This window comes from Bacillus yunxiaonensis, assembly GCF_037104695.1.
GTDB classification, from domain to species: domain Bacteria; phylum Bacillota; class Bacilli; order Bacillales; family Bacillaceae_G; genus Bacillus_A; species Bacillus_A yunxiaonensis.
The window spans coordinates 692,058-749,728 of record NZ_JBAWSV010000001.1 but is presented as its reverse complement, the minus strand read 5'-3'; the positions used below and the strand labels follow the sequence as shown (position 1 = coordinate 749,728).

Below are 57,671 nucleotides of genomic sequence, written 5' to 3'. Positions count from 1 at the left end.
CTCCTTTTGCAACAAAATGACCTATTTTTCTTTATTCTATTTCTTATGTATATAAGTCTACCAATTCTAGTAGAAGGAAGGGAGTGGTTATGGTGGCGCATGCAGAAATAAAAGATTTGTCGTTTACATATACAGACGAGGGGTCTGCGGCTTTATGTAATGTGTCTTTATCTGTTTCTCACGGAGAATTTGTTGTGTTGGCAGGACGTTCTGGTTGCGGCAAGACGACGTTATTAAAACATTTCAAAAAAGAGCTTCTCCCGATTGGAATGAGAGAAGGCGGCATGTATTATGATGGGGAATGTTTGCATTCAATACCAGGTTTATTATCGGCTCAAGAAATCGGCATGGTATTTCAAAACCCGGAGAATCAGCTTGTGATGGACACAGTGATTCAAGAACTTGCATTTTCTCTTGAGAACGTCGGCTATGAAACAACTGTAATTCAAAAAAGAATTGCTGAATTAATTAGTTTTTTAGGGTTTCAAGATATGTTGCATCAATCTGTACATACGTTATCTGGTGGACAAAAGCAGCTTGTTAATCTAGCTGCTGTACTTGTTTTGCAGCCTAAATTATTGCTATTAGATGAACCGACAGCACAGCTAGATCCAATTGCAGCAAAAGATTTTTTAGGACTATTGAAACGAATTCATGAAGAACTAGGAATTACAATTATTTTGAGTGAGCATCGTTTAGATGAAGTGGTTCCTCTCGCCGACCGAATTGTTTTTATGGATGAAGGTACCATTGTCTATGATGGAAAACCAAATAAAGTGATTCCAGAAATGTGGAAAGTAAAAGCATTTCGCCCATATATTCCGCAAATTCCACGTTTGTTTTTAGAATGGAAGGCTGAAAATGTTCCGTTTACAGTTCGTGATGCACAAAAACAAATTCGTTCGATTTTAAATGAATTTCAGTATGATACCCCTCCGCAACATGCAGAAAAGAGGGATGTACTGTTACAAGCAAAACATGTTTCATTTCAATATGAAAAACATGGACCGTTCATTTTGCAGGATTTGATGCTGACGGTTAAACAGGGACAATGGACAGCGCTTGTTGGAAAAAATGGTACCGGAAAATCAACGTTATTAACGCTTTTAGCAGGGCTGCAAAAATGTCGCAGAGGAAAAGTGATTTGGGAAGGTAAGTTAATTCATAAAACAGAAGTAACAGAGCGCTTTAAAAAAATTGGTTATGTATCGCAGCACCCTTACTATCATTTTACACATGATACTGTTTGGGACGAGCTTTTTAGCCGTGCGCAACAATTATATAAAAAAGAAGCGAATGAAAAAGTAGAAGAAATGCTTCGGAAGTTTTCAATCTTGCATATTCTTAATCGCCATCCGCATGATTGTAGCGGCGGAGAACAGCAATTAATCGCTCTTTGTACAGTGTTATTGTCAAAGCCAAATCTATTATTATTAGATGAACCGACAAAGGGATTAGATCCAGGCAAGAAAGAACAGCTTGGCGAGTTGTTTCAGCAATTACAAAAAGAAGGAACGACGATTGTTATGGCGACGCATGATATTGAGTTTGCAGCAAAATATGTGGATAACTGTATCATGTTATTTGATGGGAAAATTATTATGGAAGACACACCGGCCCGCTTTTTTAGTGAGAACTTTTTTTATACAACATCTGTTAATCGTTTTATTCGTAAACAACTGCCGTATGCTTTAACATGGGAGGATGTGTTTGAGGCGTGTCCAAAAGATATGCTGGTATAGTTGTAGTCGTTTTTTTAGTGTTGATTATTACACTTTTATTTACGTCTTTTGTGACGGATCAATATTATATATGGTGCAGTCTTTTCTTTTTAATTGTGATTATGTTGCCATTTTACGTGCGTTTTGAGAAAAAAGCTTTTGTTTCGCGTGAAATTGTACTTGTAGCTGTCCTAGCGGCAATTGCTGCGATTAGTCGTGTACCATTTTCTTTCATTCCAAGTGTACAACCAACTTCGTTTGTTATTATTGTATCAGCGATTGTTTTTGGTAGTGAGACGGGTTTTCTTATCGGTGCAACAGCTGCGTTAGTTTCTAATATATTCCTAGGGCAAGGGCCTTGGACTCCGTGGCAAATGTTTTGCTGGGGTATGATGGGTTTTTCAGCAGGACTGCTGCGTCATACGTGGATGATGAAAACATTATGGGGAAGAGTTCTCTTTGGATTTATTGCAGGATTTGCTTTTAACTGGGTTATGAATTTATGGTTTCTTATTGGTTTTTTGAAAGAACTAACATGGGATACTTTTATAAAGGCGTATATTACAAGTTTTTATTTTGATCTTGCACATGCACTTTCCAATGTATTTTTTCTTTGGGTGTTTAGCACATCTTGGATTAAAATATTGGCACGTTTTAAGAAGAAGTACGGTATATTAGAATGAGGAAATGCAACGCACGTTTTCCCAAGTAAATAGGGAATAAGTTTTTCTTATAAGACATAAATATATACAGTAGGATCGCGACTTACATATTCGTTCGCTTTTTGAGACACTTCTTACATGATGTAAGGGGTGTCTTTTTTATGTATAAGTAAGTGCATTTTTAATTAACTATTTAGGAATTAGAATCCAATTCATACTTTGTTTCTCATACTATGGTACTGCACTCATAAATAGAAAGATGATACAACAGATGGATGTTGTAATAATGATATATCTATATACTGGTAGTGATAAAGAGAGTGATATTTCAGATTTCCCCCTTTTGTATATAAATTCCCTATCGTAAAATTGAGTGAAAACAAGGGGAGAGATGAGTGATAACTGTTGGCCTGGCATAATCGCTGTAACTAATTAATGTATGGGGAACACGCCCATTGCCAGTAGTTGAAATTTATTGCATTAGTACGAAGAAGGGATGTAAAACATGATAAAGAGTATATACGAAACACATTTACATGTAAGGGATTTAGAGAGAGCAATTGATTTTTACCAAAATAAACTTGGATTAAAGCTAGCGAGAAAATCACCTGAAAGGAAAGTAGCCTTTTTTTGGATAGGAGAAGATAGACGACAAATGCTGGGATTATGGGAAGTGCCAACAGATGCTTATATTCAGCTCAATCATTTCGCTTTCGAGGTAGAATTGAATTTCTTAAAACAGTCCAAAATATGGCTGGAAGAGAGAGGGATAGAAGTGATTGGAAGCCAAGGAAAAGGGAATCAAGAACCCATTGTCCAAAGCTGGATGCCGGCAGCGAGTGTTTACTTTCTCGATTATGATGGAAATAAGCTGGAGTTTATTTCTTTATTATCTGATGAACCCAATGAACTTGGATATGTACCATTTTTAAGTGAATGGGAAAAAGAAGTTCCTAATAGAAACGTTTAAAAACAAAATAAGAGTTGATATTAAGTTAATAAATAAAAAGTAAGCACGATTCATACGTGCTTACTTTTTATTTTTGGGAATTTTTCATTCTTGAGATAAAATATCTGCCGTACTATCACACTGTTGCAACGCATGTTGGACAGCTTGTAAAGATTGTTCAATGCGTTGACGATTATCTGATTTCTCGACTGTTTGCAAGGCGTTTTGTAAACAGTTTTTTGCTTCATGTAAAGCCTGGCAAGAATCTTGAACATGACCACGTGCATTTTTTTGCATGATTGCACCTCCTTTGGTCTATACATTTGTAGTATGAGCAAAACGAAACAAAATATAATAGTTTTCTAAAAAATAAATCCTGATTATTCTTATAGGAATTGACTTTTTTGGTTATATGCATTATAGTAAGAGATAAAGTGAATATTTTCTTATCCAGAGAGGTGGAGGGACTGGCCCGATGAAACCCAGCAACCGCAATGCAGGTGCTAATTCCAGCAGAACAGTTTTGTTCTGGAAGATAAGAAGGAAGAGACATGTTCCGCTTCTTCTTATCGAAGAGGTTTTTTTATTGCAAAAAAACCGATAATGAAAGATGGACAACGAGAAGAAAGGAGTGGACATAACTGTGACACTTGAGAAATATATTACGTTGCGCAGTGCAATTTACGAATATATGGAAGAACAAGAAGAGCCGATTACGTTATTGGATATTCAAGAGTATATTGCTTCTGAACATAAAGGGAAATTTGCAAAAAAGATGCTTCAACAATTTTATTTATTGCGGTTACTCGATGAACTAAAACTGGATGGAAAAATTACTTTAGCAGGGCCGCACAAATATATAATGATAAGGGGATTTGCTACATAGCAAAAGAGAAAAGAGGGAGTTGATCTCTCTTTTTTATGTTATAATTTATTTGAAAATTCACTTATTTTCGAGGTATGTAGATAAAAAGACTGTACTATGCAGTCTTTTTACAAGGAAATGGTGCTGAGTGTGTAGTGTTCAAAAATTAAATGTGCCCCGAAAGATGGGCGTTCTCGGCTAACAAATAAAAAAGACACCATCGCCGAATAGGTGTCGTTGCTTTTGTCGAAGGGGCTTGCCCTTTGACATGTATTAGAATAGCATGTGGGCCCACGAAAAGTCAAAAGGGAATTAAAGGAAAGGTGTTATTTACAATGAATATATTGATTGTATACACGCATCCAAACCCATCAAGCTTCAATGCTGCTATTTTGAAACATGTAGAACAAGGATTACAAAAAACAAGTCACTCTGTAACCGTTCTTGATTTGTATAAGGAACAATTTAATCCGGTTCTAACCTTTAACGAGACAAAAAAGAGAAGAGATTTAGTGCATGAGGAAGAAACAAGAAAATATAGGGAATTAGTTGCAGAGGCAGATTACTTCATTTTTATTTATCCAGTTTGGTGGTGGAGTATGCCTGCGATATTAAAGGGGTTTATTGACCGAGTATTTGTTTCAGGTTTTGCTTACAAATATGAAGAGAGAATGCCTAAAGGATTACTTACAGGAAAACAAGCATGGGTGATTCATACATTAGATTCTCCTTTATGGTACGCTGCTCTTTTGTACCGATCAGCTGAATGGATTGTGATGAAGAAAGGAATATTGTCCTTTTGTAGGATACATAACATAAAGCGTTCTGTATTTCAATCTGTGAAAAGTAGTAAACAAGAAAAAAGAGAAAAATGGCTGCAAAAGATATATGAGAAGGCGGCAAAATTATGAAAAATAAGGAACAGATTTATAAAATTATGAGTGTATGTGAAAGAGAAGATGACTTGTTTTATTCTTATCTTTCTTGTTTATTAGGGATAAAAGAGAATAGCAAGCAATTTTCTAAAGTTAAACAAGAAGTGCGGGAAGAATATCTTATAATGGGTATTTGTGAGAGAGAAGTAGACATTTTAGTAGAACAAAATAAACAGGTTGCAGATTTGTATATACCTAAGTTGCTTAGGTGGGAATTTTTACAAGAAAACGTTCGTTATATAGAAGATTTGTGCTCAATGGTATTTCAGTTAAAACCTTTATGCTTTTCAGAAGAACAATGGAAAAATGTAATGATGATCATAGAGAAAGAGCTGCCGTAAGACAACTCTTTTTGTAACAAAAACTTTGAGAATTTCGGTCTAATTTTAGTGTTTTTGTAAATACTTAGCGATTTGTAAATACATATCTCCATATGTGGATTGTATTTCTCCATTATGATTAGCATTTGATGAAAAGTGAACGATAACCATATGCGCAGTTGGATCAATATATAAACGTTGCCCATAACTCCCATGTACCTCGAATGCACCATGTTCGTTATGGGGAATCCACCATTGATTATGGTATGAATATGCTTCACCATCACCAACTGGAAGTTCGTCTTTTTTAATATTCTTAATTTCATCAATGATAGAAGAAGAAATAATTTGCTTTCCGTCATATACACCATTGTCCGCAATCATTTTTCCGAACCTTGCCATATCTCGGGCGGTTGCATTTAATCCTGCGCTGGCTTGTTCCACTCCTGTTTCATCAACAACATAATAAGCATCCTCTTCTGCTCCAATTTGTGACCAAAAATGTTCACTTACCATGTCTGCAAGGGATTTTCCTGTTACAGTACGAATCACCCATCCAAGTGTTTCGGCGGAACCATTATCATATGAAAAATTTTCTCCAGGAGCAGCAGTTTCGTTTGCTTCTAGCAACATGTCATAAATTTTTAAAGGCCCATCATAGTTTTTACCGCGAGGAAGAAGATTACTCGCTAAATATAATTGTGCATCTTGATTAGATAATCCAGCTTGTTTAAAGCCGTGGGTTGGATAATTTACAGAAACTTGCATATCTAGTAGTTGTTGAATTGTCGCCTTTCCAAATGGTGTTCCTTGTAATTTTTTTACGTAAGTTTCTGCAGTTATATTGGGTTGCAACTTTCCTTCTTCAATGAGTGTGCTAATGAGAAGCCCTGTAAATACTTTTGATAATGAAGCCATACCATGTGGTTCATTTTCTTTATATCCATGAAAATATCGTTCATATACAACCTTATCATCGTGCAGGACAATGAAAGCATCTGTTTTGTATTTTTCTAATAATTGAAGAACAGTCGTATTATCATTATTTTCACCTGTGATATGTAAATCATCTAAATTTTCCAGGTTATCTGGAAGGGAAGATACATAATTTGGATTTTTAGCGACAACTTTTGTGGAAGCAAATTCTCGCATATGTGAATAAGACCAACGAAGATATGGGTCTTGTAACCAGTTTTTTTTCGTTACTGTTTGTTCTGAGGGAACCCCTTTATTTTGTTTAAATAACGTAAAGCTCATACCAGTTAATATAAATAAAAAAATCAAAACGATTAAAATTAGAGGGTATTTTTTAAATCTCATAACAAGCCTCCTTATGCATTCATTATAAGGTATAAGTATCTTGATGAGCAAAAAAAGGAGAGTAAACATAGAAGTTTACTCTCTCTTATATCATTAAGCAGATAATTTTGTTTGTGTTGTTTGCTTTTTGAACTTTTGTTTTCGTCCGTGAAGGAAATAATAAATAAGTAATGTAAACGCAACGATAATAGAAGAAATAAAATACATATTATGATAGCTTGAATGTGCTGCGATAATACCTAGTACGAAAGATCCAATACCAATACCTGTATCAAAAAATGAGAAATAAGTAGCTGTTGCAGATCCGCGTCGATGGTGTGGTGCGACACTAACCGCAATCGTTTGGAAGCTTGGAATCAAGGTTCCGTATCCAAATCCGATAAGTACACCAGCAGCAAGTAACCAAAATGGCGTTTGCGCCTGACTTAAAGTGAACATTCCAATCATAAATATCATAATAGAGGGATAAATGAGAACATTTTCTCCGAATCGATCAAATATTTTACCTGAAAATGGACGAGAAATAACAACTACAATTGCATATACGACAAAGAAATAACTTGCGATATCGGCCATGCCAAGTTCCTTTGCATAAATCGGAATAAATGAAAGGATACCGCTATAGGCAAAGGAGAGTACGCAGCCTGTGACAGCAATTGGAATTGTTGAAGGCTCGATTAAATCTTTCCACTGCATACGTTTCGTTTCTTTTTTCACAGTTGTTTTTTCTTCAGGAATGTTTACTAATAGTCCGCATAGAAAAGCAAGTATAGAAAATATAGAACAAACAATAAATAAAACTGTAAATGAGAATTTAGAAATGATAGTTAATCCTAAAAAAGGACCAATAACCATTGGTAAACTCATAAATACTCCATAATAGCCGAGCGCTTCACCGCGTCGATGGTCTGGGGCTACATCTGTTACAATTGTACCAGTAGCCGTCGTTGCCATTCCAAATCCGATGCCATGGAAGAAGCGAAGGGTAAGCAGTAAAAATAAGCTTTGCGCACCGAAATACATCACCGTTGCAGCTAAAAAGAGTGAGAGAGAGATAAATAAAATTTTCTTTCTTCCTAAATCATCAAGCCATTTACCTGTAAATGGTCGACAAAGTACAGAAGAAATTAGAAACACTGTTGCAACTAGACCTATTTCTTCAGGTTTTCCTTTTAGTCCGTCGATGACATATATAGGTAAGGTTGTCATGAGCATATAAAATGTTAAAAAGAGAAATAGACTACTCAAACATGTTCCGATGAAGTCTTTCGTCCAAAGTCTTTGACTTTCCATAGTCATCCCTCCAATTTCTAATCAAGATTACGAATTACTTTTTGTAGTACGTCAAAAGCACGAAGAAGTTCTTCATTGTTAATATCTTGCAGTGCTTTTTCCTCAAATGAGTCTACTTCTTCCTGCCACATTGGAATCATTTCCTGTGCTGTTTCTGATAAAGAAATGAGCTTTTCGCGCCGATCCCTTCCTTCTTTTCTAATGATCCAACCTATCGATTCCATGCGGGTTAGAGTACGAGTCATTGTTGGAGATTCGACGTTTAAATATTGGCACAATTCCGTTTGTGTGCAAGGTCCAGTTTGATGCAATCTGAAGATTACAGCCCACTGTGCACTGTATAAACCAGTTGGAGAAACACGCTCATTAAACTTCTTGGAAAATTTTCGAGAAGTTTGGCTGACGACGTGAAAAAAGTGTTGTTTTTCGTCCATATTTTTATCCCTTCCTAATTAGTTACCTAGCTAACTATAGCTCCTTTTTTCTGAATTGTCTAGTAGTCTGTTCGCCATGCTTATGTTAAAAGTACGTTAATTTTTAGATTGAGAACATATATTCTATATGGTATTATTGTGTTGAGAATTTTCTGTCTTTTGTTTGTGTGTTATTAATAATTTTGAGGGGGCAAAGAGAATGATTAAACCTACAAGTATGAAGTCAGTAGCATTATCAAACGGAGAAACAATTGCCTATCAAGAAGTGGGAAGTGGAACAGAAATATTAGTACTTATTCATGGGAATATGACATCTTCGCAACATTGGGATTTAGTTATAGAACAGTTACAAGACTCTTATCATATTTATGCTCTTGATTTACGTGGTTTTGGTTTTTCAACTTACCATCAGCATATAGATTCTTTAAACGATTTTGCGCAAGATGTAAAGCTGTTTGTGAATGAATTGCAATTGAAAGATTTTTCATTGGTAGGATGGTCAATGGGTGGAGGAGTTGCTATGCAGTTTGCAGCTTCTTATCCGATGGATGTGAAAAACCTCATACTAGTTGAATCTGTAGGGATGAAAGGATATCCGATTTTTAAGAAGGACATAAACGGTCAGCCAATTGTTTCAAGCTTATTAAAAACAAAAGAAGAAATTTCTCAAGATCCTGTTCAAATTGTACCTGTTGTGGAAGCTTTAAAACAAATGAATAAGCAATATTATCGCACTATATGGAATTTGCTTATCTACACCAAGCATCAACCTGATCCAGAGCGGTATGAAAAGTATCTTGATGATATGTTAACGCAGCGTAATTTTGTTGATGTAAATTATGCGCTTGTAACATTCAATATATCAGATGAACATAACGGAGTTGTAGCTGGAAACGGGAATGTGAATCGTATTCAAACGCCAACATTAGTTCTCCAAGGTGATCGTGATTATGTTGTTCCCAAAGCAGTTGGTGAAGAGCTGGCAAAGCATCTGCCAAATGCAAAATTAGTCGTACTAGAGGATTGTGGACATTCTCCATTTATCGATTGTTTAGAAGTGTTTATAAATGAAATGATTGCGTTTTTGAAAGAGTAGTAGATGATTCCTATTTATTTCTTTTTGGAAATGGCTCTTTTCGTAAAGATTGTTGCTTTTAAAATAGACGAGGAATAATTTACTTTTTATAGTGTTATTTATACAAGAGCTTATTCGGGTCGACTACCCACCACTTAAACGTTAACACGTGTTGAAGTGGGGGCTTGTAAAAAGCTCTGGTTGTCTAGCCTCGGTCTTTCGTGGACCCCGTTCGTAGGTTGCATACCCAAGAATGATTCCCTAGTTCTTGGCTCTATGGTGGCTCTGTAACAGTTCTGATTGGGAAGGAACGGTCAACCACACGCCTTCTTACACAAGAAGTTGCCAACACCTACAAACATTGGCGAAGGGAAACAAACTCTTAGGAGGGACAAAACATGCGTGTATTTGTCAAGAATTTACGAGGAGAACCGCTTATGCCTTGCAGTCCTCGTAAGGCACGAATTCTTCTCAAACAAGGAAAAGCAACGATTATTGGATACACTCCGTTTACAATTCAATTACAATATGCCACAGGTGAAGCGGTGCAATCCGTCACAATCGGTGTTGACAGCGGAGCAAAGCATATCGGCATTGCGATTACCACTGAAGACAAAGTGCTAGCAAAAGGAACCATTGCGTTACGTCAGGACGTCAAAGAAAATCTTACACTGAGAGCTACATTACGCAGAGGTAGAAGACAACGAAAAACAAGATATCGAAAAGCACGTTTTCTCAATCGGAAAAAGAAAGAAGGATGGTTGCCGCCATCGATTCAAAGCAGAATAGATAACCAAATTCATTGGATTGAAATATTTCGCTCGCTATTACCATCTCCAAAAGTGATTGTCGAAGTAGGAAAATTTGATGTACAAAAGCTAAAAAATCCCGATATACAAGGAACAGAATACCAACAAGGGGATGCTTTTGGCTTTTGGAATATGAGATATTATGTATTCGCAAGAGACAATTACACCTGTCAAATTTGTAAGAAGAAAGGTGGCATTTTGTATACACATCATATTATTGAAAGATGTAATGGCGGCTCAGATATGGCAGATAATCTTGTCACAGTGCATGAAGAGTGCCATCAAAAGTTCCACCAAAGGAAACTCAAACATAGTTTCAAGAGACCAAAACAATATAAAGAGACTGCTTTTATGAATATATTGCGATTACAAATCATGAATCGTTTAGATTGTGACATTACGTACGGCAGTTACACCACACCGAAGCGGAAAGAATTAGGTTTATCAAAAACACATGTAAATGACGCCATTGCGATTACCCATCCAACACAACTACAAAAATATGATCAAAGTGGTGAATTTCGTATCAAGCAATTTAGAAAGAAAAAACGCTCCCTGCATGAAGCAACCGCAAGAAAAGGGAGAAAAATGAAAAATACAAGTGCAAAACGGAACAAGAAAAATACACCGCAGGTAGGTGAAATCTATTTGGGTGATAAAGTGAAAGTATTTGGGCAAGTAGGATTTGTAACAGGCTTTACAGGAAAAATGGTATACGTACAAGATATACATGGACAATATATACAAAATCCTTCTAAATCCTATAAGCAAGTGAAGATGTCAGATATGGAACGTATACACCATACGAACAATTGGCAGTTCTTACAAATCAGTTAGGCGATGCCTAACGAAATAACCTGTCTAACTTTACGGGGTCACTTCATTGCCCGTCACGCGCTTGAAGATGGGGACTTCTTTCGGAAATACGTTAAAGAGGAGGTGAGAAAATGGGTGATTTACAATATAAATTGGAATTTAAGGATTTGTGTCAAATATCTCAACTTGGTGAATTATTGAATGTCCCCGAATCCATTTTTGGTGGGCTTTTACATAGAATGTATGCTGTAGAAACCACGAAAGGAAAGTATGCAATCAAACTTTTAAATCCTCAAATAATGCTTAGACCAACGGCAATGCGAAACTATATCGATTCAGAAAAAATAGCCAATTTCTTGTCTAATAACATTCCAACTCTCCCAGCAAAAAAAATTAATGGAGATGTCTTACAAAAAGTAGACAATCATTTTTATCTTGTGTTTGATTGGATGGAAGGTGAAAGTCTGAAACCATATGAAATCAATAATATTCATTGCGAAAAAGTAGGTGCAATTCTTGCAGAAATACATAAAGCCGATTTTTCAGAGTTAAACATAACAAATGATGGATTTGATAATGGACAGTCAACTAATTGGAATTATTATTTGCAAAAAGGTAAAGAAAATAGTTCAGAATGGGTTAAGTTACTCCTTGAAAATCTCGATAACCTTAGTAATTGGAACTCGGAGGCAATTTGTGCATCTGAATCTCTTTCATCAAATATGATTATTAGTCATAGGGATTTAGATTCTAAGAATGTTCTGTGGAACCAATACAATCCAGTCCTTATTGATTGGGAATCAGCTGGTTATATACATCCAATGCAAGACTTAATTGAAACGGCAATCTATTGGTCTGAAAATGAAAAAGGGGACATTGATAAACAAAGATTTTTTTCTTTTATAAGCGGATATAAAAAGAGATACGGTGAACTACAAGCAGACTGGAGAATAGTATTAGCAAATGGCTTTTCAGGCAAATTAGGGTGGCTTGAATACAATCTAAAACGTTCTTTATGGATTGAATGTACAGACGAAGAAGAACAGCAGATGGGAACCATCCAAGTAATAGAAACAATAAATGAAATTAGGCATTATGCGGATACAATTCTTAAATTATTGAATTGGTTAAATAATGAGTTGTAGACTAAGTTTCTTCAATTAGAGAGTGATTTAATGGATTAAAGAATTAAAGAATACAGCCGTCCCTCAATGGAATGGCTGTTTTTTTGAAATTAAAATCATGTGCAGCCATATGTAAAAGCTCAAATAGGGAAAGGATGAGGGCTAGAAGTTTAGACTTCTAGCTTTATTTTATGAAAATTGAGAGTATACGATTTATGGATAAAACAGCTATAATAAAGGATGTGAGTTCAAAGAGGGAGCGTAATAAAATGGGGAGAAGGTATACATTTTGGATTATGATTGGAATTGTTGCAATATCTGGACTTTCACAAGGTATGTTGTTGCCAGCAATTGCAATGATTTTTGAAAAGGAAGGGATTAGCTCAAGCTTTAATGGCATTCATGCTTCGGCATTATATATTGGTATTCTTGTTATTTCACCTTGGCTTGAGAAACCGATGCAAAAATTTGGGATGAAGCCTATTATTGTAATTGGAGGCTTTATTGTTGTCGGAGCACTATTTTTATTTACACAAACATTTTCTTTTTGGGTGTGGTTTGTTCTTCGTTTTTTAGTTGGAGTAGGAGATCATATGCTTCATGTTGGGACGCAAACATGGATTACAACGACTGCAAGCCCGCATAAAGTAGGAAAACAAGTTTCCATTTACGGAGCATTTTTCGGTATCGGTTTTGCAATCGGTCCGTACCTAGCAAGTACAGTACAATATGGTATTGCAACCCCATTTATTGTATCAACAGTTCTTTGTTTAATAGGCTGGTTATTACTGATTCCGACGCAAAATACATTTCCGGATCAAGGAGAAGTCAATCGAGAAAGCGAATCTTCTTTGCAGCGCTATAAACAAGTGTTGGTGGCTGGTTGGATTGCACTGCTTGCACCATTAGCTTATGGAGCATTGGAAGCGATGCTTAATAGTAACTTGCCTGTATATGTAATGCGGAAAGGTTGGTCAGTTGAACAAATTTCACTTTTATTGCCAGCGTTTTCTATTGGTGGAATTATTACGCAAATTCCACTTGGCATGCTTAGCGATCGGTATGGAAGGGAGCGTATCCTAACATGGTCGTTTACCATTAGTACATTAATTTTTCTGTTAGCAGCCGTATTTGATGAATATTATGGATTTGTATTTGCGTTTATGTTAATTGGGGGTATGGTCATTGGGTCATGCTTTTCACTTGGGCTTGGTTATATGACAGATTTATTACCAAAGCATTTACTACCAGCAGGAAACATTTTGTGCGGAATTGCCTTTAGTATCGGAAGCATTTCGGGTCCTGTATTAGGTGGACTGTTTATAGAGAAAATACAGTATACAAGCTTCTTTCTTGCTGTTATGATCGTCATGGCAGTTATATCGATTATTTATATGACATATATGAGAATTCAATCAGTCGTGAGGAAAGTAGAAAGTAGGTAAAATAATGACAAAACAATTAAAAAAGAAAAAATTTGAAGTATTACCAGATGAAACAATTGCGCAGTGTCTAGAAAGAATGGAAAAGGAAGGATATACACCTTCTCGTCGAATGGAAGAGCCTATCTTTCATGAGGTAAAAAGAGAGGGGAAAACTGTTGTAGAGCCGTGTGGACGAAAAATAATATTTGAGGGAAAGGTAAAATAAAGAGGTCTTGCGAAGGAGTTTCTATTTCTGTTTTTATGTTTAGAAATGTTTTTAGGAAAAATGTGCAAATTTAAGAATATACCACATATAATATAGCGAAAGGCCTTTCACCATTTTTCACCGAGGGGGCAATCATAATGAAATTTTTGTCTTACCTTACAACAATTCTGGTGATTATTGGCGGTTTGAATTGGTTATTTGTGGCGTTAGATTTTAATCTAGTAGAAAAACTTTTTGGTTCTATGCCAGCACTTGTTGACACCGTTTATTGGCTTATTGGTCTTTCTGCACTGTATCAAATCTACGACCGTTTTTTTGCAAGTAATTAGCAATTATACAATTATTATTTAAAGTGTTAAGCAGACGTGCTTAACACTTTTTGTATTTTGATTTACTCGCTTCAATATTTAGAAGGTAGGGCTAGCACAGCAGTATGTCAAAGGTTTAGAGATTCATTACAATTATCTTGAAGTTTTTGTTCAAAAATAACTTTTCTGATATTTAAAAATCTTTTGTAAAACAATGTACTTGTTGGTGAGATTCTGTAGTGTTAATTATAAATTAATGAAGGTTCTAGTGCAAAAATTTGAAGGTAAGTAAAGGAGAGTAGATCTAATAATTGGACGAGTCCCCTAACAATGAGGGACGAAGAAACAACACCAATGGCAGTTTTACTTTTTGACAAATTACTTGTGAGAACGGTTCCAATACGTCTTAGAATAAAATAAGAAAAACGGTTTGACCAAGTAATTTATATAAGTTATAATTCAGAAAGTTTAAAAACTTATAAAAATATAGGAAAGAGGAGAATGAGATGCATCGAGTATACAATTTTTCAGCTGGACCATCTATACTTCCAATATCCGTTTTAGAGCAAGTACAAAAAGAATTATTAAACTATCATGAAACAGGTATGTCTATAATGGAAATGAGTCATAGATCTACAGCATTTCAGGACATTGTAGACGAAACGAAAGACCTGCTTTGTGAATTAATGAATATCCCTGAAAATTATGAAGTGCTTTTTATACAGGGAGGCGCATCTTTACAATTCTCCATGATTCCACTAAATTTAATGCAACGATATAAGCATGCAGCATATGTACATACAGGTTCTTGGTCAAAAAAGGCGATTCAAGAAGCGGAAAAAATCGGAACTGTTTCGGTTATTGCATCTTCAGAAAATGACCGATTTACATCCATTCCAGAGATAAATAGCACACTTTTCTCTCGAGAAATAGATTATGTGCATATTACAACGAATAATACAATTGAAGGTACACGTTATGTCAATATTCCCGAAACAGGAGAAATCCCACTCGTTGCCGATATGTCTTCAAATATTTTATCCGAAGAGTATGATATAACAAAATTCGGCCTTATTTATGCCGGGGCACAGAAAAACCTAGGACCTGCGGGGTTAACGGTTGTAATCGTTCGTAAAGATTTAATTGGTTCTGCAAATTCTTCTTGTCCGACTATGTTAAACTATGAAACTTACAGTAAACATAATTCACTTTATAATACTCCACCATCCTTTAGTATTTATGTAACAAAGTTAGTTTTACAATGGCTCAAAGCGCAAGGCGGCGTGGAGGAAATAGAGAAAAGAAATTATGAAAAAGCAGCAATTTTATACAATTTTTTAGATGAATCAAGTTTATTCACTTCACCAGTAAATACTGTGTATCGATCTTTAATGAATATTCCATTTACAACATCTTCGAATGAAAAGAATGCATTGTTTATCCAAGAAGCGAAAAAACATGGTTTTGAAACATTAAAAGGGCATCGTTCTGTTGGCGGCATGCGTGCTAGTATTTATAACGCAATGCCAATAGAGGGCGTACAAGCGCTTGTGGATTTTATGCATATATTTGAAAAGAAACACAAATAAGGGGATGAAGAAATGTTTCATATTAAAACGTTAAATCAAATTGCTGAAAGAGGAATTTCTACTTTTTCAACAGATACATATAGAGTAGGAGAAACAATTGAGCAGCCTGATGGTATTTTGCTGCGAAGCTATTCATTGCATCATGAAGAGTTTTCAGAGCAGTTAAAGGCCATTGCCAGAGCGGGAGCAGGTGTAAATAACATACCAGTTGAGCGCTGTACAGAGAAAGGCATTGTTGTTTTTAATACACCAGGGGCTAACGCGAATGCGGTAAAAGAACTTGTACTTGCGAGTTTAATTATGTCATCTCGTAATATTGTAGATGGGGTTGTATGGACAAAAGACTTGCAAGGGGAAGAGGTACCGCAGCTTGTCGAGAAAGGAAAAAAACAATATGTTGGTTCAGAAATTGCAGGAAAGCGACTTGGCATTATTGGACTAGGAGCAATTGGAGCTCTTGTTGCAAATGATGCCCTTTCTTTAGGGATGGATGTTGTTGGTTATGATCCATATGTTTCTGTTGAAACAGCTTGGCGGTTATCCAGACAAGTGCAGCGAGCATTCAGTTTAGATGAAATTTTTGCAACATGTGACTATATAACTTTGCACGTTCCATTAGTTGAACAAACGCGAGGCATAATTAATGAATCTGCACTTCAAGTAATGAAAAAGGGAGTTCGTATTTTAAACTTTTCTCGTGGAGAGCTTGTTGATGAAACGGCGTTAGAGCAAGCGCTTGAGGCGGGCATTGTGAAGCATTATATAACAGATTTTCCTAATGAACGTGTGCTACAAATGAAAAATGTTATTGCAACGCCGCATCTCGGAGCATCTACTTATGAGTCAGAAGAAAATTGTGCGGTTATGGCATCTCGGCAGCTGCGCGACTTTTTAGAAACTGGAAATATTCGTAATTCGGTTAATTATCCCAATGTAGAACTGCCTTACATTGGAAAGAAACGGATTACAGTTGCGCATCAAAATATTCCGAACATGGTGGGTCAAATTACAGCGTGTTTGGCAGATCATCATATTAATATTGCTGATATGATCAATCGTAGTAAAGGCTCTTTTGCATATACAATGATTGATATTGATAATGGGATAGATGAGTTTGTTAAAGAAGATGTTGTTGCAACAATTAGAAACATTACAGGTGTCGTAGCAGTTCGGATGATTGTATAAAGTGTAGCTTCTAGCAGTGGGGGAGTTCTTCATCCCCCACTGCTGGAAAGCCTAACTAATCGGGCTTTTACGGGCAGTTATCTTCCACTTATCTTCCTCGTTTCTCTTGAATTATGAGGTGGGGGTCTTACTGACCGCGAATAGCGGGATAAAGGAGAGATTTCATTGGCAACAATTAAACCATTTCGGGCAATTCGCCCTGTACAAGAGCACGTAAATGAAGTGGCTGCTCTTCCATATGATGTACTCAATAGTAATGAAGCAAGAGAAATTGCAAAAGATAACCCTTATTCATTTTTGCATATTGATAAGGCTGAAATTGACTTAAATCCATCTATTTCACCTTATGATAACGCTGTGTATGAGAAAGCAAAAAACAATTTACAACATATGGTTGAAACAGGTGTGCTTTTACAAGAAGAGAAATCATGTTTTTACATTTATGAGCTGACAATGAGTGGTCGTTCTCAAACTGGACTTGTTGTTTGTACATCAATTGATGAATATATGAACGACACCATTAAGAAACATGAGAAGACAAGACCTGAAAAAGAAAAAGATCGTATTCGTCATGTTGACGTATGTAATGCTCATACAGGCCCCATCTTTGTAACATATCGTGGGAAAAGTGAAATTGGAAATGTAATTGCGAATTGGAAAGCAACGCATAGCCCGGTTTATGAATTTACAGCAGATGATGCAATTAGACATAAAGCGTGGATTATTCATGAAGAAAGAGTCATTGCTACATTAATAGAACAGTTTGAGGAAATACCTTCTTTATATATTGCTGATGGTCATCATCGCTCAGCATCTGCTGTGAAAGTTGGGATGATGCGCCGCGAAGCAAATTCCAGTTATACAGGTGAAGAAGAATTTAATTACTTTTTATCTGTACTATTCCCGAAAGATGAATTATCGATTTGGGATTATAATCGCATTGTAAAGGATTTAAACGGGTTATCAGAAGAACAATTCTTACAAGAAATATCTCAAGCTTTTTATGTAGAAAAAACAAATTTAGTACCATATAAACCAGCAGAGCGTCATACATTTGGGATGTATTTGAATAAAGTATGGTATAAGCTGACTGCAAAACCACATATGTTTGATGCATATGATGTTGTAAAAAGATTAGATGTATCAATTTTACAAGAACAGTTGTTACATACGATTTTACATATTGATGATCCTCGTACAAATGACAGAATTGATTTTGTAGGAGGAATACGCGGACTGAACGAGCTAGAAAGAATGGTTGATGAGGAAGGATGGGCTGTTGCTTTCTCCATGTATCCAACAACAATGGAAGATTTATTGAATATTGCGGATGCAGGAGAAGTTATGCCGCCAAAATCAACGTGGTTTGAACCGAAACTTCGCAGCGGTTTATTTATTCATTCGTTAGAGTAGAAGAGGGAGCAGATTGCTTTCTCTTTTTTTTCTTGCATATTTTGTATCAATCTTATAATGTAAAGTCGTACTAACTGAAGGAAAGGACTCGAGATATATGATACATATTTTATTAGCTGATGATGATTTACATATAAGAGAACTTCTACGTTATCACCTTCAAAAAGAAGGTTATACAGTGTGGGAAGCTGAAGATGGAAAAGTAGCACAGTCTATATTAGAGAAAGAAACAATTCATTTGGCGATTGTTGACATAATGATGCCGCATATGGATGGTTATACACTTTGTGAAGAAATTAGAAAATATTATGATATACCAGTTATTATGTTAACGGCAAAAGATCAGTTAATAGATAAGGAAAAGGGCTTTTCTGTTGGAACAGATGATTATATTGTAAAACCATTTGAACCGGCGGAAGTATTATTTCGAATGAAAGCATTGTTACGTCGTTATCAAATGTTAAATGCAGATATTATTCAATTACATGGAACGACAATCGATCGAAAAAGCTATGAAGTACGTTGTCAAGAACAAACCATTTTATTACCGCTAAAAGAATTTGAGTTATTATCACAGCTTGCAAGTTATCCAGGGCGAATTTTTTCCCGAGAAGAATTGATTGAACTTGTATGGGGAGTTGATTTTGCGGGAGATGAACGTACCGTAGATGTACATATTAAGCGATTACGAGATCGTTTTTCTAAACGAACAGATGATTTTCAAATTAAGACGGTGCGTGGTCTTGGATATAAGTTGGAGTTGAAATAAAATGCGATCATTATATTCACGATTTGTTATGATTTCTATCGTTATCATGTTAGCCAGTAGTATGATTGGTTTTTTATTATCGAATGTGTATTATCATATTTTTTTGAAACCATATAACAGTGAAAAAATTTTAAAATATGCTCAAGAGGTTAAACATTTATATGAAAAGTCCGATGAACACAGTCGAGAGGAATATTTACAATCTATTTCTAAGCTTGGTTTTGAAATTTACGTTGTAGATGATCAAAAACAAGGGAAGCGATATGGGAATGCATTTCGAAAAATTAATGTGAGTGAAAAAACAATAGAGAGTGTATTAAACGGGCACACATACAATGGTATTTCAACGTACCCTGCACGGTTATTTATAACAGGTTTTTTTGATAATGAGCTGATAAATAGTATTGGGATTCCGATTCAACATGATGGGACGAACTATGCGCTCTTTATTCGTCCTGATATTGAACAGCAATTTGGAGAAATGCGCATTTTCTTTGCTGCATTAATATGCTTAACCGTTGTAATAAGTATTATTTGTATTGCAATTGCAGCTCGGTTTATTGTACGTCCTATTCAGCTTTTTACGAGTGCAACTAAGAAAATTGCAAATGGAGAGTATGAAATAGCTCTGCCGGAATATCGAAAAGATGAAATTGGAACACTGGCTGTCAGCTTTCGTAAAATGGCAAAAAGCTTAAAGGATTTAGAGCGAATGCGGCAAGAGTTTGTTTCAAATGTTTCCCATGAATTTCAATCACCTCTTGCGTCAATTCAAGGGTTTTCGAAGACGTTACAAACAAATGATATGAGTGAATTAGAGCGTAAGCGTTATTTGAAAATTATTGAATCAGAAAGTAGGCGTATGTCTAGTTTGTGTAAACAATTATTAACGCTTGCATCTCTAGACAAAGAAGAACAAGTTTTGGATAAGAAAATGTTTGATGCCAGAAAGCAAATAAGAGATGTTATTTTTATGTTAGAGTGGCAATGGCGTGAAAGAGATGTCGCGATTGAATTGGATGTTCCAAGTATGCAAGTGTATGGAGATGAAAATTTGCTCCATCAAGTGTGGACAAATTTATTGACGAATAGCATTAAATTCACAGAAAGTGGCGGGACTATTTCGTTTTATGGGGAAGAGAAAGAAACGGAATTGCATTTTACTATCTCTGACACAGGATTAGGTATGAGTGAAGAGGAGATAGAAAAGATTTTTGAGCGGTTCTACAAAGTTGATGAAGCACGAAATAGAACGATAGAAGGAAGTGGACTAGGTCTTTCAATTGTGAAAAAAATTGTTGATCTTCATGAAGGGACTATTACTGTACATAGTATAAAAGGAGAAGGTACCACGTTTACAATTCAGCTTCCAAAAGCGTAAAAGATTTTCTGAATTATGTAATGGTTTTGGTTTGGAGATACAAAATAATAACTGTACCATTTAGCGGTTCATTATACACTTAGTAAATAATAAAAAAGGAGCAAGTTATACTGCCTCCAAAAGTTAGACTTTTTTCGGAGTGGAGATTTCCACTCCGATTTTCATTATTTGACGTCGTTAAGAATTATGTTGAATATTTCTTTTTGCGTCATATCATCTGTAAAGATTCTTTCTCTTTTAACCTCAATGATATCATGTGGAGTATACCATTGGCGCAATAAATCTTCTCCAAATTCATTTCTTTTATCCCTAGAATTATGTCGTCTAATTGTTTCTTCGAGTGATAAATCGAAATAATATGCATATGCGTTACCATCAAAATAATCCACTAATTCTCTCAACATATCGCCATACTTTCGATTGCTTAGTATTCCTTCTAAAATGACAAATCCACATTTCCCATTTCCATATTCAGTAATTTGTCGAATTAAATCATGAGATAGATTGCCTATTGTGTCATGAACTTTCAACATTTCTCTGCGAACCACATCTTGAGAAACCAGAAGCGTCCCTTGACCGAAATATTCTTGTAGTTCCTTCGCAATTGTTGTCTTACCGCTTGCAGAGTTTCCTCGAAGAATAATTAATGTCGATTTCAAATTCTCATCTCCTATGCAACTTTCATCAGACGATATTCAACAGGACTACACCCATTCAATTTTGGTTTTATCCGTTCAGATTATAGTAGTGAATATACTCGTCTACAGCTTGTTTTAGTTCTTTAAAACTTCGATAAGTCTTTTGCTTTCGTATGTATTCATATTTAATGATAATAGTGAAGATTCTGGATTTTAATTAGAGATATTGGAATAAAAGTATTATGTAATATTAGTTCTAGATACAGAGGATATGAAAAATCATGATATTATATTTTTTTATAAACGAATTCACGATATAGATCAAATCCATTTTTTGCGTAAAATTGTTTAGCCGTAGTATTAGCCAGCCAATAATCAAGTTCTATCATGCTTATGTTTTTATTTTTTGCAATTTTGTAAATGTAATCTAGTAATTGTGTGCCATAGCCTTTATTTCTATATGTTTCTAGGACACTAATTTGATGTATGTATATAGATGTATATATTTTTTTGAAAGCATTGCCTGGATAACTTTTAATCTCTAACCATGCATATCCGACAGTTTGATTAGACTCTTCTAACAGTAAAAAAATAAAACTAGGACTATCAATCATATTTTGAAAAAAATCTTTTACAGCATCGTAGCGATAAGGGTGAAAATGTTCAGGATATAATGATGCATGTAAGTTTTGTACAGGTTCATTTAGTTTTGAAATTATTTCATAATTATTTGTTTCACTAATTCTCATAATATCACCTTTTTTATTAAGATAGATTTTGAGGATTTCTAGTAGTTCTTTTTATTATATCTTATTTAAAGGTATGAGATAAAGCTGCTAATGAAACAGCAATAGGGATAAGCTATGATTTGTGGTATAGTGAGAAAGTATGTTTTTTAAGGTAGAGGAAGGAGACATAGATATGATTACACCTACGCAAACTCCTTCATTAACAGAGACGATGAAAGAGTGGCATCAAGCGTTAGCATATGAAATTAAACATTGGAAAACGGTTGGTGGAAGTAAACTATCAATTATAAATGGACGTTTTCTATATACAGACTATGAAAGTAGTGTATATATATTCCAGCTTATTTCTGAAGTAAGTTTACCGGATGGAACACCAATTCGGATTGAATTTGACGGTGACGAAGCAACAGGGGAAGTGCTATCTGTTCAAGGACTAGAGATTGAAGTGAAACTTAATTGTTACATGCAGCACCATATAAATGAAGCAGCGTTATATAGTGAACCGTGGCAACTGTTAGAGCAATTGCAAGAGCGTTTAAAAGAAGTGAGAAAAGATAAACAAAGACGTCAGCGCGTGAAACGGTTATTACAAGGTGATAGTACACCAAAGCATATTATGAAAATGAAAAAAGCGAAAAATGAACTTGCATACCGTGCTTTTTATAATGCAACAACGTACATTTGGGGACCGCCAGGAACAGGAAAATCATACAATTTATCACGAATTATTGCAGCTCATTATCAAAGTGGAAAATCTGTTCTTGTATTAGCTCATAGTAATGCAGCAGTTGATGTATTAATGAGCGAAGTAACAAAGCAAATTGAGAAAAAAGAAAAATGGGTACCAGGAGACGTTATTCGCTATGGTTTTAGTCAAAATGAACAAATTCGCGATCATGAAACGTTACTTACCACGCGATTAGTTGAATCGACAAATGCAGAATGGGAAGAAGAACGGCTGTATTTAGAAGAATTAAGACAAGAATTAAGACAAAAAATCCTTTCTTACAAAGCGACTTCTTCTGAAAAGAAAAGAATGCAGGAAATAGAAGGAGAACTTCGAAAGCAAAAAGCAAAAGTGAAAGAAGTTGAAAAAGAGTATATTGAAAATGCAAAAGTCATTGGGGCAACATTATCGAAATGTGCAATCGATTCGCTTGTTTACGAAAGAACGTTTGACCTTGTAGTCGTGGATGAAGTGAGTATGGCATATGTTCCGCAAATAGCATTGGCAGCCTCTTTAGGAAAGCGAATTGTCGTTTGCGGCGACTTTCTACAATTACCACCGATTGCTTTATCAAATCATGAACTTGTGAACAAATGGTTAAAAGAAGATGTGTTTTATCATGCGGGTATAGTAGAATCTGTAAACGATCATAAAAAGCACCCGAATTTATACATGTTGCAAGAGCAGCGCCGTATGCATCCGCATATTTCAAGTTTTACAAATGAATTTATTTATAAAAATGAAGTGTTCGACCATTCATCAGTCACATCCCGTAACGATATTGCAAACTTACAGCCTTTCATGAGGGAGGCAGCAGTTTTACTAGATACAAGTAATATCGGAGCTTATTCATTAAAAGATGTTGTCTCTAGCTCACGTTATAATATTTTTTCAGGTCTAATAGCGATGCAACTTATGTTAATTGGCTTGATGGATGGAATACCGTCAATTGGTATCGTTACACCATATCGTGCTCAGGCCCGTTTTTTATCAACATGTATCCGTGAATTTCTTCAAAAAACAAAGTTCAAAAATACACCTGTACTAGCAGCGACCGTTCATAAATTTCAAGGATCTGAACGTGATATGATTTTATTTGATACAGTTGATAGTTATCCGCAAGAACGCCCAGGTGTGCTGTTTTTTGATCAAAAAAACCATCGACTTGTTAATGTTGCAGTAACAAGAGCAAGAGGGAAGTTTATTCAGTTATCAGATTGTCAATATATGAAGCAAAACCTTTCGCGAAAACAAGCCTTATCTCATTTAACACAGCACCTACAAAGGCAAGGAAATGTATATGATCGTACAACATCAAGAACGTTTCTAGAGCGGAAAATTACAAAGAGATTGCGATGGTTTGTACAAACAAGCGCTGAAGAAACGAAAGTATTATTAAAAGATATTATTTCAGCAAAAAAGAAAATTATTGTGTCCATCCCGAATTCAAGCCGTATGGATAAGAGGATTTGGCAAGCGTTAGTACGTGCAGAAGCATCTGTTATTATATATACAGAAGGTGCAATTCCAATAAAAAACGTACAAGCACGTCGCCAAAACAAAGTGATGCCATTTGTTATCATTGATGATGAAATAATGTGGGTAGGTGCTCCATTAACAGCTCATATGATATTTGATGGCAGTCCGGAGTTTCCATATATTGTAGCGAGACTACAAGCTCCGCAAACAATTGGAGTATTAAAAGGATTTTTAGATATAAAAATATAGAATTTTCTTGACTTTTAAATGTAATAAAATTAGAATGAAAATAATTTAACAAATTCAAATACGAATACTTGTAATTTCTTATCATGAGAGGTGGAGGGACTGGCCCTTTGAAGCCTCGGCAGCGGATTCATTATGAATACTGTGCCAATTCCAGCAAGTGCAAGGCTTGAAAGATAAGAAAGATGGCATAGATTTATTGTGTATACTTTAAGGCCTCTTTCTATCTATTAGAAAGAGGTTTTTTTATTTAACATATTGAAAGGGGAATGCAAAATGGGAGTTTTACAAATTACTACACATCGGAATAAAATTGTACAAAGTATCGAGGAACAAAAAGAGATTTATGTGAAAACGAGTCATGCTATTCATGATAATCCAGAGATAGGGAATCAGGAGTTTTTTGCATCAAAAACGCTTAGTTTATTGCTAGGAAGTGCTGGTTTTCAACTTCAACATCATATCGCTGGCCATGAAACGGGTTTTATTGCAAGAAAAAGTTCTGGAAAGAAAGGACCTACAATTGCTTTTTTAGCAGAATATGATGCACTTCCAGGTTTAGGTCATGCCTGTGGACATAATTTAATTGGAACAATTAGTACAGCTGCGGCAATTGCTTTATCAGAGGTGATTGAAGAAATTGGCGGAGAAGTTGTTGTGTTTGGTACACCGGCAGAAGAAGGAGGACCGAACGGAAGTGCAAAAGGAAGTTATGTAAAAGCAGGCTTGTTTAAAGATATTGATGCAGCACTTATGATTCATCCAAGCGGGAAAACAGCAACAACTAGTCCATCCCTTGCATTAGATCCACTAGATTTTCATTTTTACGGTAAACCAGCTCATGCTGCTGCATCTCCAGAAGCAGGAATTAATGCATTAGATGCAGTTATTCAATTGTTTAATAGTATTAATGCACTTCGTCAACAATTACCTGCAGACGTGCGTATTCATGGGATTATTACAGATGGAGGAAAAGCGCCCAATATTATCCCGGATTATGCATCAGCTCGTTTCTTTATTCGAGCAAAAACGAGAAAACGATGCACCGAAATTACAGAAAAGATACGTAATATTGCACAGGGGGCCGCTCTTGCGGCTGGTACAACAGTAAAGATTGAACAATTTCAAAATGAGATTGATAATTTAGTAATTAATCAAGCTTTTAATGCGATAATTGCCGAAGAACTAGAAGGATTGGGAGAAGACGTTCACCGCGATGAACGTGTCGGCATTGGTTCTACAGATGCCGGAAATGTTAGCCAAGTAATTCCGACAATTCATCCTTACATTAAAATTGGACGTGATGATTTAGTTGCACATACAGATGCATTTCGAGAAGCAGCACGCTCTGCAAGAGGAGATGACGCATTAATCATTGGAGCAAAAGCGTTAGCGCTAACTGCTTTCCGTTTAATTACAGAAGAAACATTGTTAGAAAACATTAAACAAGAGTTTAAGAATGGGAAATAGAAAAAATTTGTATGAAAAAATTAGTTATGAAGAAGTAACAGATTACAGTTTTACATTTATTTCTCATTAACGGGCAGTAAGCCCCCCATCTCAAAATTTAGAGAGAAGCGATAGGTGGGGGTTAACTGCCCGTAAAAGCCCGATTGATGAGAGCTTTCCATAAGTGGGGGATGAAAAAAAACCCCCACTTATGGAAGTTTCACTTTATTATGTTTTGAATGTATACTTTCGTCAGCGATTTTGGAGAAAACGGATGAATCGATATAAACTTATTAAAATCAAAGGAATGAAAGTAAACTAATATGTAAAAGTTTACATTCAAAATAACTAAAAGAATCCTAAATAAATAAGATTCTTTTAGTTATTTTAAAATTTTATTTATCTTGTTTCACTAGTTCATTTGATGATGATTTGTTTAGGAATCTTCACAATTATCTTTCTTGGTTATCATAATATGTTTTATCTGCGTATTTTTTATCATTTCCTTTTAGATAGGCTAAGATTATTTTTGGATTTTTAAGTAAAGCCCAGTCTCCATATTTATCAAATCTTCTGGTCGAAGTTATCATTCCATTTTTAATTGTACCGAATTTCTTATTATTTTGCTTTCCCCATTTTTTTAACCGTTTAGCGAAATCTGCATCTTCTGCCATAAGCATGTTTTCATTAAATCCGTTGATTGCCATAAAGTCTTTTCTATAGCACCAAAAAATCCCTACAGATATAGCTCCATACTTAAAAAGAAGGGGGATTATTATTAATATTGCGGAAACGAATATTCCTAAAGATATTCTGTCAAACTTTCCAGTTGCCCCACCGCCAATGTATTTACCTGAAGCTAAATATTTGTCTGCATTAGACAACATAGACTCTGTCATTTGGGTATCAGCGTCTATAGTAATGATTATTTCTCCGCTAGCTATTTCGGCCCCTGCATTTCGGATCTTGGATAAGTTTTTATCGTTATTTTTTAATGTAATACAGTTATACGACTTTGCTATTTCCTCTGTTTTATCTGTGCAACGATTTAAAACAACTATGACTTCAGTTTGATCTTTATATGCCTCTGATGCTTTTGCAATTGAATCCAAACATTTTCTAATGTACTTTTCTTCATTATGTGCAGGGATTATAATAGAAAACTTCACATCTTTTTTAAAATCTACTTCTGAAGATTCGTTTGTTTCAGTCATAATATTCCCCTTTTTTATAAAGTTAATATTTTCCATACATAATATATATTAACATTTATGAGGTTGTATTTTAGAAACTAAAAGTAAACTATTAATAAAAAATTTACTTTCATTTTATGTGTAATATATATAGTTTAATATATATTAATTGAATTAAGAGTTGTGTAATATAGTTAGAAGGAGATGATTTTATGTTGAAAATAGAACAAAACAAAGTACGTTTAATTTCAGGGATTAGCTTATTAATATTGGTTTTGACTAACTCTTTTATAAAAAGTGATTTTTGGGTCATCTGTATAGATGTAATTTTAGTTTTGGTTAACTTATTTTTATTTATTATCTCTAGTGATGTAACAAAAACTAATTTACTTAGAAAAAGGGATAAGTTAGATGAAATAAAATAATTTTTTGTTATTTTTAAGGATGAAAGGCGGTTAATGTGAGATCGTCTTTTATATTTTATGATGAAAACGAAAGTAAACCTCTATTCAAAAGTTTACTTTTGAAGGTGTGAAAAGGGTTGCAAAACCATTTTTGAGAAATTGTATGTTTAGGCATAAATTGATTTGTTAGCTATAAATTAAGAGATATGTGTTCAGAGAACATATAGTGATGAACACTTGGTAAACGAGAAATATCTCAACGTTTCCAAGCTTAAGTTATAATTGTGTTTATAAACTGTGTATACAAGTCAATGTCCAGTTAACCAGAAAGTTTTAGCTTTTAGAACCTATAACACATAAGTATGTTTATCAATATGGTAATAATAAGATTTTGTATTCCTTAGCCTACGAAATTTGTATTTTGTTGACACTCTCTTTCATAAGGAGTCCCTTGAAATCATTCGTTAAAAGAGAATTGAAGTTATATTTTTCTAGAAAACTGATATGTATTCAGACCAACGATGATATATAATGCAGTGTTATTTCCTTTTTATTTCATTTAGGAATCAATGTAGAATTAAATGGAAGTATTTCTGGGTGAGTCGGCCTCGAATATTCCGCATTTTTCCTGTTGTGGTATTATCAAGAATAGAGGTGGAAATCGTTTTGGAGGGATACCATTTGGAGAAATATCACACGGAGGTTTTTTATGCTGCTGCTTATAAGTTTGGAATCCGGTCTGAGGGTACTCAAATAACACATTTTTCAGAGCATAGTTTAGTTGGATCCTTCGAGCGAGATGGCGCCAAATATTTTCTGCGTGTAACGAATAGCTTACATAAACAATTCGAAAAAATTATTGGGGAAGTTCAATGGGTTAATTTCCTTAATGGCAAGGGATTACGTATATCTAGGGCTATACATTCCTTAGATGGAAATTTGGCAGAGCGATTAATTGTGGCCGATAATTGCTTTACTGCGGTTTGCTTTAAAGGAGCGCAGGGGCGTCCAGTAAGGAGAAGTGATCAAAGTGAAAACCTGTTCAAGCGAATGGGGATGTTTATGGGGAAAATGCATAATATCACAAAGCAATATGTTCATGAGGACTTGATAACAAGAAGGTCAGACTGGTCAGTAGAAACAAAGAAAGTATTGGGCATTGATTTGCCAACATCTGAGAAGGACATTATAAGACGGTATGTTGCTTTGCTGGAATATGTATCTGAACTTCCGTATTCAGTTGATTCATATGGATTAATTCATGCGGATTTTCATTACGGCAATTTTTTTATAGATGGGGATTCTATTTATCTTTTTGATTTTGATGCTTGTAGGTATTCATGGTTTATTGATGATATTGCGGTAGCATTATTTTACGCATCTCCTATTGTGAGTTCGAGTTCATATGCGAATACATTTCTCACATCGTTTATGGAAGGATATCGTGCTAAAAATTGTTTGGAAGAGGTATGGCTTAAAGAAATTCCATACTTTATAAAATTAAGGGAGATTGGGCGATATATAAAGCTTTTTCATGCTTGTGGAGGGAAAATTGAAGAACTTCATCAGTGGGGAAGAGATTTCATGAAAAATCGTAAAGAGAGTATAATTCGGGATTTTCCAGTGGTGTAAGTTCTCGATAGTTTGTTAAAGTGTATTGTAAATTATAAGTTTATTGTTTTGAAAATTTGCATAATTAATATTATTATATAATTGAGATAGCAAGAAAAGGAGACTGTTCTGTGGAAATTGTATATGATCGAGCAAGGTTGCAATTATTATCTATAAATGATGCATGTTCATTGTACTCCATTATTGAAAAACATCCAGATATTTGGACATATTTAATAACAAAAATGGATTGCTTGGAAGATATGGAAAGATTAGTTGAAGAATCAGTAGAAAAGTATAAAAGGGGAGTTGACCTTCCTTTTATTGTGATTGATCAAACGACAAATGAGATTGTAGGAACGACACGGTTATACAACATATCAAAGAAACACAAAACAACAGAACTCGGACATACTTGGTATAGTCCAAGCGTGCAAAGAACAAGTGTAAACACAGAGTGTAAATATATGATGCTTCGATATGCATTCGAAGAGTTAGGCATGCTACGTGTACAAATTAAAACAGATGCTCGGAATGAAAAGTCACAGCACGCTATTGAAAGATTAGGTGCAGTTAAAGAAGGGATACTTCGAAATGAACGACTACTTCCAAATGGATATGTGAGGGATGCTGTTGTTTATAGTATTATCTCAGAAGATTGGCCAAGTGTAAAAGAACGATTAGAAAATAAATTAATGTGTGCAACATATAAGTAGGAGGGTGCAGATGCCTTATATAGAAACAGAACGTTTAAAAATGATTTCTTTCACATTAGAATTAGTAGAGGCCACAATAAAAGGGAGCGAGGAGCTTTCGAAAGTAATACCATATGAAATTTCTAACCAGTGGCCTATGCCTGATTATGCAGAAATTTTACCGTGGAAAGCAGAGCGTTTACAGGAAAAACCAGAGAGTAGTCAATGGAGCGGTCTTATAATTCATAAAGAAGACAATACAATTATTGGTGATATGGGGTGCAAGGGTGCTCCAGATGTAAATGGTATTGTTGAGATTGGCTATAGTATTGTTCCAGATTACCAAGGAAAAGGCTATGCTACAGAAATGACAAAAGGCCTTGTACAATGGTTATTAAACCAGCAAAATGTAACGACGATTAAAGCTGAATGTTTAACAAGTAACATTGCTTCTGCAAGAGTGTTAGAGAAATCAGGTTTTTGTTGTGTATTACATGAAGATCATATGAAATATTGGATTTTGAAATAGTAGTTTAAGAGAAATGCCTTCTAACTTATGTCCATTAAGTAGGGATTATTGTGAGTACGAGAGATTTGATGCAAGGCTATGAGAGTATTGCAAGAAACATACAAGGGTTCATGTGGAAGGGCAAGCCATTGAAAAGCGAAAAGATTGAACATACGAAAGAAGAATTAGATAAAATGTTGGAATCCATCCGTAAAGAGTGCTGAAGTTACTACGACAGCAATGCTCGCGAGCTGGGATGGAAAGAGTAGCGAACGAACCGAAAAAATAGTGAAATAAAATTAAAAAAGCAATGGAATTCGTTCTTCCATTGCTTTTTCTATTGCTACTTTTATCTCGGAGCATCTGCTGGTTGTTTTGCATCTTGTTCAGGTTGCTTCGGTTGTTCTTCTGGTTTATCGGGTTTCATATCTGCCTCTTACCCTTTTCGGACATCATTCTTCTCTTTGTGCTCTTTCCCGTCCTCGTGCTTTCCTTTGTTGAAATGTTTGTTATATTCGTTCCATTCCTCGTGTTTGCCGTGATGAAATCCTTCATGATGCTCTTCGACATGACCAGTCGCAAAACCAAGACCGAATCCTACCACCAACGTAGCACAAGCGCAACCAATTATTTTCCATTTTTTCTTACTTTTGTACGTACCGCGGTGAAGCTCGGCCATGAGTTCTTCTTTCAATTCCTGCTTCAGTTCTTTTTTCATTTCTTCATTTGCTTCCACCTGCTCATAATCGTTTGTTTCGTTCTTGAATTCTTCTGACATAACCCTCACCATCCTTTCCTAATGTATATATGCGAAATTTATAAGGCATTCATTAGAATTTTCTCATGTCCCTCTCATGAATTTCTCATCGAAAGGCTGCATGTGAAGAATTTTAGGAGAAACACACACAAATGGAATTTGTGATGTATACTGCGCATGCAATGCAAAACAAAGATAGGAGTGATTGTAATGAAACAACTTACAAACACATTAGCAATTTGCAGTGATGCAAAAGGGCATTTTTTCAAAAACGAGATCCCAATGAAACATATGATGAACAAATCATTTTATGTGCAGGCGATTGGCGGGGAGTATTTTTACATACAGGGTGTACGAGATATTCACGTACACCACAAGAATGTGTACTCTTAGAAGCGAAGTACATCACGATGATCGAGAAAGACCCGCACCATGCGTCATTAGGGATGATTCCAGAGGAAGTGCTCGAACACATGAACATTGCCTTGAGCTTTTTTCACGAGGGTAAGGCGATGTATATCGAAAACAAGAAAAGATAATCATAAGAATGATGAGCTGGTACTATTGCAGGTGCCTGGCTCTTTTTTTATATTTTCCTTTTATTTATCTATCTTTTTTTAACTTAGGTCTTGATAATAGGAAGTAGAAGGCATTTTTCTTACAAAATGATTACGTATTTTATATACTTTTGTTTCAACGTTCCATTCTTTAAAGAAATTCGCTACAATATAGAAGTATGAGAATTTGAGAGAAATATAGGTTGTTATTATTATAAATAGACCACGAATGTAAGTGTGAAATATAAAAACCTCTTTTTATTGAAAACTCTTTTATAGAACTGTTATGAGGGAAAACATCTTCTTTCAAATCAATTCAAATAATAAATTGAATGAACATTCGATTAAACGAATTTTAATATAAAGTATGTAGGAAATACGGAGGCTGTAATTTTATGAAGAAAAAAAGAAGTATAAAAATAAGGGTGGTACAGGCACTCTTATTTATACTTGGTTCAATTATTGTATTTGTGAGCTATGCGGCGTATGATATTTGGCATTATCGTTCTAAGACAGATCGAGTTGATACGGATGCTGCGATTGTATTAGGAGCCGCGTCGTGGAATGGAAAACCGTCTCCAGTACTACGCGAGAGAATTAATCATGCCATTTCTCTTTATAAGAATGGGCACGTTAAAAAAATTATTTTTACAGGTGGTACGAAATTTGAAACGGAATTAGAAGAAGCGCGTACTTCGAAAATATATGCATTAAAGCATAATGTAAAAGAGGAAGATATTTTAATTGAAACGGAATCACGTTATACAGAGGAGAATTTAAAAAATGCTCTGCAGATTGGAAAAGAACATGGTTTACAAACGTATACAATTGTAAGTGATCCACTTCATATGAAACGAGCGATGCAAATTGCAAAGCATCTCGGTATGGATGCATATTCTTCACCAACGCCAACGTCTGCTTATCGTAGTTTAGACACAGAGTTACCGTTCTTTTTCAAAGAACTATGTTCTTATATCGGTTATGTTGCATCCTTGCCTGTTCGTTTTTTAAAAGGTGATTAAAATGAAAGATTTCCTAATGTTTTTAGGAGATCTTTTTTATGTTCAAAGCATTGTTTTTTCATCGGAATAGTGTAACAATTAAAAGATAGATTATATGTTTAAAGGAAATAATGTATATAACGAAACATCCATCAGTATAGTCTTTATAGTTTATTAGTGTGAGATAACTAAAGTAGCTAAAGAGAACAGTGTGCATATAATAAATTTAGCATGAAATGGAAAGGACTGATGAAATGGAGTTTGTAAGATCGAGAGAGCAACAAAAGCGATTAAGTAAATTACAACCATATATCACTCAATTCTCAAATAGAGAACCGCAGTTAGACGAATTGTATTCATTTCCTTTTGAAAATATAGAAGATTTAAAAGGAATTGGGTATACAGCATGGACTGTTCCGCAAGACGAAGGTGGGGCAGGAATATCTCTATATGATTTTCTGCTATTTCAGGAATATATTGCACAAGGTGATGGGGCAACAGCATTATGCATGGGTTGGCATCTTGGAATTATACAAGAACTTTCGGAAAATCGCTCATGGGATAAGAAAGTATTTTCTTGGCTTTGTGAGAAAGTGAAACGCGGGGCACTTGTAAACCGAGCAGCAACGGAACGTAATACGGGCAGTCCAACACGAGGAGGAAAACCGGAGACAACAGCTATTCAAAAGGGGAATACTTGGATTATTTCTGGTAGGAAAACATTCACAACAATGGCCCCAGTATTAGATTACTTTCTCGTTTCAGCATCTATAGAAGGGACAGAGGAAGTAGGGGAATTTCTTGTCCCGCGTAATATAGAAGGTGTTTCAATTGAAGAAACGTGGGATTGTGTAGCTATGCGCGGTACAGCAAGTCATGATTTAGTTTTAGAACAAGTAGTGATTCCGCGTAAATATTTTGTAGAGATTATTTCTCCGCGTAAGAGGGAAAAGAGAAGAGGATGGCAGTTGCATATTCCAGCTTGTTATCTTGGCATTGCACAAGCTGCACGTCGGTATGCCTTGCAATTTGCAGCAACGTATCAACCAAATAGTATACAAGCCCCTATAGCAACGTTGCCAAATGTTCAAAGATTAATAGGAGAAATGGAATTAGAAATGATGCAAGCCCGTTCTTTTTTATATAGTGTTGCAAAGCAGTATGAAGAAGGAGGTAAAGAAAGTTTGCAAGCAGAGATGGCTGCGGTGAAGTATACTGTGACAAATGCGGCAATTTCAATTGTAGATAAGGCGATGCGTATTGTTGGGGCAAGAAGTTTATCTGAGAAAAATCCGTTACATCGATATTATTTACATGTACGTGCTGGGCTTCATAATCCTCCGATGGATGATGCGACAATTTCACTATTAGCGCAGCATGCATTGCAAGATTTTGAAACTGAAAAATAGGAAATGTTTTTCCTTTTCGTATATAATAAAAGCAAGTGGTGTATGAAAAGGAGAATACATATGTTAGAAGTTATTGCAACATGCTTAGAAGATGCAAAACGGATTGAACGTGGTGGTGGGGAACGGATAGAATTAATTACAGCATTTACAGAAGGCGGACTTACACCAAGTTATGCATTAATAAAAAATGTAATAGAAGCCGTTACCATTCCTGTACATGTAATGATTCGTCCACATGCCAAATCTTTCGTATATTCTAAAGAAGAAATTGAGTTAATGAAAGAGGATATCCGCATCGCAAAACAACTTGGAGCAACTGGTGTTGTCTTAGGTGTTTTGAATGAAAATAATAAAATTGATGAAGAAAAGCTAGGGAAGTTGTTAGAAGTAGTTGATGAAATGAATGTGACATTTCACCGAGCAATTGATGAACTGACAGATTTAGAAGAAGGCGTAAAAATATTGCGGAAGTTTAATAAGATTACACATATTTTAACATCTGGTGGAAAAGGAAAAATAGAAGATAACATTGCTGTTTTACGCGGTATGAATCAAGCAAGTGCAGGACAAATACAAATCGTTGTTGGTAGTGGTGTTACGAAAGAAAATGTGCAGCAATTGTTACGCGATACTGGAATTACACAAGCTCACGTTGGTACAGCAGCGAGAGAAGGAAAATCGTGCTTTGGTGAAGTTGTCGTTCAAAATGTACGAGAAATTGTAAAACTGATTAGTTGTTAAAGGAGATATCTAGATGAAAAAAAGTGAGATTATGTCATGGGTTAAAAGTATAGGTCTAGCTTTGATTATTGCATTTGTTTGTCGTACATTTTTATTTACCCCGTCACTTGTGCAGGGGGAATCTATGATGCCAACGCTAAAAGATAATGAGAGAATGGTTGTGAATAAAATTGGATATAGTCTACAAGGGTTAGATCGTTTTACTATCATTGTCTTTCATGGGAATGAGGGGCATGATTTAGTAAAACGAGTGATTGGTTTACCTGGAGACACAATTGAGTATAAAAATGATGTTTTATATGTAAATGGTAAGGCAGTTGCTGAACCGTATTTAGATGAATATAAAAAGCAACTATCTGGAGGACAGTTAACCCCTGACTTTACGTTAGAAGAGATAACTGGAAAGAAAACAGTTCCTGAAGGCTATGTATTTGTATTGGGAGATAATCGTCAAGTATCTAAAGATAGCCGAGCATTTGGTTTTGTTTCTGAAAAACAAATTGTTGGGAAAGGTTCAATGGTATTTTGGCCACTGCAGCATGTTAGAGCATTATAATAGTTTAAAAAGCAATTAAACTCATTTAGAGTTTGATTGCTTTTTTTATTTTTATTCAAAATAAGGGTAAAAAAACATTGTCTGAATTGAAAGAATATTTTATAATTTAAAACAGATATTCTGTTTCGAAAATTGGAATAGATGTTCCGAAATACGGAACAAAGGAGGACTTCATGAGTTATAACAAAACAGCAGTGAAAACAATGAAAATTTTAGAATTATTTTATGAGCATGATACGTTAACGTTAGCTGAGATGGTGAAATTGACTGATATGCCTAAAACATCAGTACACCGTCTTATTAAATCTCTTGAAGAAATGAGTTTGTTGCAAAAAACAATAGATGGTGCATACAGGTTAGGATTTGTTTTTTTACGATTTGGTCAGCTTGTTTCAGAGAGGTTATCTTTACGGAAAATTGCGAAGCCTTATATGGAAAAGTTACAGAAAGAAGTTGGACAAGCAGTTAATTTAATTATTCAAGATGGTAATGAAGCCATTTATATTGAAAAGATTGATGGTGATCAACCTGTACGTGTCTATACAGCTATTGGACGGCGAGCTCCGCTGTATGCCGGAGCGTGTCCACGTATTTTGCTTACATACTTTTCAAAAGAAGAACAAGAAAATTATATAAACAATACAACTTTTGTTCCATTTGCAAAGGGCACGGTTACAGATGAAAATGAACTACGTGATATGCTGCAAACTGCAAAGGATAACGGTTATACCATTAGTTATTCAGAGCTCGAAAATCATACAGCGGCCATAGCTGCTCCGATTTTTGGAAGTGATGATATGGTTATTGGGGGCATGAGTATTTCGGGACTAGAAGCTGAGTATGATGAAACAGCAATTATAAAATGGATTGAAAGTCTTACCCAAACAACGAAGCAAGTATCAATAGAATTAGGATGGAAAGAAAAGAAGGTAGGGGAATAATGAAGTTTTCAGCACTAGGTGATCAAGCAATTGTCGTTACATTTGGACAGAAAATCAATATGGAAATTTATAAGCAAGTACAATCTTTATTTGAGGCGTTACAAAATGAACCGTTTGCTGGGATGATAGAATGTGTTCCTTCTTATACATCTGTGACTATTTATTATGATTCCTACACATTGTATAGGGAGAAAAAGATAAATGTGTCACCATATGACTATATTTGTTATCATGTGCAGTCCCTTTTAAAAGCTGAGAATTATAAGAAAATGAAAGAATATGAATATATATCTATTCCAGTTTGTTACGGCGGAGAATACGGCCCTGATTTGGAAGAAGTAGCAAAGCATCATGGATTAACAATAGAGGATGTAATTCGTATTCATAGTGAATCCACTTATTTTGTTTATATGCTTGGTTTTACACCAGGATTTCCTTATTTAGGAGGTATGTCGCAACGGATTGCAACTCCACGAAAGCATACTCCTCGATTAAAGATTCCGGCTGGATCTGTTGGAATCGGTGGAAGTCAAACGGGTATATATCCACTTGAAACACCAGGCGGATGGAATATTATTGGACGCACACCGCTCTCTTTATTTCGTCCTCAAAAAGTACCGCCTACTTATCTACAAAGTGGTATGTATTTACGTTTCATCCCCATAACAGAAACAGAATTTCAGCAATGGGAGGATGAGAATGTATGAATATAGAGGTGTTACAACAAGGGATGTTGACGACTATTCAAGATTTAGGTAGACATACATATCAACAATACGGTGTACCAGTTGGCGGAGCAATGGACACAGTTGCACTTAGAATTGCAAATATGTTAGTTGGAAATGCAGAAGGGGAAGCTGGATTAGAAATTACGATTATTGGGCCAAAGTTGTTAATTAAGCAGACGACATTAATTGCAATTGGCGGTGCGAATATGGAACCGCTTTTAAATGGAAAACGAGTTCCATTGTGGCGCCCGGTATTAGCCAAAGAGGGAAGTATGCTTTGTTTTAAGAAAATTCAGTCAGGATGCAGAGCATATGTAGCATTTGCTGGTGGAATTCATGTTCCAGCTGTAATGAAGAGCAAAAGTACGTATATGCGAGCTAGCTTAGGCGGATTGGACGGTCGTGCTTTACAAAAAGGGGATCAATTACAAATAGGTACACCTTCCCTTTGGGCAAAGCGTCTTATACAGCAGCTTGTAAATGAAAAACGAGATATAACGATGTGGGGAATAAATTCTAATTGTTTACCAAACTATCATCATTGTCCGGAGATTCGTGTCGTGGAAGGATTAGAGTTTGAAAGATTTACGGAAGAGAGTCGTCGTTCTTTTTTTACAAAGCAATTTAAAATTTCCAATCATGCAGATCGAATGGGCTATCGTATAGACGGGGAGCAGGTAATGGTAGAGGGAAAATTAGAATTGTTATCAGATACTGTGACGCACGGGACAATCCAAGTACCACCTGAAGGACAACCTATTATATTAATGGCAGATCGTCAAACGACAGGTGGATATCCACGAATTGCTAATGTAATTTCAATTGATATACCGCTGCTTGCACAATTAAAGCCAGGGGATTATCTATCGTTTTCAAAAATTTCAGTAATAGAAGCACAGAAGCTATATATAAAACAAGAACAAACAATGAATCTTTTAAAAATGTTCATTAAGCTAAAAGGAGAGAAATCATGAAGGTAGTAGATTTAAATTGTGATTTAGGAGAAAGTTTTGGAGCCTATAACATAGGAAATGATGATGCGATTCTACCTTATGTTTCATCAGTAAACATTGCATGTGGATTTCACGCGGGTGATCCTTCAGTTATGCATAGTACAGTTGCAAAAGCGCTAGAACATCGTGTTTCAATAGGTGCGCATCCAGGCTTACCAGACCTTATAGGTTTTGGAAGAAGAATGATGCATGTTTCACCAGATGAAGTGTATGATTATATGATTTATCAAATCGGGGCATTAGACGGATTTATTCGTGCATTGGGTGGAAAAATGAACCATGTTAAACCGCACGGTGCACTCTATAATCTAGCAGCAGTAAATTCGGAAATCGCAGATGCTATTGCAAAAGCTATTTATAAAGTAAATCCAGAACTTCTTTTATTCGGATTAGCAAGTAGTGAATTTGTGCGTGCAGGAGAAAAATATAATCTTCGTGTTGTGCAAGAGGTATTTGCAGATCGAACATATCAAAGTAACGGAACTTTAACAAATCGTACAGAATCAAATGCTTTGATTACAAATGAAGAAGATGCGATAAGACAAGTATTGCAAATGGTGCAAAAAGGGAATGTTCAAGCTGTTGATGGGACTATCGTTTCAATTGCAGCACATACAATTTGTATTCATGGGGATGGCGTGCATGCTGTTGATTATGCAAAAAGTATTTACAATGCACTGCAGCAAGCACAAATTAACATTTGTGCACCTTAATACGTAAAAAAGGATGGGGGGATATTTATGATAAAATTGATTGGAATTTTACTTGTAGCAGTTGGTTTTTTATTTCGACTTAATACATTGTTAGTTGTTATGGTAGCTGGAATTGTAACAGGGATGGTATCCGGTATGTCATTTCATGAAGTGGTAAGTCTATTTGGAAAATTCTTCGTAGAAAATCGATATATGTCTATGCCTATTTTATTAACACTTCCAGTTATCGGTATTTTAGAGCGTTACGGATTGAAAGAACGAGCGGAAGCACTTATTACAAAATCAAAAGGAGCAACGACGGGACGTGTTCTTCTCTCTTATTTTACCATTCGTGAAGCATCTGCAGCGATCGGGCTTAACATTGGAGGACATGCGCAAACAGTAAGACCACTTGTTGCACCAATGGCGGAAGGGGCAGCACATGCTCGTTATGGAAAACTTCCAGACAAGTTAAAGGAAAAAATTAAAGCAACTGCAGCAGCTGCAGAAAATACAGCATGGTTTTTTGGAGAAGATATTTTTATTGCAACGGGAGCTATTTTATTAATGAAAGGATTTTTTGATTCTGTCGGTATGCATGTTGGTGTGTGGGATATGGCACTTTGGGGGATTCCGACAGCAATTTCTGCATTTATTGTAAGTTGGATTCGTTTTCGTCAAATTGATAGACATATAGACGACGTCATGAAACAAGAAGCGAATCAAGATAAGGAGGCGATGTAGCATGAAATTAATTACACTGGATACAATTTATTATCTGCTTGGTATTATTGTTGCATTTATTGCAATTCGTGTTGCTTTTGATCGTCAACATCCGAATCGTTTTGGTTCTAGTTTGTTTTGGGCGTTGTTTGCCATTACATTTTTATTTGGAAATATCATACCTTCGTTTTATGTCGGTTGTATCGTTTTAGTTATGGTTATTTTAGCATCATTAAACAAAGTAACAAAATCAAATGAACAAGAAGCACCAGTAGAAGAGCGTGTAAAACATGCAGCAAAATTAGGAAATAAAATTTTCATGCCAGCTATATTAATCCCTTTGTTTACTATTATCGGAACGCTCACTCTTGGAAAACTGAAGTTTGGAAATATATTTGTTGTTGATCCTGAAAAAGTAACGCTAATTGCACTCGCATTAGGTGCATTAGTTGCCTTTGCATTTGCGATGGCCATTACAAAAGCAAAAGTGACAGAACCAGTTCAAGAAGGAAGCCGTTTACTGCAAGCAGTCGGATGGGCTGTTATTTTACCACAAATGCTTGCTGCTCTTGGCGGTATATTTGCTAAGTCTGGAGTTGGACAAGTGGTAGCGGATTTAGTTGGACAAGTATTGCCGACTGAATATCCATTCGTGGCTGTCATGGCATATTGCTTAGGAATGATGTTATTTACAATGGTAATGGGAAATGCGTTCGCTGCTTTTGCTGTTATTACAGGTGGAATTGGATTGCCGCTTATTGTTCAAATGCACGGAGGAAACCCAGCGATTATGGCAGCGCTTGGTATGTTTGCTGGGTATTGCGGTACATTGCTAACGCCGATGGCTGCTAACTTTAACATTGTTCCAGCAATGTTATTAGAGCTTAAAGATAAAAATGCTGTTATTAAAGCGCAAGCGCCAGTTGCCGTTGCTATTTTCATCATTAATATGCTTGTTATGTACGCACTTGTATATCGATTTTAAAGGAGGGGAGATTGATGAAAAAAATTTTATTAACAGGATTTGAACCATTTGGAGGGGAAAAAATCAATCCTGCTTGGGAAGTTGCTAAACAACATGATCAAAAAAGAATAGGAGAATATACAATCGTTAGTAAAGAAATTCCTACGGTTTTTCATGCATCCTTACAAATGCTAGAATCTTATATTGATGAAGTAGATCCAGCTCTTGTCGTGTGTATTGGACAAGCAGGAGGGCGTTCCGACATTACAGTTGAGCGCATTGCAATTAACGTAGATGATGCAAGAATTCCTGATAATAAAGGAAATCAGCCGATTGATATACCAGTGATCGAGGATGGTCCAGTGGCGTATTGGTCAACACTTCCCATAAAAGCGATTGTGAAGCAACTTCGTGAAGGGGGGATTCCAGCATCTGTTTCCCAAACAGCAGGGACGTTTGTCTGCAACCATCTTTTTTACGGACTTATGCACATATTAGCAAAGCAGAAGGATCGTATTTCTGGTGGTTTTGTACATATTCCGTTTTTACCAGAACAGGCGAGTGCATATCCTGGGCAACCGAGCATGTCGCTTTCTAACATTACAAAAGGAATAGAGCTTTTAATACAAACAGCTTTGGAAGTAGAAATAGATATAGTAGTAGCAGAAGGTACAACACACTAAGGAGAATTTTCCAAATTGCTGCATATGCCTGTTATAATGAAAGAAGAAATATACAAGAGGTGAATGTTGTGCAGCATTATGAAGAAGTGCGTTCTGTTATTGACAATGCTAAGAAAATTACAGTGTTAACTGGAGCAGGTGCAAGTACAGAGAGTGGGATTCCAGACTTTCGATCAGCAAACGGTTTGTATGCAGATGCAAATGTAGAAATGTATTTATCAAGAGGATATTATAATCGAAACCCGAAAGATTTTTGGAAACATTATAAGGCAATCTTTCAAATTGAAACATTTCATCAATATAAGCCGAATAGAGGACATGTATTTATTGCGCAGTTAGAAGAGAGCGGAAAAGATCTTGTTGTTTTAACACAAAATATTGATGGACTTCATCAATTGGGCGGAAGTAAACGTGTCATTGATTTACATGGTACATTACAATCTGCTCATTGTCCAAAGTGTCGTACGAAATATAACTTACAATATATGATTGCACATGAAGTGCCGCGCTGTGAGAAGTGTAATTTCATTTTAAATCCTGACGTTGTGTTATATGGAGACACATTGCCTCAATTTCAAACAGCTATTGAACGCTTGTATGAAACAGATGTATTGCTTGTAATGGGAACGTCGTTAAAAGTACAGCCTGTAGCGTCATTCCCGCAAATAGCAAAACGAGAGATAGGGGCAACGACAATCCTTATTAATGACGAGCGAACGGGGCAAGAACCGTATTTTGATTATGCGTTTCATGAAACAATAGGGGAATTTGTGGATGGATTTTTAGAACAGAAGAAGTAAACTGAAAAATTTAAAAAGAAGGGCACGTATGAAACGATCATATGTGCCTTCTCTTTTTTGAACATTACATTTTTATATTATTTTTTCAGCGATAAACCATAAACAATCGTTTCACTTGGTGTTGTGATTTTAAAACCTGTATTGTAGTCTAGTGTCATTGTGTTTCCAATATAATCTTTTGTAAATTCATCGATTTGAATAACAAGCTGTTCGTCTTCAAATACGACATCATTGGCATGATATTCATCGACAATTAAATCGATATTTACATAGACAGTGCATGTATTGCCTATAGTTCCTTTTACTCTAATAATTGTTTTACCTTCGTTTTGTAACTGTTGCAGTTTCTCTTTTGCTGTATTTGTAACACGAATATTCATGTAATCCCTTCCTTTTCTTAAACTCTCATTCTATTATGGCAAAAATATAATAAACCGGCTACTCGTGCACATAAGAAAACTTATTAGCTTTTGTTAAACATACTATAATAATTAGGGGTACCAATCTATCGCTATCAAGTTAAGAAATTTATTGTTCCCAAAAATGAAAATTTCATTTCTCCACAGTTGTTCGTGGGAATACAGATTTCGATTTTCTGGGTTTGAAATAAAGCCACGATGTTTATATAAAATAGGAAAGAAACAAGGAATTACTATATAAATAGTAGAAGAATTATATACAAGCAAGATTAGGATTTTAGAAAAGCGCTACTAAAAAGTGTTTCAACCTAATGTAATAAGAGAAAGCTAATCGAGTTGTTTTTACTACTATTAGGAAGGGGTGTAAAACTTGCATACAAAACGGTGTACGCATAATAATTGCAAATGTTTTATTGTACCTAACTATATTTTGGAGAATTTAGCACAAAATGAAGTAGAAGCAGCACGAATTACTTTGGAGAAAAGTCTAAAAATTCGAAAGCGTAGAATTTTGAAAGAATATAATATTGATGGTGTTGTCTCCTTAACTGATGCTGGAACAGGAACGCGAGGTGAGTCTGCTCGCCATGTATACGATTGCAAAGGGGGAACAAATCTTAGAGTGAATGAGGTGAGAAAAGAAGGAGACAGATCAAGTGGGGATACTGTGGTTAACCATGCGTACGACTATGCTGGAATTGTGCGTGACTATTTTAAGAATGTGTTCCACCGTAATTCTATTGATGACAATGGGCTAGATCTCATTCTGAATGTTCACTATGGGCATAACTTTCAAAATGCCTATTGGGACGGTGATGAAATGGTGTTTGGTGATGGAGATGGAATTATTTTTACAAGTTTTTCAAATTCACTCGATGTTATTGGGCACGAACTTACACATGGTATTACTCAATTCACTAACGGATTAGAGTATGAAGGACAACCTGGAGCTTTGAATGAACATATTTCGGACGTGTTCGGAATAGCAATTAAGCAATCTTATTTAAAGGAAACAGCACGAGATGCGGATTGGCTAATTGGTGCTGATATAATGGGACCAACACTAAAAGGACAAGCCCTTCGTTCAATGAAAGCACCTGGTACTGCATTTGATAACCGACTAATGGGTAAGGATATGCAACCTGATCATATGAAAAATTATTATCAAGGAGATCTTGATCACCATGGTGTCCATATCAATAGTGGCATACCAAACAAGGTGTTTTATCTTGTATCTATGGAGATTGGAACAGATAAGGCAGCTTTGATATGGTATAATGCAATACAAAATTTATTTACAACTACAAACTTCAATCAATTTGCACAAATCGTAATTAAATCAGCGCAAAAACTTGTTGATAGTGGAGAAGTTCCTAAAACGGCTGCAAAAACAGTAGAATCTGCTTTTAAAACGGTGGGACTACCTTCTTAGACATATTCTTTATCATGAAGTGGAGGCTTAATATTAATATGCATATCCAATTTAGCTGTATTGGGGGAATCGCTAATCTCCACTTAACCTTTCAGACAAATACGGTTGAGTTACCAAAGGAAATAGCTATGGAATTACTTGATTTAATCAAGCAAGCTAATATTTTTAATCTTAAACCAAGTGAATTAGGGGTTGTTACAACCAAAGGAGCCGATGCTTTTTCTTATCAGCTAAGGATAGAAAATGGAAAAGAGTCAAAATCCTTTACATTTACCGATGTAACAGCTCCGCAGGAAGTGCAACCTTTATTGGATTATTTACGTAACTTGGCGATTGCAGAAAAAGTGGAAGAATAATCAAAAAGAACTCACTATGTATATATTTACATAGTGAGTTCTTTTAGTCTTGGGGTATTTTTATTTGCTAGCTTGATGGGGATAGGGTAGCACCACATTGCTATCAAGCTAAGGTTTTAATATACCCCCTAAATGAAAATTTTCTCTTTCTACAGGTAGTTACTTTGAGAAGTCAGCTTACTTTTTCGTTTTGAGGGCGTTTATTTTTCTTAAGCTGATGGATATGGAGTACACCACCTAGAGTTAAATAAATTTCCACTTAGAAACAAGTGATTTTAACAACGTTAGGAGTGTTTAATACAGCACAATGTCATTTGTGTTGTATTGCAAGAAGAAAAATCACATTAGAATAGAACCGAATTCACCCTGTTAAGAGTAAACCGACTCTTTAATATTTAAAGGACGAAAAAAGAAACATAGAGGCCAAAAACCTCTGCGTTTCTTTTTGGTCAATGCGTTTATTGGGAAATATTACTTTTTGGCGCAGATCCTCCTTATACCCTATTATAGAAGCTATTTTGAACGTAAGTAATTTGTAAGGAATGGGTAAGAAAAAAGAAAGTTTCATTGTGTATGATAAAAATATAACGAGGCGTGAAAGGCGTAACAGATATGACGTATATATGAAAAACAAATCAGTTAACAAGAGTATTTCAAGGAAAAGAAGTAATTTCTGGGGTTAACATAAATGTGGAAAAAAGAGGGATTTACCGCTTGTTAGGACAGAATGGCGTTGGTAAAACAACAATTATGAAGATGATTACAAACTTAATGATGACATTTTGTCATTGGTGGAGATGATAGCTGTGTGATTAATATGGAACAGTAAGCAACCACCTATACAATATGAATAGAGGAGAGGAATGCCTTATGAAAATGCGTAGTCAAATTACATTTGCAAGCCTGGCCCTTTTAATAACTGGAAGTTCCCTTCTATACACGCCGCCAACCTCAATTGTAAAAGCAGAGCCCACTCAAAATGTATCTAGTTCGTTACACACAAGCACTCAACGAGATCGGAATTCCGTCAAGCGAGCAATGCGGGATACATTGCAATTTGGATTCCCGGGGATACTTGCTAAAACTTCTGAGGGTGGAAAAACGTGGGGTTATGCCGCTGGGGTAGCGAATATGAGCACCAAGAAACCAATGAAAACAGATTTTCGCTTTCGTATTGGCAGCGTGACGAAGACATTCACTGCAACGGTTGTACTTCAATTAGCTGGAGAGAACCGCCTGAATCTAGACGACTCCATCGAAAAATGGTTGCCTGGTGTCATTCAAGGAAACGGATATGATGGTAAACAAATTACTATCCGGCAGATATTGAACCATACAAGTGGTATCGCTGACTACTTAAAGTCAAAAGACGTTGATATGATGAATACAAAAAAAACATATACCGCTGAAGAAATAGTGAAGGTTGGGCTTTCTCTGCCTCCAGACTTCGCTCCTGGAAAGGGGTGGTCTTATTCAAACACAGGATACGTATTACTGGGTATCCTTATTGAAAAAGTAACCGGAAACAGCTATGGGGAAGAGATTGAAAATCGGATTATTGAACCGCTTGAATTGTCGAATACATTCCTACCTGGCAATTCAAGCGTTATTCCAGGCACTAAGCATGCCCGTGGATATTTCCAACCAGACAGAGCAAGTGAGCTAAAAGACGTTACTTATTATAACCCAAGTATAGCTAGCTCGGCTGGAGATATGATTTCTACTGCCGACGACTTAAACAAATTCTTTTCTTCCTTGCTCGGTGGCAAATTACTGAAGGAACAGCAACTAAAACAAATGCTTACTACAGTTCCTACAGGAAGAGCAGAAATCGATGGATATGGTCTTGGAATCTATGAAACTAAGCTTCCAAACGGTGTCTCGATATGGGGACACACAGGTGGTATTCCAGGGTTTATTACTCTTGCTGGAGGTACACTTGGAGGCAAGCATACGTTGGCCGTCAATTTGAACAGTACGGGTAGAGCTAACAGTCCTGATCCTTTTAAAAATATTTTACTTGCTGAATTTAGCAAGTAGGCAAAAAGGAAACCCGGATAAATTTTGTCATAGTTTTATAGTTAAAAATATATCTTTCTGGTTCAAAAACTCCCAACTTACTAGAGAAAAATACTATTCGAATTCAGTTTCAAAAATCATTACTAAAAATAAAAGGCCCTAACATATTAGTCATATATAATATGTTAGGGCCTTTATATTTTAAGTTTTTTTGAATTTAGGTCTTGATAAAACGGTTTGATAGGTTGTTATTTTTAAAGCTCACATTTATCTAATGGAATGACTTTTGTTTTCTTTGTAAATTTATAACCTAACCAAAGTATTAAGAAAAGAGGTAGGCCAATATATGAAACGAGTATACCGTTCCAGTCAATAGATTTTCCCATAAATGCACCGTAGTTTTGACCAAGAATAACGATTAAACATAGTGCAAATGCAAAGATAGGACCGAATGGGAACCATTTTGCTTTATATGGTAAGTCATTTAAATCTTTTCCTTGTGCGATGTATGCCTTACGGAAACGGTAGTGACTAATTGCAATTCCGATCCAAGCGATGAAGCCTGACATACCAGAAGCATTTAAGAGCCATACATAGACCACGCCATCACCGAATAAAGAAGCTAAGAAAGCAGCACATCCAACTAATGATGTTGCAATCAATGCATTTACAGGTATACCACGACTATTTAGTTTTCCTAAAAATTTAGGTGCTTTACCTTGGTTTGCTAAATCCCAAAGCATACGTGATGCTGCATACATACCAGAGTTACCAGCAGACAGAACAGCTGTTAAAATAACGGCGTTCATTACAGATGCCGCAAAAGCAACACCTGCTTTTGCGAATACAAGTGTAAATGGACTTACTGTTACATCACTTGCTGCAAGGTTTTTGTCTGTATATGGAATGAGTAAACCAATTACAAGAATTGCTAAAATATAGAACAGTAGAATTCGCCAAAAGATGCTGCGAATTGCTTTTGGAATACTGCGTTGTGGATCTTTAGTTTCACCAGCCGCAACTCCTAATAATTCTGTTCCTTGGAATGAGAATCCAGCTGCCATAAATACACCAATGATTGCCATGAAGCCGCCGCTAAACGGTGCATCTGCAACTGTGAAGTTTTTAAAACCAACAGGCTCTCCACCCATAATACCGAAAATCATAAGAAAACCGACAATTAAAAAGGCGATAACAGTTACAACTTTAATAAGTGCAAACCAATATTCAGCTTCCCCAAATCCTTTGACAGATAAATAATTTAAAAGGAACATAATAGCTAAACAAATTCCACTCCAAAGCAGGGAAGAGGTATTTGGGAACCAAAATTTCATAATTAATGTAACTGCAGAGAGTTCAGCAGCAATCGTGATAGCCCAGTTATACCAGTAGTTCCAACCTAATGCAAACCCAAGAGATGGATCAACAAATCTTGTTGCGTAGGTGCTAAATGATCCTGCTACAGGAATGTACGATGCTAATTCTGCTAAACTTGTCATTAAAAAATATACCATAATACCAATTGCAGCATAGGCGACGAGAGCACCGCCAGGACCAGCCGTGTGGACAACACCACCGCTTGCTAGGAATAAACCTGTTCCGATTGTACCACCAAGTGAAATCATTGTAAGATGGCGAGATTTCAATCCGCGTTTTAGCTCGCCATGTGTTTGAGCAGATTGATTTGTAGATGTAGAGGTAACTTTTGTAGTTGCGCCGTTCATTTTCAACACTCCTTTTCTTGTAAGATAGGAAGGAGCGGGGGGGGAATAAAAAAAACCGCTAAAGGACTTTAGCGGAGCATTTCAAAAATAACCACCCCATCATACCTTCCGTTAAGATAGCGCCCCACGCTTACACGGTAATTTTGTAAACGTGACAGTTCTGTTCCTATTCGAAAACAGCCCCAGCATATACTTCCAGAGAAGAAGTATAAACTTCGGCAGCTTTTCCTTTCATTCGGAGTTATTGACGTTCTCTGCGTCTCGTCCGGACTACTAATAAAAGCCGCAACCTCTACCTCATCGGATTGATGAGGATTTCTCTATTGCTATGATTTTTAATATATCGCAATTGTAATGATTTTCTGAGAATATTGCAAGGATTTTTTTGTAGAAAAAAAGAGAAATAGAATGGTTATTTTAGAAAAGCGCTTTCAAAATTCGTCCCGATCCTAAAAAATATGTAATTAAGTAACCTCCTGATGAAAAAGGTTATACAATAGTTTCGCATTATGTTTCAAAAAATCCTTTAAAATTAACAGAAAATTGAGACAAATAAATTTCGACAAAATATATTGTAGAAGAGGAGACTAAAACAAAAACAAGCTTCCCTTTATGGGGAAACTTGTTTTTGTTTGTTATATACAATTTTTTTGTTTGTATGTTGTGAGTGATTACGAGTCGTAATAATAAGTGCGATTGTAACGACAAGACCTATGGCAATGTAAGAAAGAAATATTATATCTTGATTTACTTTAAAAGTTGTTAATAGCGTACGGATATTGGTGAAAATAATGAGTCCTCCGACAAGTACTCCAAGTAAATAAGAAGGAACAATTCGTACTAGCCACGCAGCAATTGGTGCTGCAATGATACCGCCAAGCATAAGAGCAAACACCCAAAACCAACTGATCTGTGCCCAGCCTAGAGAAATGAAAAATCCCAATGTGGCAGCTAATGAGACAGGAAATTCACTCGTATCTACAGAACCTACAACTTTTCTTGCTTCATTACCGCGTGCAAGTAAAACAGGAGTAGTAATAGGTCCCCAGCCGCCACCGCCTGTTGAATCTACAAAACCTGCAAAAAGGCCAAGTGGAATTAATTGCTTACCAGACAGACGTTTGTTATTTGTTTGAACAACTTGTTTTTGTAAAATAAATCTTAATAAGATATATACACCTAATGCGAATAAAAATATTGAAATGTACGGTTTAATTAAATTTCCTGGTAAGTTACTTAAAAAGCAAGCACCTACAAAAGCGCCAATTGCACCCGGTAATGTCAGTCTTGAAACGGTATATTTATCGACATTTCCAAATCGGATATGTGAGATGCCGGATGCGGCAGTTGTAACAACTTCGGCTAAATGAACAGATGCTGAAGCAACAGCGGGTGCAATTCCAAACATGAGTAATAATGAGGAAGACGTTACTCCATATGCCATTCCTAAAGCTCCATCAATGAGTTGAGCAAAAAAACCAATGATGGCAAAGACAATTAATTTTTGCATGTTTAAAACCTCCGTTTATAATAAAGCGAAATTTCCATCAGTGGAGATTCTTTATCCTCTACTAATGGTTAGCTGAATCAATCAAGTTTTTACGGACAGTTATCTCCCATCTATCTCTTTTGACTTCTCAAAATCTTAAGGAGGGAGTGTTACTGCCCCAAAGATAGCAAGATAAAATAAAAAAGGCTCCTTTCTCTAGTGAGAAAAGAGCCTTTGGTTTTCCAATCAGCTTTATCATATTCTAATTTTTTTTATTATAATACACATTAATCATATAAATCAACTGGGTTTTTATTAAAATTTTGAATTGCAAGAAATAAATGAAAAGTAATACACTAAAAATAATAAAAGTAAGGATGGTGAGAAGATGTTACAGTTTGATCATCTTGTTCACGTAGTTCAATGCTCTCCAGTTGATGTAATAAATCAAATGAAGGTACTCGGATTTCATACAGTTCCAGGGGGAGAGCATACGAATTGGGGGACATATAATAGCTTATGTTATTTTGATTTAGCGTATATTGAGTTTTTAGCTGTTCAGAACAATGAAGTCGCAAACAGAGCAGAGAATCCTCTCATTCAGCAAACTGTTCATAAGTTGCAAAAAGGGGAAGGGATGATCCAAATTGCACTGCGTACAGAACATATGGAAGAGCTTGCTAACAAGTTGTTGGAAACGGGGTTTCATATAAATGGTCCGTTTGAGGGAAAACGTTTAAGGGAAGATGGTACTCTATTAAGCTGGAAAATGCTATTCATTGAACAGGAAGATAGTGGTCCTAGATTCCCGTTTTTTATTGAGTGGGGTGAATCCGATCAAAATAGAAGAACAGATTTACAGAAAAAAGGAGCGATTTCACTTCATGACAATAATGTAATTGGAATGAAAACAGTGTTTTATGCTGTTAATAATGTAAATGAAACAAGCAAACTATGGGAAGAGTTATTGCAAATAGAAATGAGTACACCAAAAATAGATAAAGAGTGGAATGCGGTATTTGGAAGTTTTTCTCTTGGGGAAATAACAATTCAATTTTGTGAACCGATAGGGAATGGAGTAGTTCAGAACCAATTACAGAACTGCGGGGAGGTACCATTTGCTGTAGAGTTTCAAGGAGGCAAGGAAAATACGAGTGTATATCAGATATCGAATGGTATGTACATATTTTAGGGGGAATCAAGGTGAACGAAGTAATATTTTTGGAAGCTATACACACTATATGCTGCAATGATTTTTCCATCGTATATTGTATGGTCTTATAAAGTGACCCCAGATCGTGTTGATATAATGAAAAAACGTTTGAATATGATCATAACAGATTTACATCTTATATCCCAAATTGGTATAAATCGAAAGGCTTCCAATTGTAATGTTGGAAGCCTTTACGAATAACAAAAGTTGATTGCTTTTTGAAGTCGAGAGACTCCTTCAGTAATATAGTTTATATCTACTTTTCCATAGGATAGACGAATATAACCATCTTCTGCACCGAAAATACTGCCAGGCATAAAGGCAACTTGTTGTTTTAAACTTTGCATAATAAGTTGTTTCTCTTGAATAGGTTGTGTTAATTTTCCCCATATGTAAATTCCGCCTGTTGGCATGGGAAATGAGAGTTCTTTCTGTAATGAGCATTGCAATGCGTCTGCTAATACATTTCTTTTTTGTAATAATTCATAGCGTAGCTTTTGTAAGTGTGTTTCAAACGGAACTGTTTCAAAAAATTGTTGCATAAGCCATTGCGGAAAGATACTTAATCCTAATTCCATTTGATGCCTCGCATCTGATAATCGTTCAACAACGGACTGCGGAGCAACGAGCCAGCCGATTCGTAATCCTGGTGCTATCATTTTAGATAGAGAATGAACATAAATGACTGTTCCGTTTGTATCAATTGATTTTAAAGTTGAACATGCTTGTTCTTTATTTTCTAATGTTAATAAACTAGAAGGATCATCTTCAACAATTGGAATTCGTAAATCGGCACATAAAGATAAAAGTGTTTCCCTTCTTTTTGGATGAAGGAGTGTCCCTGTTGGATTTTGATAATTTGGATTTAGGAAAATCATTTTTATCCGGTGCTTTCGATAAAGTTCATATACATCATCTGGATGAATGCCATGTTCATCAACAGGTAATGGGAAAATACGAATGCCTGCCGATTGGAAAAGAGGTAAGGAATAACAATGAGACGGGCTTTCAAATGCTACTGCATCGCCTGGATTTAATAAACATTGCACAATAAGGTGTAGTGCTTGCTGCGCGCCGGAAGTAATCATAATCGATTGTTCAGTTGCATCAATTTGTAAATGTTCCTTCATATATTTAGCTACAACTTTTCGTAAAGGGAGGTAGCCTTGTGGATGATCATAGCTCAATGATTGTGTTAACGGTTGTTCGCGTAAAATTGCTTGTAATTGCTGATGCGGAAACAAATCACATCCAAGTTCACCGTTTGCAAAGTCAATGATATTTTCATTTTGCTGTACTTGCTCCCGAATGTAGCGAAGAAGTGGTAAGTTAGGTAAAAATGTCCCGCCTTTCACAAACCCTCTCCAATTTGGTGTGAATTTCGGAGATACACCCCACATCTGTGTACTGACCCTTGTTCCTTTTCCTGTTGTGCTTTCAACAATTCCCATAGCACGTAGTTCGTTATAGGCTGTTGTAATTGTACTTCGATTCACTTGAAGTTGCTCTGCTAGCTTACGTTCTGATGGAAGGAAACTTCCAGGCGGAAGCTCTCCGTACAAAATACGTCTTTCAATATAATCGACAACTTGTTGATAGATTGGAATTTTACTATCTGAATCTAACTTCCATTTCATTTGTAATGTCTCCTTATTCCTTCATTATCACCATTATAGCAAATTGGCTGGGTGAAAAAACAGCCAATTGGACGGTGTGACAACGGTCCAATTTTACTATGCTAAATAAGGAAGGGGAGATTTGGATGAAACAAAGACAAATGGAATGGCTCCTAATGTCAGTTGCTTTAGTATGGGGAGCAAATTATACGATAGGAAAATACGGAGTGACATATATGTCATCCATTCAATTTAATAGTATGCGATTTTTAGTTGCATCACCTGTTCTGTTACTTATTACCTTTATTATGGAACGTTCATTACGTATAGAGAGAAAAGACTGGATGAGACTTCTGGTGGTTGGTATTGTTGGGACAACTTTATATCAAACGCTGTTTATGCTTTCAGTAAAATATACATCTGCGACGAACGCGTCATTATTAATTGCAATGTCACCAATATTTACGGGAATTTTAGCTGTATTGCATAAACAAGAACGTTTTTCTCTGAAAATACAAATCGGATCTATGCTTTCTTTTGGAGGAGCAGCGATTGTACTATTAACTGGGCATACGAATCAATCTACATATGAATATGCATGGCTTGGAAATATAATTGGATTGGTTGCGTCGATCGCATGGGGCTGGTATCCGATTCTTGCTCAGCCGCTAATTACGAAATATTCTGCTATGCGAGTAACCGCTTGGTCAACGTTATTAGGAATTGTCCCGCTTGTTTTATACTGCTTTATGAATGTAGACTCCTTAACATGGCCGACTGATATGTTGAGTTGGGGATCTTTAGGATATTCTATTGTATTTGCAACGATTTTTGGACTAGCAATGTGGTACGTTGGAATTAGTAAAATTGGTTCAACAAAAGTAATGGTTTATATGTATCTTGTTCCATTATTCGCCGTTATATTTGCAGCTGTAACGATAGGCGAACAGGTGAATATCATGCAATTGTTTGGCGGACTTGTTATTTTCGCTGGGTTATATGTTGTGAAAAAAGGAGCAATGAAAAAACCAGCAATGAATTTAAAAAAGGTAAGTTAGTATGAAAAGTGACCACGCCCTAGGAGGGGTGGTCATTTTTGTTTGCAAAATAAGATTGCTTGCTTCACGGCCCATTGTTGATGATCGTGAACAAGCAACTTCTGTGCTTCAGAAGAAGACACCCAATGTAAGATGTGATCATCTTCAATAGGAACATGATGTTCTCGTACTTTACTACATATGTAAAAATGGCCATCATTTAGATAGTATACATTTTCTTTTTCTGCATAAAAGTAGCGCTCAGCATTTCCAATATATTGGTGTATCTCAATTTCCCAGCCTAATTCCTCTAATAATTCACGGTGTAAGCACGCCTCTTTTGTTTCATTATTTTCCATTCCACCGCCAGGTAAAAAATATCTTACTCCTTTTTGGATAATAGCTATTTTACTCGTATCTTCTTTAAAAATAATAGCATAAGAGCTCGGGCGTGGGGTGTATTCTATATGCTGTTTTTTATCGCCAAAAGAAGGTTTCATTTGCATACTTTTCACCTAATTCCATTTGTTTTAATTGTATTATCGCATATGGTGATATGAACATCCAAAAATGAATTTCTAAGTTATAAAGGAAAGCACACCTCCATGTCGAATAACGTAAATATTAAGTGAGAAATGAGAGGACATGACATATGCACATTAGAAAAATTACGCCAGAGGATTATACTATAATTAAGTCTGTTATAAATGATTGGTGGGGCGGGAGACAGATGGCAGACATGCTGCCGAAGCTCTTTTTTGTTCATTTTCAAGAAACAAGTTTTATTATTGAAAAGGATAATGAAATTGCAGGATTTTTATGTGGTTTTTTCTCGCAAACTTTTGAGGACGAGGCATACGTTCATTTTATTGGTGTGAATCCGAAATTTAGAAGGCAAGGGATTGCGTCAGTACTGTATGCCTCCTTTTTTGATGCCGTTCGGTCTAATGGGCGTTATGTTGTAAAAGCAGTAACATCTCCTGTAAATCAAAAATCCATTCAATTTCATCGTGATTTAGGATTTGATATTGAAAAAGGTGATAGTGAAATAGAGGGTGTATCTGTACATACAAATTATGATGGACAAGGTGGAAGTCGAGTGTTATTTATAAAACATTTATAAATGATGTAAGCGGCAAAACGATATAAAATTGTTATGCTGCTTTTTTATTATAAAATATATACTTTTGTTTTTTAATAAGAGGTTATTTGTAACTTTGAATTGAACTACCCCACCTAAAATCCTAACAGATTTTTGAGGAAGGGGATTCCCAAAAGGGACAACTAAGACAAAATGCTTAGTAGACCATACCCATTCAACAAGGTATGGTTTTTCTGCTTTCAAACGTAGACAAACCTTTTACTTCCAAGTCTGTAAGAGCCCCTGGAGGAAAAAGTTCATTCACAGAACGAATCTTGTTATGGTTCGAAAGCTCCATCTGATAGAATGTGTGAACACGCAAATCAGACAGGATGCCAGACAGCCACTTCCATTGCGCCCAATGATGCAGACCTACCATCTTCTCTGGTAATAGTGAATACAAAATTGGTGGAAGTTTTTCTTGAAATCTCATTGCTCTTCTAGCAATGACATAAGAAGCTGCTTGGTGAATGCTGATACCAAAACGTTTCATATATTTGATTTTACCGATTTGAGAAGTGTACGTTGGATTTACCTCAAATACTGCTACACCCATCTTCTCAGCACGGCTTTGAATAGCTGAAATTATCTTTTTGTAAGCAAACATGCTCATCACCATGTTTGCTTTTTTGTTGCCATAAGGGTTCTTAACCTTTGCTTTTGTTGTGTTTAATTTTTCTACAACAATCGGTTTGTTTGCTTTTACAGCAATATCAACTAATGCAATGGCTTCCGCTTCCATAATTTTAGTAATTTGTTCTGACGTTTTACCTAAAATATCAAAGGATAATACCCCTGTTTTGATTAGTTGCCCTTGTTTATTGATGTTCGACCAAGCAAAGTGGTCAAAATTACAGTCTATTCCAATGACGCCATCGGATTTGCTGAAGTTTTTATGTTGGTTCTCTTCAATATTTATTAAACATTTAAAAATGTAGTAATCTCCATGATCTTCAATTGCCCAACTGATTGGTTTTCCTGCATTCTTTTTATCTTTGCAATTCCATTGGTTTTGAACAGCTGCATTCACTTGTTCTTGTCCATATGGAAATGTAAGGTTCGGAATTTCAACTGCAACACTGTTTGGTGTTGTAAAGTGTAAAGATTGTGATTCTGTATTGTATGTAAATACAAAGTTTCCTGATTTCGCGTCTTTTCGACCTGAAATCAACATTTGATTGTAACGAGTCTGTTCAAAATCCTGAACCCAAAGTGTATGATTTTGAACATAAGTATCTACAGTATGTTGTGCTTTGAATAATTTTTTACTCCCAAATACAACAGAAGAAACTTTGTTTTTTAAACTATGAAGTAGTTTTTGTAGTCTATCCAACCGAAATTCAAGGCTACCTAAACGAGAACGAAGTATTTGAATACGCACATTTAAATATTCATGCTCAAATTGATAGGCATGATAGTAAATATCCGTTCTCTTTTTAAATTGCACAACAAAGTATCGTCCCATTTGTTGTTCTTTGGACGTTTTATTGAACTTTGGCTTCCCTTTGATAAAAGATGTTTTTATTTTATTCAGCACTGTCAAATCTGACTTGGTTTTCTTAATCTTCTTTTTTACAGCTTTAATCTGTTCATCTTTATTTTCAATATACAATTTCTTCAATTCTGTCTGAGAAGAAAATAGTGCATTGGCTTCCTGTACAGCACTATTTGCATAATAGTCATTCAGACTAAATCGTGATTTTACAGTCATTTGCATACTCTCAGAACGCCTTGAGGTGTTAGAACGTTTTTCTAACACTTGCGTTTGAAAAGCGAAATGCTTCGCACGATTAAATACGAAAAGAGCATGTCCAATCGCTTCAACATACTTCGGATTCAGTGCATTCTTATAGATACGAATTGAAAAATATGCTTTTTTCATTGGACACGCTCCTATCTTGTTTTGTATACACAAAGTATACCAAAAAAGGAACGCACGTTTCTATTTGTATACTTAAGAAAAACAAAAAAAGCGATTCATCCCCCACCTACCGCTTCACTTCATTCGCGCTTGAGGTGGGGGGGCTTCTCGCCATATATGATAAAGTTTGATCATTTTGAAATCCTTTTTACACTAAAGTATCGGTTACTTTAAGCGTATGTAATACTTTAATTCATTTTATAACCCGTCTAAAATGAACATAAAATATCGGGTTCCTCTTTTGTTTGAATGATAATCTATAAATGAAAGGAAGGTCATGCAAATGGATTTACTAAAAAATATGAATAAAGCGTTAGCTTATATTGAAGAAAATCTTGAACATGAAATGGATTATACAAAAATTGCAAGCATTGCCCATTGTTCAGAGTACCATTTTAGAAGAATGTTTTCTTTTCTAGCTGGAATAACTTTAGCAGAATACATTCGGCGTAGACGTTTAACTAATGCAGGTTTTGAGTTAAGTTCTCAGAACGTCAAAGTTATAGATATAGCTCTAAAATATGGCTATCAATCTCCAGATTCGTTTACGAAGGCATTTTATAAATTGCATGGTTTAACTCCTTCAGAAGTAAGACAGCGTGGGCATTCGTTAAAAGCATTTCCGCGTATGACTTTCCAATTAACGATTCAAGGAGGAGTAGAAATGAATTATCGTATAGAGAATAAAGAAGCTTTTACACTTGTAGGAATCAAAAAAAGAGTACCTATTGTGTTTAAGGGTGAGAATACTGCTATTACAGCAATGTGGGCAGAATTAGATTCTGAAAAGATTAAACAATTAAACCAACTTTCAAACACAGAACCGAAAGGACTCATTAGTGCATCGTTTAATTTTTCTGAAGAACGTATGGAAGAAAAGGGAGAGCTCGATCACTTAATAGGTGTCGCTACAACCTCTAAAGAAATGCATCATTTTGAGACACAAGAAGTTAAAGCGGCAACTTGGGCTATTTTTAAAATTGAAGGAAAGTTTCCAGAAGACACTCAAAATGTATGGGGACGAATTTATTCTGAATGGTTTCCTTCTTCTAGTTATGAAGCAGTAGATGGTCCAGAATTGTTATGGACTGAAGGTAAAGCGACTTCTGCACCTAATTTCAAAAGTGAAATATGGATTCCTGTGAAAAAAAGAAAAGCATAAAGTGAAACTTCCATCAGTGGGAATCTTACTACTCGTTAATGCAAGATAAACGCTATTAAATAAAAAGTGGGTACTAATGTTTGTAGTTATCCACTTTTTTATATAACCATACTTTCCTTAAGAATCTTGCTTCGTTAGTTTAAGAAGAAAAACTGAAATGTCTATTTTAATCAGAATAGGATATTTCAGTTCATTATTTTTATAAACGATTTAACCTTTTTGTAAAAACAGTATTCATGATAGCACTCGCGAAACATAAT

Annotated in this window: 59 protein-coding genes, 3 pseudogenes and 3 riboswitches (1 of these 65 only partly in view); of the genes and pseudogenes, 47 read left to right on the top strand and 15 right to left on the bottom strand. The window is 35.7% G+C overall.

Annotated features, from left to right (window positions below):
• The 4 genes from WAX78_RS03745 to WAX78_RS03730 all read left to right on the top strand — a co-directional run.
• Positions 1-111, top strand: the final stretch of a protein-coding gene (locus WAX78_RS03745; protein WP_336480937.1) for an energy-coupling factor transporter transmembrane component T. 768 nt of this gene lie to the left of the window's left edge; the window shows 111 of its 879 coding nt (coding positions 769-879); its start codon lies beyond the left edge, outside the window; it ends in the stop codon at positions 109-111.
• A complete protein-coding gene (locus tag WAX78_RS03740; RefSeq protein ID WP_336480936.1) occupies positions 90-1,742 on the top strand; it encodes an ABC transporter ATP-binding protein in 1,653 nt (550 codons plus the stop codon). The genes WAX78_RS03745 and WAX78_RS03740 overlap by 22 nt, the downstream gene beginning before the upstream one ends.
• Positions 1,718-2,404 (top strand): ECF transporter S component, encoded by a 687-nt coding sequence (locus WAX78_RS03735; protein ID WP_336480935.1) that lies wholly within the window; start codon positions 1,718-1,720, stop codon positions 2,402-2,404. The genes WAX78_RS03740 and WAX78_RS03735 overlap by 25 nt, the downstream gene beginning before the upstream one ends.
• Before the next feature lie 484 nt (positions 2,405-2,888).
• The gene (locus tag WAX78_RS03730) at positions 2,889-3,353 is read left to right on the top strand and encodes a VOC family protein (protein WP_336480934.1); all 465 of its coding nucleotides are present in this window, start codon (positions 2,889-2,891) and stop codon (positions 3,351-3,353) included.
• A gap of 84 nt (positions 3,354-3,437) precedes the next feature.
• Here WAX78_RS03730 and WAX78_RS03725 read toward each other — a convergent pair whose 3' ends face one another.
• A complete protein-coding gene (locus tag WAX78_RS03725) occupies positions 3,438-3,629 on the bottom strand; it encodes a hypothetical protein (protein ID WP_336480933.1) in 192 nt (63 codons plus the stop codon).
• A 146-nt stretch (positions 3,630-3,775) separates the two neighbouring features.
• A riboswitch (SAM riboswitch) is annotated at positions 3,776-3,874 on the top strand.
• A gap of 68 nt (positions 3,875-3,942) precedes the next feature.
• Between WAX78_RS03725 and WAX78_RS03720 the strand changes: the two are divergent.
• From WAX78_RS03720 to WAX78_RS03710, 3 genes and pseudogenes are all read left to right on the top strand, one after another.
• Positions 3,943-4,241, top strand: a pseudogene (locus tag WAX78_RS03720) (hypothetical protein).
• A 291-nt stretch (positions 4,242-4,532) separates the two neighbouring features.
• Positions 4,533-5,108: an NAD(P)H-dependent oxidoreductase gene (locus WAX78_RS03715; protein WP_336480932.1), complete on the top strand. Its 576-nt coding sequence runs from the start codon at positions 4,533-4,535 to the stop codon at positions 5,106-5,108.
• On the top strand, positions 5,105-5,473 hold the full coding sequence (locus WAX78_RS03710) for a hypothetical protein (RefSeq protein WP_336480931.1): 369 nt from the start codon (positions 5,105-5,107) through the stop codon (positions 5,471-5,473). The genes WAX78_RS03715 and WAX78_RS03710 overlap by 4 nt, the downstream gene beginning before the upstream one ends.
• Positions 5,474-5,518: 45 nt before the next feature.
• Here the strand turns inward: WAX78_RS03710 and WAX78_RS03705 are convergent, their stop codons facing one another.
• The 3 genes from WAX78_RS03705 to WAX78_RS03695 form a co-directional block, all read right to left on the bottom strand.
• Positions 5,519-6,772, bottom strand: a complete 1,254-nt coding sequence (locus WAX78_RS03705; protein WP_336480930.1) for a serine hydrolase domain-containing protein — start codon at positions 6,770-6,772, stop codon at positions 5,519-5,521.
• Positions 6,773-6,865: 93 nt separating this feature from the next.
• The gene (locus WAX78_RS03700) at positions 6,866-8,065 is read right to left on the bottom strand and encodes an MFS transporter (protein ID WP_336480929.1); all 1,200 of its coding nucleotides are present in this window, start codon (positions 8,063-8,065) and stop codon (positions 6,866-6,868) included.
• A gap of 17 nt (positions 8,066-8,082) precedes the next feature.
• Positions 8,083-8,499, bottom strand: coding sequence for a MarR family winged helix-turn-helix transcriptional regulator (locus WAX78_RS03695; RefSeq protein ID WP_336480928.1), 417 nt, complete (start codon positions 8,497-8,499; stop codon positions 8,083-8,085).
• Between the two features lie 199 nt (positions 8,500-8,698).
• On the opposite strand from WAX78_RS03695, the gene phaZ reads away from it, so the two are divergent.
• From phaZ to WAX78_RS03640, 11 genes are all read left to right on the top strand, one after another.
• Positions 8,699-9,595: an intracellular short-chain-length polyhydroxyalkanoate depolymerase gene (gene phaZ, locus WAX78_RS03690; protein WP_336480927.1), complete on the top strand. Its 897-nt coding sequence runs from the start codon at positions 8,699-8,701 to the stop codon at positions 9,593-9,595.
• Between the two features lie 377 nt (positions 9,596-9,972).
• A complete protein-coding gene (gene iscB, locus WAX78_RS03685; RefSeq protein WP_336480926.1) occupies positions 9,973-11,220 on the top strand; it encodes an RNA-guided endonuclease IscB in 1,248 nt (415 codons plus the stop codon).
• A 110-nt stretch (positions 11,221-11,330) separates the two neighbouring features.
• Positions 11,331-12,344, top strand: a complete 1,014-nt coding sequence (locus tag WAX78_RS03680; RefSeq protein WP_336480925.1) for a phosphotransferase — start codon at positions 11,331-11,333, stop codon at positions 12,342-12,344.
• Between the two features lie 248 nt (positions 12,345-12,592).
• A complete protein-coding gene (locus tag WAX78_RS03675; RefSeq protein WP_336480924.1) occupies positions 12,593-13,768 on the top strand; it encodes an MFS transporter in 1,176 nt (391 codons plus the stop codon).
• Positions 13,769-13,772: 4 nt separating this feature from the next.
• Entirely contained in the window at positions 13,773-13,973 is a 201-nt protein-coding gene (locus WAX78_RS03670; protein ID WP_336480923.1) for an NETI motif-containing protein, read from the top strand.
• Positions 13,974-14,110: 137 nt separating this feature from the next.
• Positions 14,111-14,302, top strand: a complete 192-nt coding sequence (locus WAX78_RS03665; RefSeq protein WP_336480922.1) for a DUF378 domain-containing protein — start codon at positions 14,111-14,113, stop codon at positions 14,300-14,302.
• Between the two features lie 485 nt (positions 14,303-14,787).
• Positions 14,788-15,870 (top strand): 3-phosphoserine/phosphohydroxythreonine transaminase, encoded by a 1,083-nt coding sequence (serC, locus tag WAX78_RS03660; protein ID WP_336480921.1) that lies wholly within the window; start codon positions 14,788-14,790, stop codon positions 15,868-15,870.
• Between the two features lie 12 nt (positions 15,871-15,882).
• Positions 15,883-17,055 carry a phosphoglycerate dehydrogenase gene (locus WAX78_RS03655; protein ID WP_336480920.1) on the top strand — a complete coding sequence of 391 codons (1,173 nt, stop codon included), beginning with the start codon at positions 15,883-15,885 and terminating at the stop codon, positions 17,053-17,055.
• A 165-nt stretch (positions 17,056-17,220) separates the two neighbouring features.
• Positions 17,221-18,468, top strand: a complete 1,248-nt coding sequence (locus tag WAX78_RS03650; RefSeq protein ID WP_336480919.1) for a DUF1015 domain-containing protein — start codon at positions 17,221-17,223, stop codon at positions 18,466-18,468.
• A 97-nt stretch (positions 18,469-18,565) separates the two neighbouring features.
• Positions 18,566-19,237, top strand: a complete 672-nt coding sequence (locus WAX78_RS03645; RefSeq protein WP_098310774.1) for a response regulator transcription factor — start codon at positions 18,566-18,568, stop codon at positions 19,235-19,237.
• Position 19,238: 1 nt separating this feature from the next.
• Positions 19,239-20,618: a sensor histidine kinase gene (locus tag WAX78_RS03640; RefSeq protein WP_336480918.1), complete on the top strand. Its 1,380-nt coding sequence runs from the start codon at positions 19,239-19,241 to the stop codon at positions 20,616-20,618.
• A 164-nt stretch (positions 20,619-20,782) separates the two neighbouring features.
• On the opposite strand, the gene WAX78_RS03635 is transcribed toward WAX78_RS03640, so the two are convergent.
• The 3 genes from WAX78_RS03635 to WAX78_RS03630 form a co-directional block, all read right to left on the bottom strand.
• Complete coding sequence (locus tag WAX78_RS03635) at positions 20,783-21,277, bottom strand: kinase (protein ID WP_336480917.1); 495 nt, start codon at positions 21,275-21,277, stop codon at positions 20,783-20,785.
• A 67-nt stretch (positions 21,278-21,344) separates the two neighbouring features.
• On the bottom strand, positions 21,345-21,446 hold the full coding sequence (locus tag WAX78_RS25140; RefSeq protein WP_413789166.1) for an IS3 family transposase: 102 nt from the start codon (positions 21,444-21,446) through the stop codon (positions 21,345-21,347).
• 97 nt (positions 21,447-21,543) lie between these two features.
• The gene (locus tag WAX78_RS03630; RefSeq protein WP_336480916.1) at positions 21,544-22,005 is read right to left on the bottom strand and encodes a GNAT family N-acetyltransferase; all 462 of its coding nucleotides are present in this window, start codon (positions 22,003-22,005) and stop codon (positions 21,544-21,546) included.
• 172 nt (positions 22,006-22,177) lie between these two features.
• On the opposite strand from WAX78_RS03630, the gene WAX78_RS03625 reads away from it, so the two are divergent.
• Both WAX78_RS03625 and WAX78_RS03620 read left to right on the top strand, forming a co-directional pair.
• Positions 22,178-24,460 carry an AAA domain-containing protein gene (locus WAX78_RS03625; protein WP_336480915.1) on the top strand — a complete coding sequence of 761 codons (2,283 nt, stop codon included), beginning with the start codon at positions 22,178-22,180 and terminating at the stop codon, positions 24,458-24,460.
• Positions 24,461-24,535: 75 nt separating this feature from the next.
• Positions 24,536-24,640: riboswitch (SAM riboswitch) on the top strand.
• 93 nt (positions 24,641-24,733) lie between these two features.
• The gene (locus WAX78_RS03620; RefSeq protein WP_336480914.1) at positions 24,734-25,927 is read left to right on the top strand and encodes a M20 family metallopeptidase; all 1,194 of its coding nucleotides are present in this window, start codon (positions 24,734-24,736) and stop codon (positions 25,925-25,927) included.
• A gap of 431 nt (positions 25,928-26,358) precedes the next feature.
• On the opposite strand, the gene WAX78_RS03615 is transcribed toward WAX78_RS03620, so the two are convergent.
• On the bottom strand, positions 26,359-27,120 hold the full coding sequence (locus tag WAX78_RS03615) for a glycosyltransferase family 2 protein (protein WP_336480913.1): 762 nt from the start codon (positions 27,118-27,120) through the stop codon (positions 26,359-26,361).
• A 191-nt stretch (positions 27,121-27,311) separates the two neighbouring features.
• On the opposite strand from WAX78_RS03615, the gene WAX78_RS03610 reads away from it, so the two are divergent.
• The 5 genes from WAX78_RS03610 (at position 27,312) to WAX78_RS03590 (ending at position 30,541) form a co-directional block, all read left to right on the top strand.
• On the top strand, positions 27,312-27,524 hold the full coding sequence (locus WAX78_RS03610; RefSeq protein ID WP_336480912.1) for a hypothetical protein: 213 nt from the start codon (positions 27,312-27,314) through the stop codon (positions 27,522-27,524).
• 660 nt (positions 27,525-28,184) lie between these two features.
• Positions 28,185-29,135, top strand: coding sequence for a phosphotransferase enzyme family protein (locus WAX78_RS03605; RefSeq protein WP_336480911.1), 951 nt, complete (start codon positions 28,185-28,187; stop codon positions 29,133-29,135).
• Between the two features lie 110 nt (positions 29,136-29,245).
• Complete coding sequence (locus WAX78_RS03600) at positions 29,246-29,830, top strand: GNAT family N-acetyltransferase (RefSeq protein ID WP_336480910.1); 585 nt, start codon at positions 29,246-29,248, stop codon at positions 29,828-29,830.
• Between the two features lie 10 nt (positions 29,831-29,840).
• Complete coding sequence (locus tag WAX78_RS03595; protein ID WP_336480909.1) at positions 29,841-30,338, top strand: GNAT family N-acetyltransferase; 498 nt, start codon at positions 29,841-29,843, stop codon at positions 30,336-30,338.
• Between the two features lie 50 nt (positions 30,339-30,388).
• Entirely contained in the window at positions 30,389-30,541 is a 153-nt protein-coding gene (locus tag WAX78_RS03590) for a hypothetical protein (RefSeq protein ID WP_336480908.1), read from the top strand.
• Between the two features lie 212 nt (positions 30,542-30,753).
• Here the strand turns inward: WAX78_RS03590 and WAX78_RS03585 are convergent, their stop codons facing one another.
• Positions 30,754-31,095 carry a hypothetical protein gene (locus WAX78_RS03585; protein WP_336480907.1) on the bottom strand — a complete coding sequence of 114 codons (342 nt, stop codon included), beginning with the start codon at positions 31,093-31,095 and terminating at the stop codon, positions 30,754-30,756.
• Positions 31,096-31,284: 189 nt separating this feature from the next.
• Here WAX78_RS03585 and WAX78_RS03580 point away from each other — a divergent pair, with 189 nt between their 5' ends.
• The 13 genes from WAX78_RS03580 (at position 31,285) to WAX78_RS03520 (ending at position 41,882) form a co-directional block, all read left to right on the top strand.
• Positions 31,285-31,467, top strand: coding sequence for a hypothetical protein (locus WAX78_RS03580; RefSeq protein WP_336480906.1), 183 nt, complete (start codon positions 31,285-31,287; stop codon positions 31,465-31,467).
• Positions 31,468-32,026: 559 nt separating this feature from the next.
• Entirely contained in the window at positions 32,027-32,653 is a 627-nt protein-coding gene (locus WAX78_RS03575) for a YdcF family protein (RefSeq protein WP_336480905.1), read from the top strand.
• A gap of 233 nt (positions 32,654-32,886) precedes the next feature.
• Positions 32,887-34,041, top strand: coding sequence for an acyl-CoA dehydrogenase family protein (locus WAX78_RS03570; protein ID WP_336480904.1), 1,155 nt, complete (start codon positions 32,887-32,889; stop codon positions 34,039-34,041).
• A gap of 60 nt (positions 34,042-34,101) precedes the next feature.
• Positions 34,102-34,782, top strand: a complete 681-nt coding sequence (locus WAX78_RS03565; protein WP_336480903.1) for a copper homeostasis protein CutC — start codon at positions 34,102-34,104, stop codon at positions 34,780-34,782.
• A gap of 13 nt (positions 34,783-34,795) precedes the next feature.
• Positions 34,796-35,338: a signal peptidase I gene (gene lepB, locus WAX78_RS03560; RefSeq protein WP_336480902.1), complete on the top strand. Its 543-nt coding sequence runs from the start codon at positions 34,796-34,798 to the stop codon at positions 35,336-35,338.
• A 173-nt stretch (positions 35,339-35,511) separates the two neighbouring features.
• A complete protein-coding gene (locus WAX78_RS03555) occupies positions 35,512-36,279 on the top strand; it encodes an IclR family transcriptional regulator (RefSeq protein ID WP_336480901.1) in 768 nt (255 codons plus the stop codon).
• Positions 36,279-36,986 carry a 5-oxoprolinase subunit PxpB gene (gene pxpB, locus WAX78_RS03550; protein ID WP_336480900.1) on the top strand — a complete coding sequence of 236 codons (708 nt, stop codon included), beginning with the start codon at positions 36,279-36,281 and terminating at the stop codon, positions 36,984-36,986. The genes WAX78_RS03555 and pxpB overlap by 1 nt, the downstream gene beginning before the upstream one ends.
• Entirely contained in the window at positions 36,983-37,981 is a 999-nt protein-coding gene (locus WAX78_RS03545) for a 5-oxoprolinase subunit C family protein (protein ID WP_336480899.1), read from the top strand. Before pxpB ends, WAX78_RS03545 begins: the two co-directional genes overlap by 4 nt.
• Complete coding sequence (gene pxpA / locus WAX78_RS03540; RefSeq protein WP_336480898.1) at positions 37,978-38,733, top strand: 5-oxoprolinase subunit PxpA; 756 nt, start codon at positions 37,978-37,980, stop codon at positions 38,731-38,733. The genes WAX78_RS03545 and pxpA overlap by 4 nt, the downstream gene beginning before the upstream one ends.
• Before the next feature lie 27 nt (positions 38,734-38,760).
• Positions 38,761-39,456, top strand: coding sequence for a DUF969 domain-containing protein (locus WAX78_RS03535; protein WP_336480897.1), 696 nt, complete (start codon positions 38,761-38,763; stop codon positions 39,454-39,456).
• Between the two features lies 1 nt (position 39,457).
• Positions 39,458-40,420 carry a DUF979 domain-containing protein gene (locus tag WAX78_RS03530; protein ID WP_336480896.1) on the top strand — a complete coding sequence of 321 codons (963 nt, stop codon included), beginning with the start codon at positions 39,458-39,460 and terminating at the stop codon, positions 40,418-40,420.
• A 14-nt stretch (positions 40,421-40,434) separates the two neighbouring features.
• A complete protein-coding gene (gene pcp / locus WAX78_RS03525) occupies positions 40,435-41,082 on the top strand; it encodes a pyroglutamyl-peptidase I (protein ID WP_336480895.1) in 648 nt (215 codons plus the stop codon).
• 68 nt (positions 41,083-41,150) lie between these two features.
• On the top strand, positions 41,151-41,882 hold the full coding sequence (locus WAX78_RS03520; RefSeq protein WP_336480894.1) for an NAD-dependent protein deacylase: 732 nt from the start codon (positions 41,151-41,153) through the stop codon (positions 41,880-41,882).
• Between the two features lie 77 nt (positions 41,883-41,959).
• On the opposite strand, the gene WAX78_RS03515 is transcribed toward WAX78_RS03520, so the two are convergent.
• Complete coding sequence (locus tag WAX78_RS03515; RefSeq protein WP_336480893.1) at positions 41,960-42,262, bottom strand: iron-sulfur cluster biosynthesis family protein; 303 nt, start codon at positions 42,260-42,262, stop codon at positions 41,960-41,962.
• Between the two features lie 409 nt (positions 42,263-42,671).
• On the opposite strand from WAX78_RS03515, the gene WAX78_RS03510 reads away from it, so the two are divergent.
• From WAX78_RS03510 to WAX78_RS03495, 4 genes and pseudogenes are all read left to right on the top strand, one after another.
• Positions 42,672-43,733, top strand: coding sequence for a M4 family metallopeptidase (locus tag WAX78_RS03510; RefSeq protein WP_336480892.1), 1,062 nt, complete (start codon positions 42,672-42,674; stop codon positions 43,731-43,733).
• Between the two features lie 38 nt (positions 43,734-43,771).
• Positions 43,772-44,089: a protealysin inhibitor emfourin gene (locus tag WAX78_RS03505; RefSeq protein WP_336480891.1), complete on the top strand. Its 318-nt coding sequence runs from the start codon at positions 43,772-43,774 to the stop codon at positions 44,087-44,089.
• Between the two features lie 612 nt (positions 44,090-44,701).
• Positions 44,702-44,863 (top strand): annotated as a pseudogene (locus WAX78_RS03500) (ATP-binding cassette domain-containing protein); the annotation flags it as partial.
• A gap of 96 nt (positions 44,864-44,959) precedes the next feature.
• Positions 44,960-46,129, top strand: coding sequence for a serine hydrolase domain-containing protein (locus WAX78_RS03495; RefSeq protein WP_336480890.1), 1,170 nt, complete (start codon positions 44,960-44,962; stop codon positions 46,127-46,129).
• Between the two features lie 233 nt (positions 46,130-46,362).
• Here the strand turns inward: WAX78_RS03495 and WAX78_RS03490 are convergent, their stop codons facing one another.
• The gene (locus tag WAX78_RS03490) at positions 46,363-47,832 is read right to left on the bottom strand and encodes an amino acid permease (RefSeq protein ID WP_336480889.1); all 1,470 of its coding nucleotides are present in this window, start codon (positions 47,830-47,832) and stop codon (positions 46,363-46,365) included.
• 109 nt (positions 47,833-47,941) lie between these two features.
• A riboswitch (Lysine riboswitch) is annotated at positions 47,942-48,135 on the bottom strand.
• A 307-nt stretch (positions 48,136-48,442) separates the two neighbouring features.
• Positions 48,443-49,342: a sulfite exporter TauE/SafE family protein gene (locus tag WAX78_RS03485; protein ID WP_336480888.1), complete on the bottom strand. Its 900-nt coding sequence runs from the start codon at positions 49,340-49,342 to the stop codon at positions 48,443-48,445.
• A gap of 367 nt (positions 49,343-49,709) precedes the next feature.
• Here WAX78_RS03485 and WAX78_RS03480 point away from each other — a divergent pair, with 367 nt between their 5' ends.
• A complete protein-coding gene (locus WAX78_RS03480; RefSeq protein ID WP_336480887.1) occupies positions 49,710-50,513 on the top strand; it encodes a VOC family protein in 804 nt (267 codons plus the stop codon).
• A gap of 24 nt (positions 50,514-50,537) precedes the next feature.
• Positions 50,538-50,713, top strand: a pseudogene (locus WAX78_RS03475) (aminoglycoside phosphotransferase family protein); the annotation flags it as partial.
• Between the two features lie 12 nt (positions 50,714-50,725).
• On the opposite strand, the gene pdxR reads toward WAX78_RS03475, so the two are convergent.
• Positions 50,726-52,171 carry a MocR-like pyridoxine biosynthesis transcription factor PdxR gene (pdxR, locus tag WAX78_RS03470; protein ID WP_336480886.1) on the bottom strand — a complete coding sequence of 482 codons (1,446 nt, stop codon included), beginning with the start codon at positions 52,169-52,171 and terminating at the stop codon, positions 50,726-50,728.
• 125 nt (positions 52,172-52,296) lie between these two features.
• On the opposite strand from pdxR, the gene WAX78_RS03465 reads away from it, so the two are divergent.
• Positions 52,297-53,208, top strand: coding sequence for a DMT family transporter (locus WAX78_RS03465; protein ID WP_336480885.1), 912 nt, complete (start codon positions 52,297-52,299; stop codon positions 53,206-53,208).
• 32 nt (positions 53,209-53,240) lie between these two features.
• Here the strand turns inward: WAX78_RS03465 and WAX78_RS03460 are convergent, their stop codons facing one another.
• Entirely contained in the window at positions 53,241-53,693 is a 453-nt protein-coding gene (locus tag WAX78_RS03460) for an NUDIX hydrolase (RefSeq protein ID WP_336480884.1), read from the bottom strand.
• A 146-nt stretch (positions 53,694-53,839) separates the two neighbouring features.
• Between WAX78_RS03460 and WAX78_RS03455 the strand changes: the two genes are divergently transcribed.
• On the top strand, positions 53,840-54,310 hold the full coding sequence (locus WAX78_RS03455; RefSeq protein WP_336480883.1) for a GNAT family N-acetyltransferase: 471 nt from the start codon (positions 53,840-53,842) through the stop codon (positions 54,308-54,310).
• 193 nt (positions 54,311-54,503) lie between these two features.
• Here the strand turns inward: WAX78_RS03455 and WAX78_RS03450 are convergent, their stop codons facing one another.
• Positions 54,504-56,210 (bottom strand): IS200/IS605 family accessory protein TnpB-related protein, encoded by a 1,707-nt coding sequence (locus WAX78_RS03450; protein WP_336480882.1) that lies wholly within the window; start codon positions 56,208-56,210, stop codon positions 54,504-54,506.
• A 322-nt stretch (positions 56,211-56,532) separates the two neighbouring features.
• Between WAX78_RS03450 and WAX78_RS03445 the strand changes: the two genes are divergently transcribed.
• Positions 56,533-57,411: an AraC family transcriptional regulator gene (locus WAX78_RS03445; protein ID WP_336480881.1), complete on the top strand. Its 879-nt coding sequence runs from the start codon at positions 56,533-56,535 to the stop codon at positions 57,409-57,411.
• The last annotated feature ends 260 nt before the right edge of the window (positions 57,412-57,671 follow it).

Bases quoted from the DNA above. Each gene is read 5' to 3' on its own strand.
- WAX78_RS03740 (WP_336480936.1), top strand. From the start codon at position 90: ATGGTGGCGCATGCAGAAATAAAAGATTTGTCGTTTACATATACAGAC.
- WAX78_RS03730 (WP_336480934.1), top strand. From the start codon at position 2,889: ATGATAAAGAGTATATACGAAACACATTTACATGTAAGGGATTTAGAG.
- WAX78_RS03725 (WP_336480933.1), bottom strand. From the start codon at position 3,629: ATGCAAAAAAATGCACGTGGTCATGTTCAAGATTCTTGCCAGGCTTTA.
- WAX78_RS03715 (WP_336480932.1), top strand. From the start codon at position 4,533: ATGAATATATTGATTGTATACACGCATCCAAACCCATCAAGCTTCAAT.
- WAX78_RS03710 (WP_336480931.1), top strand. From the start codon at position 5,105: ATGAAAAATAAGGAACAGATTTATAAAATTATGAGTGTATGTGAAAGA.
- WAX78_RS03705 (WP_336480930.1), bottom strand. From the start codon at position 6,772: ATGAGATTTAAAAAATACCCTCTAATTTTAATCGTTTTGATTTTTTTA.
- WAX78_RS03700 (WP_336480929.1), bottom strand. From the start codon at position 8,065: ATGGAAAGTCAAAGACTTTGGACGAAAGACTTCATCGGAACATGTTTG.
- WAX78_RS03695 (WP_336480928.1), bottom strand. From the start codon at position 8,499: ATGGACGAAAAACAACACTTTTTTCACGTCGTCAGCCAAACTTCTCGA.
- phaZ (WP_336480927.1), top strand. From the start codon at position 8,699: ATGATTAAACCTACAAGTATGAAGTCAGTAGCATTATCAAACGGAGAA.
- iscB (WP_336480926.1), top strand. From the start codon at position 9,973: ATGCGTGTATTTGTCAAGAATTTACGAGGAGAACCGCTTATGCCTTGC.
- WAX78_RS03680 (WP_336480925.1), top strand. From the start codon at position 11,331: ATGGGTGATTTACAATATAAATTGGAATTTAAGGATTTGTGTCAAATA.
- WAX78_RS03675 (WP_336480924.1), top strand. From the start codon at position 12,593: ATGGGGAGAAGGTATACATTTTGGATTATGATTGGAATTGTTGCAATA.
- WAX78_RS03670 (WP_336480923.1), top strand. From the start codon at position 13,773: ATGACAAAACAATTAAAAAAGAAAAAATTTGAAGTATTACCAGATGAA.
- WAX78_RS03665 (WP_336480922.1), top strand. From the start codon at position 14,111: ATGAAATTTTTGTCTTACCTTACAACAATTCTGGTGATTATTGGCGGT.
- serC (WP_336480921.1), top strand. From the start codon at position 14,788: ATGCATCGAGTATACAATTTTTCAGCTGGACCATCTATACTTCCAATA.
- WAX78_RS03655 (WP_336480920.1), top strand. From the start codon at position 15,883: ATGTTTCATATTAAAACGTTAAATCAAATTGCTGAAAGAGGAATTTCT.
- WAX78_RS03645 (WP_098310774.1), top strand. From the start codon at position 18,566: ATGATACATATTTTATTAGCTGATGATGATTTACATATAAGAGAACTT.
- WAX78_RS03640 (WP_336480918.1), top strand. From the start codon at position 19,239: ATGCGATCATTATATTCACGATTTGTTATGATTTCTATCGTTATCATG.
- WAX78_RS03630 (WP_336480916.1), bottom strand. From the start codon at position 22,005: ATGAGAATTAGTGAAACAAATAATTATGAAATAATTTCAAAACTAAAT.
- WAX78_RS03625 (WP_336480915.1), top strand. From the start codon at position 22,178: ATGATTACACCTACGCAAACTCCTTCATTAACAGAGACGATGAAAGAG.
- WAX78_RS03620 (WP_336480914.1), top strand. From the start codon at position 24,734: ATGGGAGTTTTACAAATTACTACACATCGGAATAAAATTGTACAAAGT.
- WAX78_RS03615 (WP_336480913.1), bottom strand. From the start codon at position 27,120: ATGACTGAAACAAACGAATCTTCAGAAGTAGATTTTAAAAAAGATGTG.
- WAX78_RS03610 (WP_336480912.1), top strand. From the start codon at position 27,312: ATGTTGAAAATAGAACAAAACAAAGTACGTTTAATTTCAGGGATTAGC.
- WAX78_RS03595 (WP_336480909.1), top strand. From the start codon at position 29,841: ATGCCTTATATAGAAACAGAACGTTTAAAAATGATTTCTTTCACATTA.
- WAX78_RS03585 (WP_336480907.1), bottom strand. From the start codon at position 31,095: ATGTCAGAAGAATTCAAGAACGAAACAAACGATTATGAGCAGGTGGAA.
- WAX78_RS03580 (WP_336480906.1), top strand. From the start codon at position 31,285: ATGAAACAACTTACAAACACATTAGCAATTTGCAGTGATGCAAAAGGG.
- WAX78_RS03575 (WP_336480905.1), top strand. From the start codon at position 32,027: ATGAAGAAAAAAAGAAGTATAAAAATAAGGGTGGTACAGGCACTCTTA.
- WAX78_RS03570 (WP_336480904.1), top strand. From the start codon at position 32,887: ATGGAGTTTGTAAGATCGAGAGAGCAACAAAAGCGATTAAGTAAATTA.
- WAX78_RS03565 (WP_336480903.1), top strand. From the start codon at position 34,102: ATGTTAGAAGTTATTGCAACATGCTTAGAAGATGCAAAACGGATTGAA.
- lepB (WP_336480902.1), top strand. From the start codon at position 34,796: ATGAAAAAAAGTGAGATTATGTCATGGGTTAAAAGTATAGGTCTAGCT.
- WAX78_RS03555 (WP_336480901.1), top strand. From the start codon at position 35,512: ATGAGTTATAACAAAACAGCAGTGAAAACAATGAAAATTTTAGAATTA.
- pxpB (WP_336480900.1), top strand. From the start codon at position 36,279: ATGAAGTTTTCAGCACTAGGTGATCAAGCAATTGTCGTTACATTTGGA.
- WAX78_RS03545 (WP_336480899.1), top strand. From the start codon at position 36,983: ATGAATATAGAGGTGTTACAACAAGGGATGTTGACGACTATTCAAGAT.
- pxpA (WP_336480898.1), top strand. From the start codon at position 37,978: ATGAAGGTAGTAGATTTAAATTGTGATTTAGGAGAAAGTTTTGGAGCC.
- WAX78_RS03535 (WP_336480897.1), top strand. From the start codon at position 38,761: ATGATAAAATTGATTGGAATTTTACTTGTAGCAGTTGGTTTTTTATTT.
- WAX78_RS03530 (WP_336480896.1), top strand. From the start codon at position 39,458: ATGAAATTAATTACACTGGATACAATTTATTATCTGCTTGGTATTATT.
- pcp (WP_336480895.1), top strand. From the start codon at position 40,435: ATGAAAAAAATTTTATTAACAGGATTTGAACCATTTGGAGGGGAAAAA.
- WAX78_RS03515 (WP_336480893.1), bottom strand. From the start codon at position 42,262: ATGAATATTCGTGTTACAAATACAGCAAAAGAGAAACTGCAACAGTTA.
- WAX78_RS03505 (WP_336480891.1), top strand. From the start codon at position 43,772: ATGCATATCCAATTTAGCTGTATTGGGGGAATCGCTAATCTCCACTTA.
- WAX78_RS03495 (WP_336480890.1), top strand. From the start codon at position 44,960: ATGAAAATGCGTAGTCAAATTACATTTGCAAGCCTGGCCCTTTTAATA.
- WAX78_RS03490 (WP_336480889.1), bottom strand. From the start codon at position 47,832: ATGAACGGCGCAACTACAAAAGTTACCTCTACATCTACAAATCAATCT.
- WAX78_RS03485 (WP_336480888.1), bottom strand. From the start codon at position 49,342: ATGCAAAAATTAATTGTCTTTGCCATCATTGGTTTTTTTGCTCAACTC.
- WAX78_RS03480 (WP_336480887.1), top strand. From the start codon at position 49,710: ATGTTACAGTTTGATCATCTTGTTCACGTAGTTCAATGCTCTCCAGTT.
- pdxR (WP_336480886.1), bottom strand. From the start codon at position 52,171: ATGAAATGGAAGTTAGATTCAGATAGTAAAATTCCAATCTATCAACAA.
- WAX78_RS03465 (WP_336480885.1), top strand. From the start codon at position 52,297: ATGAAACAAAGACAAATGGAATGGCTCCTAATGTCAGTTGCTTTAGTA.
- WAX78_RS03460 (WP_336480884.1), bottom strand. From the start codon at position 53,693: ATGCAAATGAAACCTTCTTTTGGCGATAAAAAACAGCATATAGAATAC.
- WAX78_RS03455 (WP_336480883.1), top strand. From the start codon at position 53,840: ATGCACATTAGAAAAATTACGCCAGAGGATTATACTATAATTAAGTCT.
- WAX78_RS03450 (WP_336480882.1), bottom strand. From the start codon at position 56,210: ATGAAAAAAGCATATTTTTCAATTCGTATCTATAAGAATGCACTGAAT.
- WAX78_RS03445 (WP_336480881.1), top strand. From the start codon at position 56,533: ATGGATTTACTAAAAAATATGAATAAAGCGTTAGCTTATATTGAAGAA.